This is a genomic window from Streptomyces sp. NPDC030799 (assembly GCF_055572255.1).
In genome coordinates this window covers 390,596-442,034 of sequence record NZ_JBVIDS010000007.1, presented here as the reverse complement: position 1 = coordinate 442,034, position 51,439 = coordinate 390,596, and the positions used below count along the sequence as shown (strand labels likewise).

The window sequence follows — 51,439 nt, the reverse complement described above, 5'->3', positions numbered from 1 at the left end:
AAACGCCCGGTTACATTCCGAACCCGGAAGCTAAGCCTCACAGCGCCGATGGTACTGCAGGGGGGACCCTGTGGGAGAGTAGGACGCCGCCGAACAAATTTTGAGAAAGGCCCACGCCATCCGGCGTGGGCCTTTCTGTGTTTAAGATCGATCGCATGCGCTATGACCTTGTCATCTTTGACAACGACGGTGTCCTCGTCGACAGTGAGCCGATTTCCAATCGGCACCTGGCCGCCTATCTGACCGAACTGGGGCACCCGACATCGTACGAGGACTCCATCCGGGACTACATGGGATCGGCCATGCACCGGATCCATGAGCTGGTGCTGGAGCGGACCGGGCAGCGGCTGCCTGATGACTTCGACGACGTCTTCCATGCGCGGGTGTTCGCCGCGTTCGAGCGGGAGTTGGAGCCCGTGGCCGGCGTCGAGGGCGTACTGGAGAAGCTGGCCGCGGACGAGGTGCCGTACTGCGTGGCCTCTTCCGGGAGTCATGCGCGGATCCGCGTCGGGCATCGGACGACCGGGCTCGACCGGTGGTTCACGGAGGAGCGCATCTTCAGCTCCGAGGACGTGGGGCGGGGAAAGCCGGCACCCGATCTGTTCCTGTACGCCGCTGAGCGGATGGGCGTTGCTCCCGAACGGTGCCTGGTCATAGAGGACTCTCCGCTGGGCGTGCAGGCGGCCGTGGCGGCCGGGATGGACGTCTTCGGGTTCACCGCGATGACGCCGGCGGCGAAGCTGGCGGGGGCCGGTCAACTGTTCTCGTCCATGGGGGACTTGGCTGACCTGCTGGTATGACCTGAACCATCGGTCCGGGCCTGACAATTGTCATGCGGACGTCCGGACGATCGTTTCTACTGGCGGACCCCCTGCGGCGGCCAAGCTGAGGGCATGACGAAGAACACGGGGGCCCAGGGCCGGACCGAGCAGCAGCAGAGCCCGAGCGCGCTGGACAATTTCATGCCGCTGATCGTGGACGTGGCGGTGCCGCTCGGCTCGTACTACCTCTTCAAGGACGCCTTCGGGATGAGCACCTTCGCCGCGCTCGCCTGGAGCAGCGTGGTGCCGGCGGTGCGGACCGTGTGGAGCCTGGTGAGGGAGCGGAAGGCGAACGGACTTGCCGGGCTGATCCTGGCCGTCAACGTCGTCTCGCTGCTGCTGACCTTCGTCTCCGGCGATCCGCGGCTGATGCTCGCCAAGGACGGCGCGGTCAGCAGCACGGTCGCGATCGGGATCCTGCTCTCCGTGCGGCTGGGCCGGCCGATGATGACCGCGGGCCTGAAGCCCTTCCTGGTCAAGGGTGACGCGGCCAAGGAGGCGGCCTGGGCGCGGCTGATGTCCGGGGCGGCGGCCCGGTCCGCGGAGTTCCTGCGCAAGGAGCGGGTCTACTCCGTCGTCTGGGGCCTGGCGCTGCTCGCCGAGTGCGTCGCCCGGGTCGTGGGCGCCTACACCGTCCCCGTGGACACCATGGTCTGGCTGGGCACGGTCTTCCTGATCGGCGCGATCGGCATCGGCATGGTCGTCGGCGGTGGGCTGGCCATCGAGCCGATGGAGAAGATGCTGACCGCGGAGGCGGAGGCGGAGAAGGCCGGTCGGCCCGCCGACGTGGCAGTCGCCGCCTGATCGGCAAGGAAAGCAAAGCTGAAGGAAATTCATCTTTGGCTGGATCTACCCACGGGTAGTCCGGGGCCCTACGCTCGCCGCCATGACTGATGTGCTGCGGCGCGGCAGGGCCTCGCTGGCGTTCGGCTTCTTCGCCCAGGGCGTGACCTTCGCCCTGCTGGTGACGCGCATCCCGGCCGTCCAGGACCGGTACGGCATCTCCGACGCGCTGCTGCCGGCCTTCCTGGCCGCCGTACCGATACTCGCCGGTGTCGGCAGCGTGACCACCGAGCAGCTGGTGAAGCGGATACGGCCCAGCCGGCTGCTGCGCTGGTCCCAGCCGCTGGTGCTGCTGGCGCTGCTCGGTGCCGGGGCGGGCGGGCGGATCGCGGAGCTCGCGGTGGCGCTTGGCGCGTTCGGGCTGGCCGTGGGCGCGCTGGACGCCTCCATGAACATGCTCGGGGTGAGCCTGCAGCGGTCGTACGGGCGCAGCATCATGCTCAGCTTTCATGCCGCGTACAGCCTGGGCGGGATCCTGGGTGCCTCGCTGGCCTGGGTCGGGGCGCACTGGCATCTCGCGCTGTGGGTGTCGTACCTGCCGGTGGTGGCCGTGCTGCTGCCGGCGACGCTGGCGGGGAGCCGGTGGTACGTCGACGGGGATCCGGCGCCCCTGGAGGAGCAGGGCACCAAGGGCGGGGGTGTCGTCTTCAAGCTGCTGCTGCCGTTGTGTCTGGTGATGACCTTCGCCTACATCGGGGACTCGACGGTCTCCAACTGGAGCGCGAAGTATCTGAAGGACGTGCTGGGTAGTTCCGAGCAGCTGGCGACCGTGCCGTACAACGTGTACATGGTGACCACGCTGGTGGGGCGGGCCATCGGGGACTTCGGGGTGCGGCGGTTCGGGGCCGCGGCGGTCGTACGGCTCGGGACGCTGGTGGCGGCCGGCGGGTTCGCGGTGGTGGCCTCGGCGCCCGGGGCGTGGGTGGGGATGCTGGGGTTCACGCTGCTGGGTCTGGGGTTGTGCGTGCTGGTGCCGCAGACGTTCGCGGCGGCGGGGCGGCTCGCTTTTGAACATCGCGGTCCGGGGGCTTCGGATGCGGCCATCGCGCGGCTGAACATTTTCAATTACGTGGGGTTTCTGATCGGTTCGCCGTTGGTGGGGGCGCTGGGCGAGGCGTGGAGCTATCGGGGGGCCATGCTGGTGCCGATGGTGTTGGTGCTGGTGACACTGGTGTACGCCAGGTCGTTCGCTGCTCAACCGGACCGATACGGTGGCGGGCATGAGCGGCCGTGCACAGCTGATGTGGGACGAGGCAGTAACGGGCTATGACTTCGGCCCGGACCATCCGATGGATCCGGTCCGGCTGGCACTGACCCGCAAACTGGTGGGTGCCTTCGGGCTCGACCGGGAGATGGAGGTCGTCGCGGCCAAGCCCGCCGGGGAGTCGACGCTGCGGCTGGTCCACCGGGAGGACTACATCGACGCCGTGAAGGCCGCGTCGGCCGATCCGGCCGGGGCCGACGGGTCGTACGGGCTCGGGACCCTTGATGATCCTGCGTTCGCGGGGATGCACGAGGTGTCCGCGCTGATCGCCGGGCAGTCGGTGGGCGCGGCGGAGGCGGTGTGGCGGGGGGACGCCGAGCACGCCGTGAACTTCGCGGGCGGGCTGCACCATGCGATGCCCGGGGGCGCGGCGGGGTTCTGTGTGTACAACGACGCGTCGCTGGCCATCGCCCGGTTGCTGGAGCTGGGGGCCCAGCGGGTCGCTTATGTGGACGTCGACGTGCATCACGGGGACGGGGTGCAGGCGGCGTTCTGGGAGGATCCGCGGGTTCTGACGATCTCGCTGCACGAACATCCTCGTACGTTGTTCCCGGGGACCGGGTGGCCGCAGGAGACCGGGGCCGGGGCGGGGGAGGGGGCCGCGGTGAACGTGGCGCTGCCGGCGGGGACCGGGGACGGGGGCTGGGTGCGGGCGTTTCACGCGGTGGTGCCGGAGTTGCTCGCGGAGTTCCGGCCGCAGGTGCTGGTGTCGCAGCACGGGGCTGACACGCACTTCGAGGATCCGCTGGCGCATCTCGCCGTGTCGTTGGACGCGCAGCGGGCCGTGCAGGTGGCGTGCCATGAGCTGGCGCACGAGTACGCCGGGGGCAAGTGGGTCGCGCTGGGGGGCGGCGGGTATGCGGTGGTGGATGTGGTGCCGCGGTCGTGGACGCACTTGGTCGGGATCGCTGCAGGGCGGCCTGTGGCGCCGGAGACGGTGATTCCCGAGGGCTGGCGGCGGGAGGTGTTCGCCTTGACCCGGCAGTTGGGGCCGCAGCGGATGACTGACGGCCGGTGGCCGGTGAGTTGGGCGTCGTGGGAGTCGGGGTACGACCCCGCTGATCGCTTGGACCAGGCCGTACGGGCCACTCGCCGGGCGGTGTTTCCGCTGCGGGGGCTTCTTCCCTGAGCCGTCCGGGGGTTTCCCCATGGAGGGAGGCACGATTGCTCGCGGCTGCGGTGGCACGCGTTAGGCCAACCGTGCGCACTTGAGCCGTTCCGGTCCTCGGCCCCTCCCTCATGCGTCACCATCGCATCCGTGTGGACCGGCGGAGCTCTGCGTGCGCATCTGCTGGCTGTTCGGCTTGCCGGGGAGGTCGGGACCTCCCGGGAGGACAGCCTGCGGAGTTATCGGCTGTTCGCCGCCCGGGATCCGCGGGTGTTGATCGGCATCGATCCCGAAGGGTCCTGGGGGGAGCGGGACGTGCTGGGGCTCATGGCGGAGAGGTGCGGGGTTTCGGCCGATCCTCGGCACACTTCTGGCTTGGACGTGATCGATCCGGAGCGGACGCTGGCCGCGCTGGACGCTTTCGCGGCGCGGATCGGGGAGGCGGCCAGGCGGGGTGCGCCCGTGCTGTTCGGGACCGGGCATCCGCAGCGGCTGCTCGGGTTCTACGCCGGCTTGGCGGACGCGCTCTCGGCGGCGGGGTGTGACGTGCTCACCCCCGCGCAGGGTCGCTGTGTCGACATATTGACCCGGTTCGGTCTACGTACGTGTGCGGTCGACTACGCACGAGGTGTCGGGTTGGTGCGGGAAACCGTCGGTGGGCGCCCCGGTTGTGAGCCGGGTGTGCACTGTCATTCGCCGCTGCCGGTTCGGGTCGTGCTGGAGGCCGCGGCGGAAGGCGGAGGGCCGCTGCCCGAGTTGGTCGTAGGGGATCACGGGTGGGTCTGCGGTGCAGGTCAGCTGGGGTTCGAGGCCATCGGTCTGGCTGACACCGACGATCCGGCGCTGTTCGTCGGGGAGGCCGAGGGGCGCGTGTCCGTGGTCGTTCCGGTTGATGACGCCGTGCCGTCTGATCACTACCGGCCGCTCACCCGCTACGTACTCAAACGAGCGTGTCTGTCACAGTAGGCCTGCGATGGGTGCACCTCTTCCCCACTTGCATCACCCGCCCCTACATTGGGGAGTGAGCACGCAACGACGAAGAGTCACCGGAAGGGGAAGCCGGTGGCCGTCGAGTGCGGAAGGTTCAGGTGTGTCATGGCTGCAGCTGGCGAGAGGCCTCTGAACGAGGTTCAGTTCCTTACCGTGGCGGAGGTCGCCTCGGTGATGCGAGTGTCGAAGATGACCGTGTACCGCCTGGTGCACAGCGGTCATCTGCCCGCGATCCGGGTGGGGCGGTCCTTCCGTGTCCCGGAACAAGCGGTACACGAGTACCTCCGTGACAGCTATGTGGGGGTGGAGACGGCCTGACGGCAATCCCAGGGTGACCCCCGGGTGACCCGGGGCACCCCCCTCGATTACGACCTTGGCGCTCGGTTGGGTAGGCTAGCCCCTCGTAGGTCGTGTGGGCCCATGGCGCCCAAACAACCGAGTGATGAGAAGTGAGCGAGGGTAGTCGTGGGCTCTGTTATCAAGAAGCGGCGCAAGCGGATGGCCAAGAAGAAGCACCGCAAGCTGCTCAAGCGCACGCGCGTTCAGCGTCGCAACAAGAAGTAAGGCGACGCGCGCGAGCGTGTCAGCGTGGCTCTGTGGCCTCCCACCAACATTGGTGGGAGGCCACAGGCATGTCGGGGAACCCGTAGGTTCCGAGAGTGAATTTCCGTCACTTGGTGCATCGGGCGGTCATCACAGCGCAACAGCAAACCGCTAGGTTGGCCGTACGCATCCGTACGAAGGAAGGCGCTGATCTTGGGGAAGGTCGTGCTCGTCACCGGAGTGGCCCGGCAACTGGGCGGCCGCTTCGTACGGCGGATCCAGCGGGATCCCGAGGTCGACCGGGTGATCGCCGTGGACGCGGTGCCGCCGGCGCACCATCTGGGCGGGGCGGATTTCATCCAGGCCGACATCCGGCAGCCGGGGATCGCCCGGGTGCTCGCCGAAACAGGCGCCGACACGGTCGTCCACATGGACGTCACCGGGACCGCGCTGGGCAGCGGCAGCCGGGCCATGGTCAAGGAGACCAACGTCATCGGCACCATGCAGCTGCTCGGCGCCTGCCAGAAGTCGCCGACCGTGAAACGGCTGGTGGTGAAGTCCAGCACGAACGTGTACGGGTCGGCGCCGCGTGATCCGGCCGTCTTCACCGAGACGACCCCGCCGAAGTCGCTGCCCAGCGGCGGCTTCGCGAAGGACACGGTCGAGGTCGAGGGCTATGTGCGCGGCTTCGCCCGGCGGCGGCCGGACGTCGCCGTGTGCGTGCTGCGGTTCGCCAACATCCTCGGGCCCGCCGCGGACACCCCGCTCGTCTCCTACTTCGCACTGCCCGTCCTGCCGACCGTGTTCGGCTACGACCCGCGGCTGCAGTTCGTGCACGAGGACGACGTCGTCGAGGTGCTCAGGATCGCCTCGCACGAGCCGCGCCGGGGCACACTCAACAGCGGCACCTTCAACATCGCCGGGGACGGCGTGCTGCTGCTGTCGCAGTGCTCCCGGAGGCTCGGGCGGCCGACCGTGCCGTTGCTGCTGCCCGCGGTCACCTGGGCGGGTTCGCTGGTGCGTACGCTCGGAATGACGGACTTCTCGCCGGAGCAGATCCGGCTGCTCACGCACGGGCGTGTGGTGGACACGGTCCAGATGCGCGAGACGCTGGGTTTCACGCCCAGATACACGACGGCGGAGACGTTCGCGGACTTCGCGCGCGGCCAGGGGCCCGGGCTGGTCCCACCGGAGGCCCTCGCGGGGGCCGTCGACCGGATCGCCGCGCTGGCCGCGCGGGGCGGCGGCCGGCCCACCACGTACAGCGCCAACTGAGGAGCGGCAACGATGGCGGACGCCAAGGTCATTCCGTTCGACGACGACCGGTCCCGTGGGAGCGCCGTGCAGCGCCCGGCGCGGCGCCGCGGCGCGGGCAGCCGGCGCGGCCCCCTCGGCGAGGCCGGGGCCGGGGAGATGGGTGAGGTCCAACCTCTGCCGGGCCGGGCCCAGGCGCAGGAGGATGGGCCTGTGAGCCGTGCCGAGGAGCCTCGGGGGGCGTCGGGGGCCGACGGGCGGGACAGCGGCCTGGAGCGGCGCGTGGCGGCCGGGCTGGCCTTTCTGCGGCGCCGGCTGACCGGGGACTACGACGTCGACGACTTCGGTTACGACGAGGAGCTGACCGACCAGGTCCTGATGTCGCTGCTGCGGCCGGTCTACGAGAAGTACTTCCGGGTCGAGGTGAAGGGCATCGAGAACATCCCGGCGAAGGGCGGGGCGCTGATCGTCGCCAACCACTCCGGGACTCTGCCGCTGGACGGCCTGATGATGCAGGTCGCCGTGCACGACCACCATCCGGCCGACCGTCATCTGCGGCTGCTGGCGGCCGACTTGGTGTTCGTGCTGCCGGTGGTCAACGAGCTGGCCCGCAAGCTGGGGCACACCCTGGCGTGCGCGGAGGACGCGGAGCGGCTGCTGGCGCAGGGCGAGCTGGTCGGGGTGATGCCGGAGGGTTTCAAGGGCATCGGGAAACCTTTCAGCGAGCGGTACAAGCTCCAGCGGTTCGGCCGCGGCGGTTTCGTGTCGACCGCGCTGCGTCAGGGCGCGCCGATCATTCCGTGCTCGATCGTCGGGGCGGAGGAGATCTACCCGATGATCGGCAACGCGAAGACGCTGGCGCGACTGCTGGGCTTCCCGTACTTCCCGCTGACTCCGACGTTCCCCTGGCTCGGCCCGCTCGGCGCGGTCCCGTTGCCGACGAAGTGGACCATCCAGTTCGGCGAGCCGATCCCGACGGACGGTTATCCGCCGGAGGCGGCCGAGGATCCGATGCTGATGTTCAACCTGACCGACCAGGTACGGGAACAGATCCAGCACACGCTGTACAAGCTGCTGGTGCAGCGGAGGTCGGTGTTCTTCTGAGCCGGAGGCGCCGGCCGGTACTGGCCCGGGTACGACGGTGGGGGCGCCCTGCTTGGAAAGGGCGCCCCCACCGTCGTACCCGGGCCGTCGTACCCGTGTCGGGGCTAGTGCGTTTCCTCGCCCTCGATGCCCAGGCCGGGCAGGAGGCCCGGCAGGAGCGGCGGGACGGTGACGTCCGGTGCGCTCGTCGGGGGCTTGCTGGTGGACGGCGCGCTGCTGCCGGGGCCGAGCTTCGGCGGTTCCAGCAGGCCGCCCGTGTTGCCGCCGATGAGGCCCTCGCCGCCGTTGCCGATGGCCGAGTGGCTCGGGTCTCCGGTGCTCGTGTGCTTGCCGGAGGACGGGGTGTGGCCGGCGGAGCTGGGTGCCGCGGACCGGTGGCCGCCGGAGGAACCGGTGGATGCGGAGCCGGCGCCCTGCCGCTTGCCGTCGCTGCTCGGGGAGGGCGACTGCGGGAGCAGGGACTGCAGCGGGGCGACCTCTTGGTCTATGGCGTCGAACACCGACGACACCTGCTCTTTGACGTCCCCGAGCTGCACGGGCAGCTTGTCGCTGAGCGCGCTCCAGGCTTCCCGGTGGGAGCGGGAGAACGCGGACAGGGCCTGGATCGGGCCGAGCGAGCCGGGGTCGGCCTCATAGGCCTCGTGGAGCAGGCGGTGGCCCTCGGTCACGTCGTGCTGCATGCCCGAGAGCGTGCGGCGGATCTCACCGATGGACTCGTGGTCGAGCCGGCCGCCGCGTCCCCGCTCCATCAGCCGACGAGCCTCGCTGAGCCGGGTGGAGGCCTGGTCGAGGTAGGTCTGGCCGCGCTGGTCGTCGCCGTCGGCCAGGTAGTTGAGCTTGAAGTCCTCGATTCCGCGTTTGAGGCCGTACAGCGAGTCGCCGGGCAGGGCGTCGGAACTCGCGGCGGCGACGCCGCCGAAGGCCCCGGCGGCCACGCCGACGCTGAGGCCGCCCGCGGCGAGCCCCTTGGTCAGCCGGGAACGCGGGCGGAGTTTGCCCAGGGGGCTCGCCCGGTGCGCGCCTTTCTGTCTGGGTACCGACGCGTCCGCCGCCCCGGCGCCCTCCTGGAGCATGGCCTCCATCGCGGCCACCAGCTGGGCGCGCTGCACGACCTTGACCTCGGGGTCGAGCTGCGGCCTGGGCAGTGCGCCGAGGTCCGCGGCGAGGGCCAGCAGCTCGCCCTGCTCGGTCTGTTCCTCGGCGGTCGGCGGACATCCCGCCGGACCTACGGACTGCTCGGCCGCCGTGTCCCAGTCGGACTGCTCCTCCAGGGCCTGGGCGAAGGCGCTCGCCCGCCGGTGGGCCGATACGTTCGCGATCACTGGCGGCACCTCCTCTCGTCATGACGGTCGACTCCCCAGGGGGTCCTGAGGGTTGCACGCCGCGACCACTTCCACACGATCGAGTGATCAGGGTCGGCCAAGACGTGACCACAGGGAGCCTGTATCCCGCACAACGACTGGCGCGGCACTTGGGTTACGGACGGCGGATGACCGGTTCGGAAAGGCAACCGGCCTTCACTGAACGTGAGTTGGACATCGCTGTGGGTGTCGGGGCGTGGGCTGCGGCTCAGCGCGCGTCGTCCGGCAGAAGCCGGGCCAGGGTGCGTACGGCGCGGTACTGCAGGGTCTTGATGGCGCCTTCGTTCTTGCCCATGACGCGGGCGGTCTCGGCGACCGAGAGGCCCTGCAGAAAGCGGAGCGTCACGCACTCCTGCTGCTGCGGGTTGAGCCGGCGTACGGCGTCGAGCAGCGCGGCGTTCGACAGGGACTCCAGGACGGAGTCCTCCGGGGAGCGCTCGACCTCGTTGGCGTCGAGCATCTCGCCGGTGGTGACCTCCAGCCGGAAGCGGCTGGACTTGAAGTGGTCGGCGACCAGGTTCCGGGCGATCGTCACCAGCCAGGCGCCGAAGTCCCGGCCCTGCCAGGTGAAGGTGCCGATCCTCCTGAGGGCCCGCAGAAAGGTCTCGCTGGTGAGGTCCTCGGCGGTGGCCCGGCCGCCGACGCGGTAGTAGATGTACCGGTACACCGTGTCGCTGTACTGGTCGTACAGCCGGCCGAAGGCCTCGGCCTCGCCCGCCTGGGCGCGCTCGACCAGGTCCATCATCCGGGCGCTGTCGCTGTCGGCGGCCGGACGGCGGGCGGTGGTGGCGCCGGCGGAGCGTCCTCGTCTGCCGGCCGCCCGCCCGTCACCCGACCACCGCCCCTCGACGACGGCGCTGCGCGCCGGCCCCTGCTCCATGCCGTCGGCCAGTGCGTAGCACGGGCCCACGGGCGCGGCGGCGGCGAAGGCGGGGACGGCGTACGCGGTGGGGACGAGGCCGCGCAGCGTCTCTTTGACCGTTGCGACTGTTGCGCGCAGCGTAGCCAGGCCCGAGGCGTCAACCCCGACGTGTGGGTACACGGGACTCCCAGAGGCAGAGCTTCCATCACGTGCAGTGCGGGACCGTTCACCCGTCGTAGCGACGGAGGGGTACCGGTTTGCGTCTGAGGAGAATAACGCTTCGTGCAGGCACTGCTACACCGAGTTGCTCAAATCATCGATTGCGTCGCTTCTCTTATCGATTGACGCCGCATCAAGTGCCGCAGACTGACCGCTTGTTGATCGAAATGGGGCTGGTTTCGGCGAGGTAGGGCGCGTGTTGAAATGGCCGCGGCATAATCCGGGCGCGGTACCGGTGGGAGCGGGATTGACGCGCTTCTGCGACGGTGATCCGGGTCCGCCGATCCGGATCTATCGGCGCCGGCGGCTCAGGGCGATCGCCGCCGCCGTACCGCCGGCGACCGCGCCGACCCCGGCGGCCGCCGGGATGCCGACCTTCGCCGCCTTCCGTCCCGTGCGGTAGTCCCGCAGCCGCCAGTCCTTCTCGCGGGCGTGCCTGCGCAGCTTGGCGTCGGGGTTGATGGCGTACGGGTGGCCGACCAGGGACAGCATGGGAATGTCGTTGTGGCTGTCGCTGTAGGCCGCGCAGCGGGACAGGTCCAGGCCTTCCGCCGCGGCCAGGGCGCGGACCGCCTCCGCCTTCGCGGGGCCGTGGAGGGGCTCGCCGACCAGCTTGCCGGTGTAGACGCCGTCCACCGACTCGGCCACCGTGCCGAGGGCGCCCGTGAGGCCCAGGCGGCGGGCGATCACCTGGGCGATCTCCACCGGCGCCGCCGTGACGAGCCACACCTTCTGGCCGGCGTCCAGGTGGGCCTGGGCCAGGGCGCGGGTGCCGGGCCAGATGCGGTCGGCCATGTACTCGTCGTAGATCTCCTCGCCGATCGATGCGAGCTCGGCGACGCGGTGGCCCTTGACGATCGACAGTGCCGAGTCCCGGGCCTCCTGCATGTGCTCCGGGTCCTCGACGCCGGCCAGCCGGAACCACGCCTGCTGCCAGGCGAACCTGGCCAGGTCGCGGGTCTCGAAGAACTTCCGCTTGTACAGGCCCCGGCCGAAGTGGAAGAGCGCGGCGCCCTGCATCACGGTGTTGTCGAGGTCGAAGAAGGCAGCCGCCTTGTCGTCGCCGAGGACCGGGAACTCCGGCTCCTCCTCGGCGACCTGCGGAGCCTCCTGCGCTTCCTGGGAGGACTTGCGGGCAGCCTCCGCCGAGGCCTCGCCTGCCAACACGCTGCGCGCCGTGGCGGAGCGCCTACGGGGGGTGAGCCATCCGAGAGCGGCCATGTCGTGAGCATAGCCAGTTTGTTCGGTGCTTCCTGCAGGCGAGAGGTTGGAAGGGTGTGAACTCTCCGCGACCGGGCCGTTAAACCCCTGCCGGACCAGGTGGGGGGCGCGCGGGGGAGCGGTCGGCGGCCGGCGCGGGAGAATGGCCGGTATGAGTCCCCTGTTCCGGCGCAAGGCCGATCCCCGCGAGCGGCTCGTCACACTGATCCGCAAGCCCGGCTGTCATCTGTGCGACGACGCGGAGCTCGTCGTCGAGAAGGTCTGCGGCGAACTCGGCGTGTCCTGGGAGCAGAAGGACATCACCGAGGACCGCTCGCTGCACGATCAGTACTGGGAGCAGATCCCGGTCGTACTGATCGACGGCGAGCAGCACACGTTCTGGCGTGTGAACGAGGAGCGACTGCGTCGGGCACTGACCGACTAGTCCAAACTGGCCCGGAAAGTCGCTTAGGATCGACGGCGGTTTGGTGTCGGGGGCGGGATTCGTGAGGAGAGTGTGCGGTTTTGCCCCCAGTAACGAAGGAACGTCGGTGCGTATGTGCCGGTTCCCGGCGAGGGCGCCCCGGTTGCGTGACCCCGGTCACTTCTGCCGGGCAAATCGGACACCATCTTTGTGCACGCGTTCACAAAGACATAGCCTGCTGTCGACGGGGCGGTCTGGGGACGTATGACCGCCCGCAGCCCCGCTCTACCCGCAGGAGCACCGTGGCAACTGGCCGAACACACCGACCGGCGACCCGTAGCCGAGGGATTCCCGAGGCCACCGTCGCCAGGCTTCCGCTGTACCTCCGAGCCCTGACCGCGCTGTCGGAGCGCTCGGTACCCACGGTCTCCTCCGAGGAGCTGGCCGCGGCGGCGGGGGTCAACTCCGCCAAGCTGCGCAAGGACTTCTCGTACCTGGGCTCCTACGGAACGCGCGGTGTCGGCTACGACGTGGAGTATCTCGTCTACCAGATCTCCCGTGAACTCGGCCTGACCCAGGACTGGCCGGTTGTCATCGTCGGTATCGGCAACCTCGGCGCCGCCCTGGCCAACTACGGCGGGTTCGCCTCCCGTGGATTCCGGGTCGCGGCCCTCATCGACGCCGATCCCGCAATGGCCGGAAAGCCGGTGGCCGGCATCCCCGTCCAGCACACGGACGACCTCGAAAAGATCATCAAGGACAACGGCGTCTCCATCGGCGTGATCGCCACCCCCGCCGGTGCCGCCCAGCAGGTCTGCGACCGGCTCGTGGCCGCCGGGGTCACCTCGATCCTGAACTTCGCGCCGACCGTGCTGTCCGTCCCGGACGGCGTCGACGTGCGCAAGGTCGACCTCTCGATCGAACTCCAGATCCTCGCCTTCCACGAGCAGCGCAAGGCCGGCGAGGAGACCGCCGCGGGCGACGGCGCGCTGCCCGCCGCCGCTCCCCGCGGCGTGGCCGCCGACGCTTCCGCCGACCAGGGACCCGACGGGGACGTACCCGCCGTGATGCCGGCATGAGTCTCCTCGTCGTCGGGCTGAGCCACCGCAGCGCGCCGGTCAGCGTGCTGGAGCGGGCCGCGCTGAGCGCGGACGCCCAGACCAAGCTGCTGCAGGACACGGTCGCCGCCGAGCCGGCCACCGAGGCCGCGGTGCTCGCCACCTGCAACCGCATCGAGCTGTACGCCGACGTGGACAAGTTCCACGCCGGTGTCGCCGAGCTGTCCACGCTGCTCGCCCAGCACAGCGGTGTCGGCCTGGAGGAACTGACCCCCTATCTCTACGTCCACTACGAGGACCGGGCCGTCCACCACCTGTTCTCGGTGGCCTGCGGCCTGGACTCGATGGTCGTCGGCGAGGGGCAGATCCTCGGGCAGATCAAGGACGCCCTGGCCAGGGCGCAGGAGCTGCACACCGCCGGACGGCTGCTGAACGACCTGTTCCAGCAGGCCCTGCGGGTGGGCAAGCGGGCCCACTCCGAGACCGGTATCGACCGCGCCGGGCAGTCCCTGGTCACCTTCGGCCTGGAACAGCTGGCCGTCTCCGCAGCGGTGCCCGCCTGGGCGGAGGGCAAGAAGGCGCTGGTCATCGGCGCCGGCTCGATGTCCTCGCTGGCCGCGGCCACGCTTGCGCGGGCCGGGGTGGGCGAGGTCGTCGTCGCCAACCGCACCTTCGAGCGCGCCGAGCGGCTCGCGCAGATCCTCACGGACGCCGAGGACAACACGGCGACGGCCCGCGCGGTGCCGATGGATGCCATACCGGGCGAGCTGACACGTGCCGACGTCATCGTCTCCTGTACCGGGGCGACGGGCCTGGTGCTCACGGCCGAGGCGGTCGCCCAGGCGGTCGAGGGCCGCACCGGCGTCCCCGTCGCCGAGATCGCCGACAGCGGTCGTACCACCGAGGACGGCAGCGCCCGTACGGCCCCCAAGGCCGGCGTCGCCCCGGCCGCGAAGACCACCGCCACTCCGCTGCCGCCCGCCGGCGTCGGAACCGACGAGAACTGCCCGCTGGACCTGGCCGCCGTGCAGCCCGGCTTCTCCGTCATGGGGGAGGCGGCCGTCGCCGGCATGGACGCGGCCACTTTGGAGCAGCACGCGGCCTGGGTGGCGGGCGGCACGGTGGACCGCCGGGACCGGCGCTCACCCGAGGCGGACGCCGAGCTGATCACCGCGCTCGCCGCGACCGTCGCGACCGTCGGCCGGATCCCCGAGCGGCGCAAGCCGGAGCCGGTGGCCGAGCGTCCGGCGCCCTCCCTCTTCCTGCTCGACCTGGCCATGCCCCGCGACATCGACGCGGCCGTGCACCGGCTGGCCGGGGTGCGGCTGGTCGACATCGAGTCGCTGGCGGAAGCTTCCGCCGACGCGCCGATGGCGGCCGATGTGGACCTGGTCCGGCGTATCGTCTCCGACGAGGTCGCGGCCTTCGGCGCGGCACAGCGGGCGGCGCACATCACGCCGACCGTGGTCGCGCTGCGCACCATGGCCGCCGACGTCGTCGCCAGTGAGATCGCACGGCTCGACGGCCGCCTGCCCGACCTGGACGAACGCCAGCGCGGCGAGATCCGCCAGGCTGTGCACCGGGTCGTCGACAAGCTGCTGCACGCGCCGACCGTACGGGTCAAACAGCTCGCGGCCGAGCCCGGCGGTGCCGGGTACGCGGACGCGCTGCGCACCCTGTTCGACCTCGACCCCGAGACGGTCGCCTCCGTCTCCCGGGCCGGGGACAGCACAGACAAGAAGGACCGACCGGCATGAGTGACAAGGCTTTGAGACTGGGGACCAGGCGGAGCAAGCTCGCCATGGCCCAGTCCGGGCAGGTGGCGGAGGCCGTCCGCCAGGTGACCGGGCGGCCCGTCGAGCTGGTCGAGATCACCACGTACGGCGACACCTCCCGTGAGCAGCTGGCGCAGATCGGCGGCACCGGCGTGTTCGTCACGGCGCTGCGCGACGCGCTGCTCAAGGGCGAGGTCGACTTCGCGGTTCATTCGCTCAAGGACCTGCCCACCGCGCAGCCCGAGGAGCTGGTCCTGGCCGCCGTACCGGAGCGCGAGGACCCGCGGGACGTGATCGTCGCCCGTGACGCGCTGAAGTTCACGGACCTGCCGCGCGGGGCGCGCATCGGCACCGGCGCGCCGCGCCGCATGGCGCAGCTGAACGCGTACGCCCGCGCCCACGGACTGGACATAGAGACGGTCCCGATACGCGGCAACGTCGACACCCGCATCCGGTACGTCCGGGACGGCGAACTCGACGCGGTCGTGCTGGCCGCCGCCGGACTGAACCGGATCGGCCGGATCGACGAGGTGACCGACTTCCTGTCGGTCGACACGGTTTTGCCCGCCCCCGGCCAGGGGGCCCTGGCGATCGAGTGTGCCGCGGACAACGCGGACCTGATCGCGGCGCTCGGCGAGCTCGACGACCCGTTCACGCGGGCCGCCGTGACCGCCGAACGGTCACTGCTCGCCGCCCTGGAGGCCGGCTGCAGCGCCCCCGTGGGCGCGCTGGCCGACCTTCTGGCCGACGGGCAGATTGTCAAGGAAATGCGCCTGCGCGGCGTCGTCGGCACGACCGACGGCACCCGCATGGTGCAGCTGTCCACCACCGGTCCCGTGCCCCAGACGCACGACCAGGCGATGGCACTCGGTCGCGATCTTGCCACCGAGATGCTCGCCCAGGGCGCGGCCGGTCTGATGGGGGAGCGAGCACATTGAGCCCCACCGCCCTTCCTGCCGCCGGTCCTGAACACGGGCACGTCACCTTCCTCGGTGCCGGACCCGGAGATCCGGGACTGCTGACTCTGCGCGCCGTGGAGGCGCTGTCGCACGCGGACGTCCTGGTCGCCGAGCACGAGGTGCTCGACGTGATCCGGACGCACGCCCGACAGGGCGTCTCCGTCGTGCCCACGGACAGCGACTCCTCCTCGGTGTCGCCGCCGGGCACGGGCACGCCCCAGCTGACGGTCGTTGACGGCACGTCAACAACCGCCGCGGCCCCGGCTGCTGCCCGGGATGCCGCTCATCTTGTCATGGAGGCTGCGCGGGGCGGCAGGCGGGTCGTGCGTGCGGTGTCCGGGGACCCGGGACTTGATACGTACGCGGCCGAGGAAATGCTCGCCTGCGCCGCCGCCGGGGTGCCCTTCGAGGTCGTACCGGGCGTGGCGGCGGCAGTCGGCGTGCCCGCGTACGCCGGTGTGCCGCTGCGGGACGCCGAGGGCGCGGACGTCCGGTTCGTGGACGCCCGTACGGCCTCCGACCGGTGCTGGACGGAGGTCGGCGCCTCGGACGGCACGGTCGTCGTCTCCACGACCCTGGACTCGGTCGCCGCCGCGGCGGGTGAGCTGGTGACGGCGGGCCGCAAGCCGGACACCCCCCTGACGGTGACGATCGCCGGTACGACGACCCGCCAGCGCACCTGGACGGCGACGCTCGGCACGATCGCGCAGACCCTGAAGCAGGCGAAGGTGCTGCCGTCCCCCGACGGCGGCCGGCCGGTCATAGCCGTGGTCGGCGAGCGCAGCGCCGCCGCCCGGCGCGACCAGCTGTCGTGGTTCGAGTCCAAGCCGCTGTTCGGCTGGAAGGTGCTCGTGCCGCGCACGAAGGAGCAGGCGGCGTCGCTCTCCGACCAGCTGCGGTCCTACGGCGCGGTGCCGCACGAGGTCCCGACGATCGCGGTCGAGCCGCCGCGCACGCCCCAGCAGATGGAGCGCGCGGTCAAGGGCCTGGTGACCGGCCGCTACGAGTGGATCGCGTTCACGTCGGTCAACGCGGTGAAGGCGGTACGGGAGAAGTTCGAGGAGTACGGCCTCGACGCGCGTGCCTTCGCCGGTATCAAGGTGGCCGCGGTGGGCGAGCAGACGGCCAAGGCGCTGGTCGCCTTCGGCGTGAAGCCGGACCTGGTGCCGAGCGGCGAGCAGTCGGCCGCGGGTCTGCTGGAGGACTGGCCGCCGTACGACCCGGTGTTCGACCCGATCGACCGTGTCTTCCTGCCCCGGGCGGACATCGCCACGGAGACCCTGGTGGCCGGTCTGATCGAGCTGGGCTGGGAGGTCGACGACGTCACGGCCTACCGGACCGTCCGTGCCTCGCCGCCGCCGGCGGAGACGCGTGAGGCGATCAAGGGCGGCGGGTTCGACGCGGTGCTCTTCACGTCGTCGTCCACGGTCCGCAACCTGGTCGGCATCGCGGGCAAGCCGCACAACGTGACGGTGATCGCGTGCATCGGTCCTGCCACGGCCAAGACCGCCGAGGAACATGGTCTGCGGGTCGATGTGATGGCTCCCGAGCCGTCCGTGCACAAGCTGGCCGAGGCGCTGGCCGACTTCGGGATGAAGCGGCGCGCTGCCGCGGTGGAAGCCGGGGACCCGGTGACGCGGCCCAGCGAACGCCGCCCGGGAGCGCGCAGGCGCCGTACGACCACCTGACGGCAGACCCGTGGCGCCCCGCACCCGTGAACCCGGGTGCGGGGCGCCACGGTCATTTCTCTGCCCGCACTTTCTCGACCGGTGCCGCTCGGCGGGACCGGGTTCGGGTCGCGGGGAGGGCTCCGCGTGCGGTGAGCGCGACGGTCGCCGCCGTGGGCACGGCGAGGGCCGCCCAGGCGGGGGTGAAGCTGCCGGTGGCGTCGCGGAGGAGACCGAGGGCGGGCGGGACCAGGATCACGGCCACCTGGGTGATGGCCATGACCAGGCCGAGGGCGAAGCCGGTCCGGCCCGACGGGGCGGACTCGGTGAGGTGGGCGACCCAGGGGCCGTACCAGCCGATCCCGAAGAAACCGAGCCAGGCGAACAGGACCGCGGCCGCCCCGGGGTGACGGCCCACCGGGGTCGTCAGGGCCACGAGTCCGGCCACTGCCGCGGCCATGCTGACCAGGATGGGCAGGTAGCGGCCGGCGCGGCTGTGGTCGCTCCACGCCGCGAGCGCGATCCGGCCGAGTCCGCCCGCCACTTGGACCGCCACGAGGACGGCGGCGGCCGGGCCGGGTCCGAGGGAGGTGGCCTCGTGGAGGTAGAGCGCGCCGAGGACGCCGATGCCGCTGTGCACCGAGACCATGCACAGGCCGGAGAGCAGGATCCTCCGCATGGCCGGTTCACGGAGCATCGTCAGCCGGGCGAGGAGTGACGCGGCCGGTACGTCGTACGCGGCGCCGGCAGGGGCCGCAGGCATCGGCGACGGCATGGCCGGCCGGCGGTAGAGCGCGGTGAACGTCCCGGCGCCCAGGAGTGCGACGAGGCCGCCGGCCGCGAGCGCCGACCGCCACCCGTACGACACGGCAAGAGCCGGCAGCACGGCCGCGGCGAGGGCCCCGCCCAGCGGAAGCCCGGCCTGCCGGACACCCATCGCGAACCCCCGCTGCCCGGGGTCGAACCAGGCCGCGACCGACTTGCTGCCGCCCGGCTGCGCCGTGCTGTACCCGGCCCCGACGACCAGAAGGACGACGAGCAGGGACACGTATCCCTGCGCCAGGCTCCCGGTGAGCAGCCCCAGGCCGACCACGCCCGCACCGATGCCGACGACCCACCGCTCGTCGTAGCGGTCCAGCAGGTCACCCACCACCAGCAGGCCGATCAGCGGCATCAGTTGGGAGGCGGACAGGAGCAGGCCGAGCTGGGCCGTGCCGAGGTCGAGCGCGCGTTCCAGGGGAACGGCCATCGCCCCGATGCCCTGGACGAAGAAGCAGGAGGCGGCCTGGGTGAAGGTGGCGATCCCGAGGACCGTCCAGCGGTACGGATCGCGGACCGCGACCGCCGCGGCGGAGTGGTGACTCATGAGCCCCAGGCTGGTGTAATGGGCTTATGCACCTCAACCCTTACGGCGAGGACGCCGTGCACCTTGCCGCCGCGCTCGCCAACGGGCGCCCGGCGAGCCCCGAGGAGCTGGTGACTCGCTGCCGTGCCGCCGGCCTGGTGGTCGAAGACACCGCCACCGAAGCCGATCTGACGCGCACGCACGCCTTGCTCGACGCATGGGAGGGAGTGGTCGACGCACCGGACGAGCGCCAGCGCGCCGCGCGCCTCAATCTGATGCTGGCCGAGGGCACTTCCCACCCCCGTCTGACCGACCACGCGGGCGGCTGGCACCTGCACTACCGCGACGAGCGCCAGTCGCTCGGCGGCCTGCTGTTCGCGCTGGTCTCGGTGGGCACCGCGCTGCACCTGGTCGGGCGCGGCATGCACCGGCTCGGGCGGTGCGCCGTCACCGAATGCACCACGATCTTCGCCGACACCACGCGTACCGGGCGCCGCCGCTACTGCTCACACCGGTGTGCCAACCGCGACGCCGTGCGCCGCCACCGCGCCCGGCCGGGCGATGCAGCGGGCCGACACGGTGTTGGCAAAGGCCGGGGCCGGGCGGGCGTAGCGTAGAAGGCATGACGAAGTACGGATCGTTTCCCGGTACCCGTCCCCGGCGGCTGCGCACCTCGCCCGTCATGCGCCGTATGGTCGCCGAGACGCGCCTGCACCCCGCCGATTTCATCCTCCCCGCCTTCATCCGCGAGGGCGTGAGCGAGCCCGTGCCGATCGGCGCCATGCCCGGAGTCGTCCAGCACACCCGCGACAGCCTGAAGAAGGCGGCGGCGGAGGCCGTGGCGGCCGGGATCTCCGGGATCATGCTGTTCGGTGTGCCGGAGGAGGCCAAGAAGGACGCGCAGGGCACGGCCGGGACCGATCCGGACGGGATTCTGCAGGTCGCCCTTCGTGACGTCCGTGCCGAGGTCGGCGACGACCTGCTCGTCATGTCCGACCTGTGCCTCGACGAGTTCACCGACCACGGGCACTGCGGGGTCCTGGACGCCGAGGGCCGCGTCGACAACGACGCGACCCTGGAGCGGTACGCCGAGATGGCCCAGGTGCAGGCCGATGCCGGCGCCCACGTCGTCGGGCCGAGCGGGATGATGGACGGTCAGATCGGCGTCGTCCGCGATGCGCTGGACCAGATCGGCCGCGAGGACGTGGCGATCCTCGCCTACACCGCCAAGTACTCCTCCGCCTTCTACGGCCCCTTCCGCGAGGCCGTCGCCTCTTCGCTCCAGGGCGACCGCAAGACCTACCAGCAGGACCCCGCCAACTGGCGTGAGTCGCTGCGGGAGCTGGAGCTGGACCTCGCCGAGGGCGCGGACATGGTCATGGTCAAGCCGGCCGGTCCGTACCTCGACATCCTGGCCCGGGTCGCGGACGCGGTGGACGTGCCCGTCGCCGCCTACCAGATCTCCGGCGAGTACGCGATGGTCGAGGCCGCCGCCGAGAAGGGCTGGGTGGACCGGGACCGGGCCGTCTTCGAGACCCTGACCGGCATCAAGCGCGCCGGGGCGCGGAACATCCTCACCTACTGGGCGACCGAGGTGGCACAGAAGCTGCGGTAGGGGCGAGTGACGGGGGCGGGGCCGCGGGGGCTGATCGCCGCTCCTTCGGGGCGCTCTTGGCGCGCACGGACACCAACGGACCGTCCGGATCGCGGAATTACCGTTGTAGACGGCACGTACGTCTCTAGTCTGTCGGCTCCGAGAGCCGAAGGAGAGCCGCGCCATGACCGTCGCCGAGTCCGCCCCGAGATTCCTCACGACCCTCGCCGAGCCCGCTCCCGTCCCGCCCCTCGCCGCACGGGCTCGCCGTGTGGGCGGGTCGCCCGTGCGGGACATCCTCGCGGTCACCGCACGGCCCGAGATGATCAACTTCGCGGGCGGCCTCCCGGCACCGGAACTCTTCGACCGGGAGGGCATGGCGGCGGCATTCCGGGAGGTCCTGGCGGACGCCCCGGCACAGGCGCTGCAGTACTCCACGACCGAGGGCGAGCCCGTCCTCCGCGCCGCCCTGGCCGCACGCATCACCGCCCGCGGCCTGCCCACCACCCCCGACGACCTGCTCATCACCACCGGCTCCCAGCAGGCCCTGTCCCTCCTGGCCACGGCCCTGCTCGAACCCGGCGACACAGTGCTGGTGGAAGACCCCTGCTATTTGGCGGCACTTCAGGTCTTCGGTCTCGCGGGCGCACGCGTGGTGGCCGTGCCGGGCGACGCGGACGGGGTGGACCCGGCCGCGCTGGAGGAGGCGATCCGCCGTGAACGCCCCAAGCTGCTCTACCTCGTCCCCACCTTCCAGAACCCCACCGGCCGCACGATGCCCGCGCCGCGCCGCACGGCGATCGCCGCCGTGGCGGCCCGCCAGGGCCTGTGGATCGTCGAGGACGACCCGTACGGCGAACTCCGCTACGACGGTGAACCCGTTCCCTGGATCGCCGCCCTGCCCGGTGCCGAGGACCGCACCGTCGTCCTCGGCTCCTTCTCCAAGGTGATGGCCCCCGGCCTGCGCCTCGGCTGGCTGCGCGCGCCCGCCGAGCTGCGCTGGGCGTGCACCGTGGCCAAGCAGGCGGCGGACCTGCACACCCCGACGCTCAACCAGCTCGCCGCGGCCCGCTACCTGGACGTCCTGGACGCCCATGTGGAGCGGGTGCGGGCCGTGTACGGCGCCCGCCGGGACGCCATGCTCGCGGGCCTGCCGGCCGCCCTCCCGCCCGGCTCGCAGTGGAGCCGGCCCGAGGGCGGCATGTTCCTCTGGGTGCGCCTGCCGGAGTCGTACGACACCCTCGCCCTGCTTCCTCGTGTGGTCGAGCAGAACGTGGCCTACGTCCCCGGTGCGCCCTTCTACGCGGGCGCACCCGACCCCTCCACCCTTCGCCTGTGCTTCGTCACGCAGACACCCGAGGAGATCGCCGAGGGGCTGCGGCGGCTGGCGCGGGGGCTCGGCGGCTGAGCCGGCCCGGCTGCCGCCGTCAGTCCCACCAGAAGGTCCACACGGGCTGCCCGACCAGGTCCTTCGCGTAGGTGCGGAGGGTGTCCCGCTCGCCCTGCAGCACGATGTCCGGGCAGAACGCGAAGTGCTCCGCCGCCACCGCCTCGGCCTCCTCCTGCGTGGCCGGCGGGGCCGCGACGGACACGACGAGGGTGTCCAGACCGAGGGCCACGACCCGTATGCCGAAGCGGTCCTCCCAGGAGCGCAGCACCGCGCACATCCGGGCCACGTCGGCCTCGTAGTTCACCGGGCCGGTCCAGCCGATCGCCGCCGGGATGTCGGCGGACCGGCGGGCCGGAACCAGGGCGAGGTGCGCCTCCTCGACGTCCGGCTCCCGGTCCCCGCCCAGCGCGTCGGCGACCTGCGCGGCGCGGGTGTCCGGGTCGGCGGAGAGGGCGGCGGGGGCGGGCGCGAGACCGGGCCATTCGCTCCCGAACGGCTCGATCTCCTCGGCTGTCCCACCGTCCTCCGTCTCCTCCTCCCAGTACTCCGCGAGGACGTCCTCGGCGTCGTGATCGCCCGGGTACGACGTCTCGCCGGGCAGCAGCACCCAGCTCTCCACGCCGTCCCCGGAACCACCGGCCACGAGCACGGGCAGCAGCCCGGCGCGGGCAGCCGGCGCGCCCAGCGCCTTCCAGGTGCCCGGCGCGGCCGGCTTCTCCGCGTACCACAGCAGAGGTTCGTGCCAGGAGCCGTCGTGGGACATGTCGACGAGCCTGCCGGGCGGCAGTTGGAGCCCTAGGGAACGCCCGCTGGGGTCGGTGGCCAGCTTGGGCAGCGGATTGGGAAGAGTCGCCATGTCCGTGACTGTAAAGCCCGGCACTGACAACGCCGTTGACCGGCCTCACCGATGAACCGGCGTTCGTCGAAGCCGCTCTTACCAGGTGGTGCTGTGATGGGGACGGGTGACGGGCGGACGGCGAGGGCGGCGAGGGGAAGGACGGAACGTGCGGATCGGGCGTTACCCGGTGCGATGGCACATCGTGCTGCTCACCTTGTGGACGGCCGTCTGGTTCGTGGTGGCCGAGCGCCACGCCGCCATTTCGTGGCACTACCTGACAACCGGCCAGCAACTCCTGTTCGGCCTGCAGTCGGGCGGCGGCCTCGCCCTCTACGCCAACCATCCCGACCTGCAGATCGGCCCCGTCAGCTTTGTGGTGGCCGGCCTTTTCGCACCGTTCCCCGCCGACGTCGGCGAAAAACTGGCCGACGCGTTCATGTCCGGCCTCGGCCTGTACATGCTGGTTCTGATCGGCCGTGCCGCCGCCGACCACAACCGGGGCACCGGCCTCAACCACAGACGCCTCCAGCAGCGCGTCCTGATCGCCGGCGCCGCCTTCATCCCCATGTGGGTCGAGGTCTCGGTCCGCTTCGCCCACCTCGACGACGTCCTGGCCCTGTTCTTCACCACCCTCGCCGTCCGCGCACTGGTCCGCGGCAACGCCACGGCGATGGGCGTGTTCCTGGCGCTGGCGGTCGACTCCAAACCCTGGGCGGTCGGCTTCCTGCCCCTGCTCCTGGCCCTGCCCCGCCCGCACCGCCTCCGCTCGGCGGCCTGGGCCGTCGCCCTGGTGGCGGTGGCCTGGCTCCCCTTCTACCTGACCCACCTGGACACCCTGCACGCGGCCCGCTTCACCATCCCCAACCAGCCGGCGTCCTCACTGCGCTGGTTCGGCGTGAACGACCCCGTGACCCCGTGGTGGGACCGCCCCACCCAGATGGCCCTGGGCATGGCGCTGGGCGCACTCGCGGTGCGCCGGAACCGCTGGCCGGCGGTCGTGTTCCTGGCCGCCGACGCACGCATCCTGCTCGACCCCAGCGTGTACACGTACTACAACGCCTCGGTCCTCCTCGGCACCCTCATCTGGGACTCGATAGGCCAACGCCGCCTGGTCCCGTGGGTGAGCTGGATCGCGCTGATCTCCCTCTACGGCAGCGCCCTGCTGATCCCGTCGGACGACGCCCAGGGGTTCATCCGCCTCGCCTTCGGGATCGGCTCGGCGGCGTACGTACTGTTCTGGCCCCAGCGGGCGCCACGCGGTGGACGGGGCGGACGGGGCCGGCGCTCGGGCGGGGAGCCGGTCCAGGGCGCCCTCGTCAACAACTGACCGAGGCCGGCCTCCCTCTCCGCCCTTGCCTGCCTCGGCGGCGTGCGCAAGTGGCCGCGGGGTCACAGCAGCGATGGCCACTCCCTCGGTGCGGCGACGAGGGGCCCTGAATCCCTAGACCAGGGTCGTGATGCAGAACGGGTGCCCGGCGGGGTCCAGCAGTACCCGCCAGCGCTCCCCGCCGGGCTGGAACTCGGGCTTGCTCGCGCCCAGTTCGAGCAGACGCTTCTCGGCGACGTCGAGGTCGTCGACGCCCAACTCGATGTGCGCCTGCTTCTCCTGCGCCGGGTCCGGCCAGGTGGGCGGGCGGTAGTCGGCGAGACGGTTGAAGCCGAGGCCGGTCGCGCCTTCCTTGCCGAGCAGGACGAAGTCGTCGGTGGAGAAGAGGACGGACATGCCGAGCGACTCACCGTAGAAACGAGCCAGTTCGGCGGGGTCGGCGCAGTCGAAGGTGACGGCGGCATAGCGGAACGCGGGTGCGGAAGCGGACATGGAAGCGGACGTGGAAGTGGTCTCCGTGGTCATGGGAGAGACGCTAGGACATGACCAGGACAGTTCCGGTCCTGGTCATGCGGGAGACATGCCAGACTTCCGGCCGTGCTCAGTTCATCCGCCCGCCTGCTCCGGCTGCTCTCCCTGCTGTCCTCCCGCCCGTCCTGGACCTGCGCCGAGCTGGCCGAGCGCATGGAGGTCACCGATCGCACGGTGCGCCGGGACGTGGCAAGGCTCCGGGACCTCGGCTACTCGGTCGACTCCGAGGCCGGCCCCTGGGGCGGTTACCGTCTGCGCGCCGGATCCCGGGTGCCGCCGCTGATCCTCGACGACGAGGAAGCGCTGGCCGTGGCGGTCGGCCTGCGCGAAGCCGCCCTGAGCGACGCGCTCGGTGGTGACCAGGCGGCCCTCTCCGCACTGCTGAAGCTGCGCCAGGTGCTGCCCCGGCGCATCGCGGACCGCCTCGGCGACCTGGACGACGCCTTCGTACGGCTTCCCGGAGCCGACGGCCCTCAGATCAGGCCGGGGCTGCTGCTGGAGCTGGCGGTCGCCTGCCGCCAAGGCGAACGTGCCCGGCTGTCGTACACCGACGGGGAGGGGCGGGCCACGGTCCGGGAGGTGGACCCCTACCGCCTCGTCCACACGGGCCGCCGCTGGTACTTCGTCGCGCGGGACGTGACCCGGGGCCAGTGGCGCACCTTCCGCGCCGACCGGGTCGACCGCCTCCAGCCCACCGGCCACCCGGCCGACCTCACCGACCCGCCGGACCCGGCGCGCCTGGTCTCCCGCAACATCGCAAACGGCCCCTACCCCCTGTCCGCGACCGTCCGCCTCCCCGTCCCCATGAGCGAGGCGCTACGGCTGATCCCGCCCACGGTCGGCACCCATCGCCCCGACGGCGAGGACGCCACCCTGGTCGACATCGGCGGCCCCGACCCGGACGGCCTCGCCCGCTACCTCCTCGGCCTGGGAACACCGCTGCGGGTCCTCACCCCGGACCCCGTACGCCAGGCCCTGACACGCCGCGCCCTGGAGCTGGCCGAGGAGAACGCGGCGGCTGCGGAGGCACCCTCCGGCTGACCGACCGCAATACCGGCGGCACGAGTCTCACCACATACCGTTCTCGAATTCCTCAAGCGACAGGTTCCACTGTGACTCCTCATCGGTGAACGGTGTGGGATCGAAGGCGCCGACCACGCGCCGGAAACGCTCGGAGAGTTCCGTTCGGTCCATGTTGTTGTCGTGGCCGACTTCGAGCTTTCGGAACTCGATGAGACTGAAGAGAAGCGATTCGACATCGCGGTGCAGGAGGATATATTGCGATTCGCTCTCAGGAAATGCATAGACTTTGCCCGAGTGCGGGTCGAGGGCGATGAGCGAGGTGAACAGGTAGCCCAGCATCCACCACGTCCGGCTTTCCTCCGGGCATGACCAACCGTAATGATCGAAGCGACTGCCGATGACGAGCGGGTCGAAGCCCGGCTCGTAGGGGTCCTCCGGATCCTCTTTGGATGCGAAGACTTCCGAGTGCGGAAGTCCCACGGAACTGAGGAGGGACAAGGCGCGTGAGTCGACGGGGCCATCGACGGCGAATTGTGGATAGTAGACCACATTGGTCAAGCCGTAGGCGTCGAGCATGGCGGTGGGGGTGACAGTGAAATGCATGGGTGGCATCCTAGCGTGCCGCTAAAGTCCGAGGGCCTTCTTCAGACCACTCACGTACTTGGTGTGTTCTGTGTTGGTGGTCTTCATGTTCTGGTCGTAGTAGTTCGCTGCGTGGGTGACCTTGAATTCCTGTCCGAAATGGTAGCTCAGCCAGCGAGCGCACACCGGATTCTTCTGGCAGGGTTCTCGTTCCGTGAATATTTCTTTAAGTCTGTGCTTTTGGCCCGAGTGAATGATTGGGAATCCGATCATTCGCTCGGAATGTCCTCGCTTGTTGCTGTATCCGACGAGAATTGATTCCCTGCCGCCCGCGTCGACGTAGCGGCCTGCTGCATAGTTCGTCCCATCGAAGTCGTCCCGTGCGACACGGGCTGCCTGCGTGGCCCGGGCCAGATCGCTGGTGGATGCATTGATCTTCTTGGACTTCACCCGGCCTTTATGGGATTCTTCAGCGTAAAACTCCGACTTCTGTTTCTGCGTCGAAGGGATGTAGAAACGGCCGTCGTCGCCGACGATTCCATGGAGACGGCTTCTGTCGTGGTCGTCGAGCTCTGCCGTACCGCCGTCGCTATGCAGTCGCTGCACGGACCCGTCGGCGTGCATCAGGTACATACGCTGCTCGCCGTCCCTGCCCGTCCTGATGCCCTTGGCCCGCAGTCCTATCTCGTTGTCATGGGCTTTGTGCAGATGCGAGACCGCCTTCGCTCGGTTGGGGATCGTCTCCGTGAGGTGTTTGCCGATCTTGCCGAGAGCCTTCTCGCAGCCTTTCAGGGCGCCGTGGATCACCGAGTCGAAGGCCTGGGTGAAGGGGTCCTTGCCCCTTGTGCGGCCGAACAGGCCCTTGGCCCGGCCGAGTGGGGCGGCGCTGTTCGTATGGAGTTCGCCGCCGTGGAAGGAGAGTTTGCCGGCGCCGCTCTCGAACTCTTCGTGGTCGATGTGGAGGTCGCCTCCCGCGCCAGAGCCGCCGGATGCGGAGGCCAGTTCCATGCCACCGCTTCCACCTCCCGCGGAGGCCAGCTTCATGCCGCCGTGTCCATGGCCGTGCCCGTGCTCGCCGCCGCCGCCTCCGCCCGCGCCGGTCGGGGCCGGCGGCAGGGTGAAGGCGTCCTCCGCCAGGTTAAGGACCGCGTCCTCGATCATCGCCTCCAGCTTGGCGTTGACCGGCTCGGTGACCTTCGCGAGCAGCTCGTTCACGATCTGGTCGGCGGCCTCGTCGATGATTCGTTTCACCAGCTGGCGCATGGCCGTGATCTCGGCCGCGCCGAGCACGGCGGACAGGCCTCCGGTGATGAAGGCCGCGCCGATCGAAAGGCCCACCGAGCCTGCCATGACGGCGAGTTCGGCCTCCGCCTTCGTCTTCATGCCGAAGACGATGTCCGCGACGACGTCCAGGGCGTCGGCGAAGAGGCGGGCCAGCTCCGGGATCTTGTCGAGGTGGCCGGCCTTGACCTGGTTCCAGTGGGTCTGCATCGAGTGGACGGCCCAGCCGTGCGAGGAGGCCAGGATCTGCTCGACCGTCTTGTGCGCGTCCGCGCCGTGTCCCTCGAACTTGTCGGCGAACTCCCGCATGGCCGTGGCCATGTGGCGGTAGTCGTCCTCGTCGACGTTCGGAAAGTGGATGCCGATGTAGTCGAGGACCTGGTCCAGCCATCCCGGAATCGTGTAGCCCATCCCCGTGACGCCCCCTCGCCATTCCGATCATCGTATGAGCGGTAAAACCCTAACGATGAACGGGTGTTGATGGGCAAGGGGGCCTGCCGTCTCTATGGCATGGTTGTGACAACACCCCAAGGGCCGGTTCTCAGAGCGGACGCAGATGCACCAGCCTCTCGTCCGTCCCGATCAGGAGTGTCCCGGCACGGGTCACCGCCAGCGCGTGCACCGGAGCTCCGGGCCGGTACGTGCGGACCGTGCCCTCCTCGTCCAGGGTGTGGTGTTCGACCAGACCGTCCGCCCAGCCGATGGCCAGCACCGGCGGTCCGGCGTCGGTGGGCGTCGCCGCCAGGGCCGTAACCGGGCGGGGCCGCGAGCGGACGGGGGAGGCAAGCGGGTCCGCTCCGGGGCTCCACACCCGTACCGTGCCGTCGTAACCGCCGCTGTAGACCAGGGGAATGCCCGGTCCGCCCTCGGGTGTCGTCAGGTGCAGGGCTGCTACGGCGGCGACTCCGCCCTCGTGCAGCCTGGCAGCGAAGGGCCCCGGCTCTGCGTCGGGTTCGAAGAAGGCGTGCACCCTGCCTGTGGCGTCCCCCGCCGCGAGCAGACCCTCGCTGAACGCCAATGCCACAGCACCGTCCTCCAGTTGGACCTGCGCCGCCTCCGCCAGCCGCTCCAGCGGTGCCGGCCCGTCCTCCAGCAGTGCCGCAAGGCCCGTCGCTCTCGGTGCCGAGGGGCTGTGCCGGGTGTGCAGTCGGCCCTGCCCATCCAGGATCAGTACGTCACCCTCGGACGCTGCGGCCACAGCGCGCACCCCCTGTACCGGCTCCGGCAGCCGACCGGACGGAGCCGCGTCCGACTCGCCGAGCAGGCGCACCGTGCCCTGGTGATCGGCCACCACCAGCTTCCCGGCGAGCTGTCCGCGCCCCGACGAGAGCGCGCGTGCCGGTCCCGGCCAGGGAGGGCGGACATCGCCGCGCACCCTGCGCCAGACCACCTGCCATGCGGCGCCCCTGGTCAGCGCGGCGAGCGCTCCCGGCAGCCTCGGGTCGGCATCGTCGCCCAGCGCCGACAGGAGGACGACGGCACGGTCCGCCGGGCTCTGCTCGCGGGTCAGGGATGCTCCCGCCCGCAGCCATGCCGCGCGCAGGCCTCCGTGGGGATCCGAGGAGCGCTCGTAGGCGAAGGACACCTGCCAGGGGTCCGCGGCGCAGACCGCCGCCGGGTCGTCCAAGTCGACTGCGGCGGTAAGGGTTTCGGGTACCGGCTCATGTCGGTCGGCGGGCCGGGTCGCCGCCCACGCCGCATACCGCCCCGGATCCGTCCACTGCGGCTGATCGAGGTCCATCACGGCCGAGGGAACCGCGGTGAGTGTTCCGGCGCTGTCGCTGCGGACCTCCACCAGCAGCCGTACGTGCGGCAACTCCATTAGTGTCAGGGCCAGTTCGGTCACCGCCTCGACGTCCGCCGTCGCGTGCAGGTCCGGCAGTGCGATCACCGTACGGCGCTCGTCGGCGGCCAGTGCGGTGACCAGCTCGCCCGGGGTGCGGGCCGCCACGTGCAGCTGCTCGGCGAGGGTCCAGGCGGCGGTGAGGGCGGTCTGGCCGGCCAGGGGGACGAAACCGTGGATCCGGCGTTCCGGCTGCGTCCCCTCTCGCGTCCCATGCCCGATCAGCCAGGCCAGCAGGGTCGACTTGCCGCAACCCGCGCTACCGGTGACGACACACAGGCGGGGGGCCTGCGGATCGGCCAGCCAGGACAGCATTGCGGCCGCGGCCGGTTCGCGGCCCGCGGCCGGGCGGGACCACTTCGGTGCCTCGGTCACTGGCGGCCCGCCTGCTTCGCCGCGTAGGTGATCAACTCCTTGAGTCCCTCTTCCCGCGAGTCCGCCGTGTCGCCGTAGTCGAAGCTGTGCGTGAACTCCGCGTGGGGAAAGGTCGCCTGGAGCCACACCGCGCAGTAGTGGCCCGGCATCATGCACGGCTCCAGCTCGCAGTAGACGCGCCGCACCTGCTCCGGGGCCACCCCTTGCGCGTGCAGGCGCTGCCAGACCAGTTCCTCGGGATGCGGGCGCCCCGGGCCCGTCGCATCCGTGACGATCTGCTTGGCGCCCGTCGCGTCCACGTACTCGAAGGCGGAGGAGAACGGGAAGTTGAGCGTGTGCCGTACGTCGTCCAGGACCCTCGGCCACCAGCTCTCGCGGTCCTCGAACGCGGCGGCGTCGATCTGCCGCAGTTCGGCGTTGAGTTCGCGGAACGCGGCCGCCGCCACCGGGAGGCTGGTGGATGCGGCGATCACCGGGAGGCGGCGGTCCAGGGCGGCCAGCGAGGCGTTGAACGCCGGGACGCCGGAGCTGACGAACATGTCGTCCTCGTCCAGGCCCAGGAACACCGCCTGTACCGCGCCGTCCGGACGTACGCACAGGTGGGCCAGCGGGTCCGTGCCGAGCCGCAGCCAGTTCTCCCGGCCCGCCGGTGCGGGCAGGCCGTGGTGGCCGGCGGTCATCCCCAGGGTCGGTCCGTCGGTGTCGCCCGCCGCCGTGAAGTACGGCTGGACATGCACGGGCACCCCGGTGTCCGCCAGCATCTCGCGGATCGCGTCGGGCAGCTGGACACCGAAGGAGGCGGGCACCGTGAACCGGCGCATGCCGTCCGCGCCGAAGTGGGCCGTGGACGGGTCGGGGACTCGCTCGGACATCGGGCTCCCTCAGAGTCTGTGGAGATAGGAGACGGCTCCACAGACTCTAAAGGGTGTGCGTCAGAGCTTCTCCGGTGTCCGGATGCCCAGCAGGGCCATGCCCTGGTGCAGGGTGCGGGCCGTGATGTCGCAGAGGAACAGGCGGTTCTCCACCTGCGTCGGCGTCTCGGCCTTCAGGACCGGGCACTTGTCGTAGAAGGACGTGTAGAGGGACGCCAGCTGGTAGAGGTACGCGGCCAGCTTGTGCGGGGCGTACTCCGCCGCCGCCTCCGCCACCGTCTGCGCGAACGCGTCGACGTGCAGGCCCAGGGCGCGTTCGGCGTCGGCCAGTGCCAGCTCCGGGTGGGCGGCCGGGCGGGTCTCGCCGGCCTTGCGGAGGATGGACTGGATACGGGCGTAGGCGTACTGCAGGTAGACGGACGTGTCGCCGTTCAGGGAGACCATCTGGTCCAGGTCGAACTTGTAGTCCCGGTTCGCCGACGTCGACAGGTCCGCGTACTTCACCGCGCCGATGCCCACCTGGGCACCCCGCTCGGCGATCTCCTCCTCGGACAGGTCCTGGGCCTTCTCGCGCACGACGGCCGAGGCGCGGTCGATCGCCTCGTCGAGGAGGTCGACCAGACGGACCGTCTCGCCCTCACGGGTCTTGAACGGCTTGCCGTCCTTGCCGAGGACCGTGCCGAACGCCAGCTGCACCGCCGTGACGTCCTCGCCCAGCCAGCCGGCCCTCCGCGCCGTCTCGAAGACCATCCGGAAGTGCAGGGCCTGACGGGCGTCCACCACGTACAGGAGCGTGTTCGCCTTGAGGTTGAAGACACGGTCGCGGATCGCGGAGAGGTCGGTGGCGGCATAGCCGTAGCCGCCGTCGGACTTCTGGACGATCAGCGGGACCGGGTTGCCGTCCGGGCCCTTGATGTCCTCGAAGAAGACGCAGAGGGCGCCCTCGCTGCGGACCGCCACTCCCGACTCCTCCAGGAGGCGGCAGGTCTCGGCCAGCATGTCGTTGTAACCCGACTCGCCGACGATGTCGGGGTCCCGGATCTCCATGTCCAGCTTCTCGAAGACGGAGAAGAAGTAGATCTTCGACTCGTCGACGAACTTCTGCCACATGGCGAGCGTGTCCGGGTCGCCGGCCTGCAGGTCGACCACCCGGCGGCGGGCGCGCGTCTTGAACTCCTCGTCGGAGTCGAATTTCTTCCGCGCGGCCTTGTAGAGGCGGTCGAGGTTCGACATCGCCTCCTCACCCGTCACCCGGGCGTCCTTGTGGTCCAGCTCGTGCGGGTGCTCGTCCAGGTACTGGATGAGCATGCCGAACTGGGTGCCCCAGTCGCCGATGTGGTGGCGGCGGACCACGTTCTCACCGGTGAACTCGAGAAGCTGGACGACGGAGTCGCCGATCACCGCCGAGCGGAGGTGGCCGACGTGCATCTCCTTCGCCACGTTCGGCTGGGCGTAGTCGATCACCGTCGTACCGGGGTGCTCGACGTACGGCACGCCCAGGCGGCCCGTCTCGTCCGCGTACCGCGCGGCGAGGTTCCCGGTGATCGCCCTGTCCGAGACCGTGATGTTGAGGAAGCCGGGCCCCGAGACCTCGACGTCCTGGATCAGCTCGTCGCCGGTGACCACCTGGGAGACGACCTGCGTCGCCAGCTCCCGAGGGTTCGCCTTCGCCTTCTTGGCCAGCGCCAGGATCCCGTTGGCCTGGAAGTCGGCCCGGTCGCTTCGTCGCAGCAGCGGGTCCGCGCCGGCGGCCTCGGGCAGGGTGGCCGAGAGGGCGGACGTCAGGTGCTGCTGGACGGAATCGCTGAGGGACGTGACCGAGGCCATAGGAATGGGTGCCGTTCTCCTCGTGGGGATGGACAGTCCCAGCCAGTATCCCACGGCGGGTAAAGCCGTTTTCGCGGGCGCGAGCCGGTCTGTGAGAATGGAGTGTCACCCCGATCAGACGGAGTGCCACCCCGTTCAGAAAGAAGGACGTGCCGATCGTGGCTCAGAGCACCGAGACCACCGACTGGGTCTCCCGTTTCGCGGATGAGGTCATCGAGGAATCGGAGCGCCGGGCCCCGGGCAAACCGGTCGTCGTCGCGTCCGGTCTCTCCCCCTCCGGCCCGATCCACCTGGGCAACCTCCGCGAGGTCATGACCCCGCACCTGGTCGCCGACGAGATCCGCCGCCGCGGGTACCAGGTCCGGCATCTGATCTCCTGGGACGACTACGACCGCTACCGCAAGGTCCCGGCCGGCGTCGCGGGCGTCGACGAGTCCTGGGCCGAGCACATCGGCAAGCCGCTGACCTCGGTGCCGGCGCCGAAGGGGTCGTCGTACCCGAACTGGGCCGAGCACTTCAAGGCCGCGATGATCGCCTCGCTCGCCGAGCTGGGTGTCGAGTTCGACGGGATCAGCCAGACCGCGCAGTACACCTCCGGGACCTACCGCGAGCAGATCCTGCACGCCATGAAGCACCGCGGGGACATCGACGCGATCCTCGCCCAGTACCGCACGAAGAAGGCCCCGAAGAAGCAGCAGCAGAAGGCCGTCGACGAGGCCGAGCTGGAGGCCGAGGAGGGCTCGGGCGCGGCGAGCGAGGACGACGGCTCCTCCGGCTCCGCCGGGTACTTCCCGTACAAGCCGTACTGCGGCAGCTGCGACAAGGACCTGACCACCGTCACCTCCTACGACGACGACAGCACCGAGCTGTCGTACACATGCACCGCGTGCGGCTTCGCCGAGACCGTCCGGCTCAGCGAGTTCAACCGCGGCAAGCTGGTCTGGAAGGTCGACTGGCCGATGCGCTGGGCGTACGAGGGCGTGATCTTCGAGCCGAGCGGTGTCGACCACTCCTCGCCCGGGTCGAGCTTCCAGGTCGGCGGTCAGATCGTCGGGATCTTCGGCGGCAAGCAGCCGATCGGGCCCATGTACGCCTTCGTGGGCATCTCCGGCATGGCGAAGATGTCCTCGTCGCGTGGTGGTGTCCCGACCCCGGCCGACGCGCTGAAGATCATGGAACCGCAGATCCTGCGCTGGCTCTACGCCCGCCGCAGGCCCAACCAGTCCTTCAAGATCGCCTTCGACCAGGAGATCCAGCGGCTGTACGACGAGTGGGACAAGCTCGCCGGGAAGGTGGCCGACGGCTCCGCGCTGCCGGCCGACGTCGCCGCGTACACCCGCGCGGTGGGTACGGCCGCCGGTGAGCTGCCGAAGACGCCGCGTCCACTGCCGTACCGCACGCTCGCGTCCGTCGCCGACATCACCGCCGGCCACGAGGACCAGGCCCTGCGCATCCTCTCCGAGCTGGACCCGGAGCAGCCGCTGGCCTCCCTGGACGAGGCCCGGCCGCGCTACGACAAGGCCGAGGCGTGGATCAACACGCACGTGCCCGCCGACCAGCGGACCATCGTGCGCGACGAGCCCGACGCCGAGCTGCTGAAGTCCCTCGACGAGGCGTCCCAGCAGTCGGTACGGCTGCTGCTCGACGGGCTCGCCGAGCACTGGTCGCTCGACGGCCTGACCCACCTCGTGTACGGCGTCCCGAAGGTGCAGGCCGGGTTCCCGGCCGACGCCACGCCCAAGGAGCTGCCGCCGGAGATCAAGACGGCCCAGCGGTCGTTCTTCGCGCTGCTGTACCACCTGCTGGTCGGGCGGGACACGGGACCGCGGCTGCCTACGCTGCTGCTGGCGGTGGGGCAGGACCGGGTCCGCAGGCTGCTCGGGGAGTAGGAGCCCGTAGGAGACCGCGTAAGCAAAAAGGGGCCCTCCGTGATGGAGGGCCCCTTTTTCATGCCGTTACGCGATGTGGTTCTCTTCCAGTTCCGCGTTGAAGCGGTTGGTGAAACGTTTGACCATGCGGTCGGCCTCCCGTGCGGGGAGCTTGAGGCTGTACGTCGCCTCCACGGCCTCGCTGAACTGGTGCGGGGTGGGGAAGCTGCCGTCGATCGACTGGCGGAAGACCTGGTAGTAGGCCTCCTCGTCCGGCTCCGGGGGGCCGCCGCCCTCGCCCAGTTCGCGGGTGCGGTTGGGGCCCACCGGAATGGGGAAGCTGCCGGTCTCCTCCGGGGAGGGCTGCTGGAACTGCTCCGGGGGCTGCTCCTCGTACCACTCCCCGTACTGCTCCTCGGGGGCGTACTGGGGCTCCTGCATCATCGGGTCGTAGGTGGGGTCGTAGCCACCGTGGTACTCGATCTCGCGCTGGGCCTGGAACCAGGGGCTCTGCTCGTCCACAGGAGGTTCTTCGGGGCGCTGTTCGCCGGGAGGTGCGGCTGCGCCCACCCGTGCCGCCCTGGCGGCCCGACTGCCCGCAGCGGCGGCGGTGGCGTCGGCCGCCGCCAGCTGCGGCTGCTGCGACACGGGCGGCAGCAGGGCCGGCTCGATGCCCGCCGCCGCCAGGCCCGCCGGTGCCGTTTCCGCCAGGGGCACGCCGTAGCGGGCCAGGCGCAGCGGCATCAGGGACTCCACCGGAGCCTTGCGGCGCCAAGCCCTGCCGAAGCGGCTTCGCAGCCTGGCCTGGTAGACGAGACGTTCCTGCTCCAGCTTGATCACCTGGTCGTAGGAGCGCAGCTCCCACAGCTTCATCCGGCGCCAGAGGAGGAACGTGGGGACCGGGGAGAGAAGCCAGCGGGTGAGACGGACACCCTCCATGTGCTTGTCGGCCGTGATGTCGGCTATGCGGCCGATCGCGTGCCGGGCCGCCTCCACCGCGACCACGAACAGCACCGGGATCACCGCGTGCATGCCCACACCCAGCGGGTCGGGCCAGGCCGCGGCGCCGTTGAACGCGATCGTCGCCGCCGTCAGCAGCCACGCCGTCTGACGCAGCAGCGGGAAGGGGATGCGGATCCAGGTCAGCAGCAGGTCCAGGGACAGCAGGACACAGATACCCGCGTCGATGCCGACCGGGAAGACGTAGGAGAAGTTCCCGAAGCCCTTCTTGAGGGCCAGAGCCCGGACGGCTGCGTAGGAACCGGCGAAGCCGATGCCGGCGATGATCAAGGCGCCGGTCACGACCACGCCGATGAGAACGCGGTGCATCCGAGTCAGCTGCAGTGGCGCGGCCACTCGTACTCCCCTCCCCTTGCCTGTTGTTGCGCGCAACAGGGTGGCACACGTGTACGGGGAACGTCGTACCGGTCAGGACTTCGGGCCTCCGCTCAGTCCTTCTTGGCGGCCGACTTGGACGGAGAAGCGCTGGAAGGGACCGACTTGGACGGCGACTTCGAAGGGGACTTCGACGCCGACTGCGACGGGGAGGCCGGGGCCTTCGAGGCAGAACCGGCCGAGGAGCCGCCGTTCGCGGACGTCACCGACCCGACCGCCTCCTTGACCGCCGCCTGCGCGGCCTTCGTCAGATCGTCGGCGTCCGGGGTCTTCTCGCCCGCGAGACCGGCGCCGTTGTAGTCGAGCGTGACCACCACGTTCTCGACCCGCGCGACCACCGTCTGCTGCTTGAAGAGACCCTCCTTCTTCTTCAGGTCGTAGCGCACGGCCGTCGCCTCCGCACCCGTGCCGGACAGCGGGATCTCCTTGGTGTTCTTCGCGCCGTCCACCCCCTCGGCATCCTTGACCTGCTGGCCGAAGTACGTGTGGGCCTGAGCGTCACCGGCGCCGCGCGCGGTGTCCGAGTCGAAGCGGAGCAGGGAGACGTTCAGCCAGCGGAACTGCGAGCCCTTCACGCCGTTGTTGTCCAGGCTGCTCCAGGAGCAGGAGGCACGCGACGACGGATCGTCCGAACTGCCCTTCTTGCCCGACGAGGCACCCTTCGGCACCAGATCCGTGAGGGTCTTCTTCGACAGCACCGCGCACGCGTCGGGAAGCTTCTTGTACGCCGCCGCCCGCACGGTCGGCGAGGCGCTCACCGACGGCGTCGCGCTGCCGCCCGCGGACTGCTGCGCACTGCTGGCGGCGCCCTTGTCCTTGGAGTCGTCCGAGCCCGACGAACAGGCGGCGGTGATCAGTACCGCCGGAACGGCTGCCGCGCAGAGAAGAACACGGCGAAGGCGCTTGGCTCGCTGGTGACGCTGGGCACGGTCGTCTCGCTGGGCTACTCGCTGCATGGTTCCTTCACTCATGACGCTCGGTGGTCGTGCGGGTTGGTTCCTGCGGGGCCACGGTACGCGGTGAAGGAGCTGTGCGGTTTCCGTCCGGGCACTTCGCGGACGGCGGGGCGAGCGGCTGCGGGGGCCGTCATCCGCCCAGCGTGTCGGCCAGTTGAGAAGCCAGATTACGGGCCCTGTCCTGCATTTCCTTGCTGTCGGGGACCGTTCCGGTGGCCGTCGGCTGCTCCTCGTACTGGAGGGTGACGATGACGTTGGACGTGCGGAACACCACAGTCACCGTCCGCGGCTCGGCGGTCGAACCGGACGAGTCGAGCTGGTCGTCCAGATACGCCTCGTCACCGAGGTCGGACAGCACCCGCGGCTGCAGATCGGCCGCGGAGGCGGTGTCGGAGGGCGAGGAACCGGAGGCGGAGGCGGCGCCGCTCGCGGAGGAAGAGGCGGAGGTGGAGGCGGAGGCGGACGAGGAGGGGGACGCGGGAGCGCCACCGGACCCGGACCTGGAACCGGACGCGGACGGCGAGGCCGTGGATGTCGCCGTCCCGCTCGCCGCCGGGGTGCTGCCCGGGTCGGGGAGGTCGGCCGCCGTCTCCTTGTCCTCGAACAGCTGCTGCGCCTGGTCGTCGTCGCTGACCGCGTTGTCGTACGACACCACACGCTCGAAGTCGACCGAGAGGCGGTCGGTGGCGTTCGCGGACTCCACCTTCCAGTGGCAGCCGACCTTGCGGTCGGTGTCGTAGGTGAGCTCGGCCTCGCCCTGGTAGGCCTTGTCCCGCTGGACGGGGTCGGTGATCTGCGTGACACCCGGCAGCAGCGAGTCGAGGGCGTCATGGCCGACCGCGCGGCAGGGTTCGGGGAGGGTGCGGTACTTGCCGGGCTGGGCGGCCGCCGTGGCGGTGCCGGCCTCGCCCGGATTGGCGTTGTCCGCGGGGCTGTCGCCGCCCGAGCCGCTCGTGCAGCTGGCCAGCAGCGCCACCAGGAGGGCGGCGGTGCCGGTTACGTACGCCTTCCGCTGCACGGTCGGGCTCCTCTCGGGTGTGCGCTCGCTCGGTGCTCCAGTGTCCCCGCTGGTTATTCGCTTGCCGCAGCGGGGCGCCCCCTGGAGACAATGTGTATCGCACGCACTGCTGTGGCCGCCGGTCCCTTGTCCCTTTTCATAGACCTTGGCGCCGCTTTTGCGTTTTGTTGCCTATGAGGCTCATGAGCGTCTTGCTGTCGTTTTCGGGGGAATGAGGAACATATGTCGTACGTGGAGATACCGGGCGCGAAGATCCCGATCCGGATGTGGACGGACCCCGCGACGGTCGAGGACGTGGCCCTGCACCAGCTCCAGAACGTGGCGACCCTGCCGTGGATCAAGGGCCTGGCCGTGATGCCGGACGTCCACTACGGCAAGGGCGCGACGGTCGGCTCGGTCATCGCCATGCAGGGCGCGGTGTGCCCGGCGGCGGTGGGGGTGGACATCGGGTGCGGCATGTCGGCGGTGAGGACGTCGCTGACGGCCAATGATCTGCCGGGCGATCTGTCGCGGCTGCGGTCGAAGATCGAGCAGGCGATTCCGGTGGGGCGGGGGATGCATGAGGATCCCGTGGGGCCGGGAGACTTCCACGGGCTTGCCACGGCCGGGTGGGACGACTTCTGGGGACGGTTCGACGGAGTGGCCGAATCGGTCAGATTCCGTCGGGAGCGTGCCTGGAAGCAGATGGGAACGCTCGGAAGCGGAAACCACTTCATCGAGATCTGCACGGACACGACCGGTGCCGTGTGGCTCATGCTCCACTCCGGCTCCCGCAACATCGGCAAGGAACTGGCCGAGCACCACATCGGCGTGGCCCAGAAGCTCCCGCACAACCAGGGCCTGGTCGACCGTGACCTGGCGGTCTTCGTCTCGGACACCCCGCAGATGGCGGCCTACCGCAACGACCTGTTCTGGGCGCAGGAGTACGCCAGGAACAACCGCACCCTGATGATGGCGCTGCTGAAGGACGTCATCCGCAAGGAGTTCAAGAAGGCCAGGCCGGCCTTCGAGCGGGAGATCTCGTGCCACCACAACTACGTGGCGGAGGAGCGGTACGAGGGCATGGACCTGCTCGTCACCCGCAAGGGCGCGATCCGGGCCGGTTCCGGCGAGTACGGGATCATCCCGGGCTCCATGGGTACCGGTTCGTACATCGTGAAGGGGCTCGGCAACGAGCTGTCCTTCAACTCGGCCTCGCACGGCGCCGGCCGGCGGATGAGCCGTAACGCTGCGAAGAAGCGTTTCTCGACGAGGGACCTGGAGGAGCAGACCCGGGGCGTGGAGTGCCGCAAGGACTCCGGCGTCGTGGACGAGATCCCGGGCGCCTACAAGTCGATCGACCAGGTCATCGACCAGCAGCGGGACCTCGTCGAGGTCGTCGCGAAGCTCAAGCAGGTGGTGTGCGTGAAGGGCTGACGTACGGTCAGTGACCGTGCCGGACGGCATAGATCATCACGAACGCCACGATGTGGATGCCGAAGAGGAAGTAGCCCAGCAAGTACCAGACCTTGCGTTCGTCCTTGGTTTCCTGGGCCAGGCGGCGCCTCTCCAGGGACTCGGGGGAGTTGTCCTCGGGCATCAGAGTTCGCGGTGGACCTTCGTGTTGGACGCCTGGGCGCGGGGGCGGAGGACGAGGAGGTCGATGTTGACGTGGCTGGGACGGGTGACCGCCCAGGTGATGGTCTCGGCCACGTCGTCCGCCGTGAGGGGCTCGGCGACGCCCTGGTAGACCTTCTCCGCCCGCTCCTTGTCGCCGGCGAAGCGGGTCAGGGCGAACTCCTCCGTCTTGACCATGCCGGGTGCGATCTCGACGACGCGGACCGGCTGGCCGACGATCTCCAGGCGGAGGGTCTCGGCGAGGACGTGCGCGCCGTGCTTGGCGGCGACATAGCCGGCGCCGCCCTCGTACGTGCTGAGCCCGGCGGTGGAGGACACGACGACGATCACGCCGTCGCCGCTCGCCACCAGTTTCGGCAGCAGGGCCTGGGTGAGGTTCAGGGTGCCGATGACGTTCGTCTCGTACATCGTGCGCCAGTCCGCCGGGTCGCCGGTGGCCACCGGGTCCGCGCCGAGGGCGCCGCCCGCGTTGTTGACCAGGACGCCGATCGTCTGGAACGCCGTGGCGAACTCGTCCACCGCCGCGCGGTCGGTCACGTCCAGCTGGTAGGCCACGGCCGAGTGGCCCGCCTTGGTCAGCTCCTCCGCCAGCGCCTCGATACGGTCCTTGCGGCGGGCGGTGAGGACGACGCGGTAGCCGGCCTCCGCGAGCTGCCGGGCCGTGGCGGCGCCGATACCGCTGCTCGCGCCGGTGACGACGGCGATGCGGGAGGCGGGGGTCATGGGCAGCTCCTGTGATCCGGTGGCGCGAACAGAACGGCTCCGTCCAGCGTAAGTGAGGCTCAACCGCCGTTCCTCGGCGCCCACATGATCACGGCCATGCCGGCGAGGCAGATCAGTGCGCCGGTGATGTCGTAGCGGTCGGGGCGGTAGCCGTCGGCGATGACGCCCCACAGGAGCGAGCCCGCCACGAAGATCCCGCCGTACGCCGCCAGGATGCGGCCGAAGTGGGCGTCCGGCTGGAACGTGGCGACGAAGCCGTACACGCCGAGGGCCAGGACGCCGCCGGTCGTCCACAGCCAGCCACGGTGCTCGCGCACGCCCTGCCAGACCAGCCAGGCGCCGCCGATCTCGAAGAGGGCCGCGACGACGAAGAGGGCGGCGGAGCGGAGGATCGACATGGGCAGCAGCTTGGCACGGGCGGCGGAGGGCGGGTCACCTGGCGGGCGGCACCTCGCGGCGAAGGGCCGGCCGGAGGTGCTCGTCCTGGACGCGGGGACGCGTGCGGGTTCTGCGCCGCCGGGGTGCGGGGCTCAGGCGGTGTCCTTGGCGTCGTAGCGCTCGCGGGCCGCTCGGACCTCCTCGAAGTGGGTCTCCGCCCAGTCCTTCACCGCGGTCAGCAGGCAGGCGAGGCTGGTGCCGAGCGGGGTGAGTGCGTAGTCGACGCGGACCGGGACGGACGGGGTGACCGCGCGGCTGACGAGGCCGTCCCGCTCCAGGGCGCGCAGGGTCTGGGTGAGCATCTTGGGGCTGACGCCCGCGATCCTGCGGCCGAGGTCGCTGTAGCGCTGGGGGCCGGCGGAGAGGGCGGCGACGACGAGGCTGACCCACTTGTCGCTGAGCCGTCCGAGGAGCTGGTTGGTGGGGCAGTCGCGCAGGAAGGCGTCGTAGTCGGCGCGGGCCTGTTCGCGTCGCTGGGCTGCCGTCATGGTCGTCATGGGCTGTCTCCTCGGGGTCGGTTACGCACTTCGAGGTAACTACTTACCGATGGATAGTAGCTCTCCTAGAGTTGGTGCTGCGAGCGGGAAAGCGGCTCGCGAGACATCAAGTCCTTTGAGTTCCAGGAGAGTTGTCATGCGTGCGGTGGTTGTGAAGTCGTTCGGTGGTCCGGAGGTCGTGGAGATCGCGGACGTGCCGCTGCCGGAACCCGCGGCGGGGCAGGTGCGGATCAAGGTGGCGGCTGGTGCGCTGAACCCGGTGGACGCGGCCACCCGTGCCGGTCTCTTCGGCGGGGCCGGCAAGACGCTCGGGCTGGGCTGGGACGTGGCCGGCACGGTGGACGCGGTGGGGGTGGCCGCCGCCTGGCAGGTCGGTGACCCGGTGGTGGCGCTGGTGCCGGGAGTGGCCGACCCGCTGGGCGCGCACGCCGAGTACGTCGTCGTCCCCGCGGATGCCGTGGCCCAGGCGCCGGCCTCGGTGGACCAGGTGCATGCGGGCACCCTGCCGCTGAACGGGCTGACCGCGCTGCAGGCCCTGGACCTGCTGGATCTCGCGCCGGGTGCGTCCTTGCTGGTGACCGGTGCGGCGGGCGCGGTCGGCGGGTTCGCCGTGCAGCTGGCCGCCCGCCGGGGGATCGAGGTCACCGGGCAGGCGCGCGCGGGCGACGAGGAGCTGGTGCGCTCGCTGGGGGCCGCGCACTTCACGGCCGACGGGGTCGAGCCGGGCGGTGTGGACGCGGTGCTGGACGCGGCGGTGCTCGGCGAGCCGGCCCTGAAGTGGGTGCGGGACGGGGGTGTGTACATCGGGGTCCGGCCGGGTGTGCAGCCCGGTGCGGTGCGCGGGGTGCGTACCGACGCGGTGGAGGTCCGCCCGGACGGGGCGCAGCTGGCGGAGCTGGTTCGGCTGGTGGACGAGGGGGTGCTGACCCTGCGGGTGGCGCAGACGTACGCCCTGAAGGATGCGGCCGAGGCGCATGCCCGGCTGGCCGGGGGCGGGGTGCGGGGGCGGCTGGTGCTGGTGCCCTGAGGCGATCCGGGTGGGGTCGGCGACGTCACGCCGGCCCGCGGGGCGGACACCCCGGCGGGTTCGAGGGAGTGTCCTTCGAGGAGCGGCCGGCGACACTCGGTGAGAAGACGGTAGAACCCGGGGCCGGGTTGCCCCTGTGACGGTGAGAGGCCGGTAAAAAGGGTGATCGTAGGCCCACTCGCCCCGGCCGAACCGCCGGAGGCCTTGGCAGACTGGGAGCGTGCCCCAGACTGTGCTGCTCGCTGAAGACGACCGTGCCATCCGCCATGCCCTGGAGCGTGCTCTGACCCTGGAAGGGTACGAGGTGACGGCGGTGGCCGACGGCGTCGAGGCGCTGGCACAGGCCCACAAGACCCCGCCGGACGTCCTCGTGCTCGACGTGATGATGCCGGGCATCGACGGGCTCCAGGTGTGCCGGGTGCTGCGCGCCGAGGGCAACCGTACGCCGATCCTCATGCTCACCGCCCTCGTCGAGACCGCCGACCGCATCGCGGGCCTGGACGCCGGCGCCGACGACTACGTGGTCAAGCCGTTCGACGTCGAGGAGGTCTTCGCCCGGCTGCGCGCCCTGCTGCGCCGGACCAGCCCGGTCCCCGCGGCCGGCGGCAACGGCGGCGGGGGCGGCGTCGAGACCGGCGGCCGGGACGTCCAGCTGCCCGACCGGCAGGTGGAGGCCGCCGGCATCCGTATGGACCTGCAGGCCCGCCGGGCCTGGCGCGGCAAGCGCGAGCTGGAGCTGACCCGCACCGAGTTCGAGCTGCTGGAACTGCTCGTGCGCAACGCCGGCATCGTGCTCGACCACTCGACGATCTACGACCGGATCTGGGGTTACGACTTCGGGCCCGGCTCCAAGAACCTCGCCGTGTACGTCGGCTACCTGCGCCGCAAGCTGGACGAGCCCGGCGCCCCGCAGCTGATCCACACCGTGCGGGGCGTGGGTTACGTGCTCCGGGAGGACTAGGTGGGCCGGCTGCGGCGGCTGTCGGCCCGGCGCCGGCCCAAGCTGGTCTCCCTGCGCACCACCTTCGCCGTGTCGTTCGCGGCTGTCACCGCGGCCGTCACGATCCTCGTCGGCATCCTGTCGTACGGCTCCGCCGCGCGGCTGGTCCGGGTCGACCAGCAGTCGGTGTTCAGCCAGGTCGTGCAGGACGTGCGGGACGAGGTGCGGCAGCACGAGATGGTCCCGGAGGACTTCTCCTCCTCCCGTCCCGGGCACGACCTGGTCCGGCCCGCCCGCACCGATGTGCAGGTGCTCGGCGCGCAGGGCCAGATCGTCGACCACGGCAACCCGAGTCTGCCCGTGACCTCCCGCGACAAGGCCATGGCGCTCGCGGTGACGGCCGGGAAGGTGGTCGAGCACAAGGACGTACGGGTCGACGAGGACCTGTTCCGCATCGCCACCGTCTCGCTCGGCGACGGGCGGGGCGCGGTGCAGGTCGCGCAGGAGTTCAGCGACACCGAGGACCTGCTGCGGGCGTTGCAGCAGCGCACGCTGATCCTGATGGCGGCGGTCGTGGTGGCGGCCGGTCTGTTCGGGTGGTGGCTGGCCCGCCGGATCACCCGGCGCCTGGTGATCCTCACCTCCGCGGCGGAGGACGTGGCCCGCACCCGCCAGCTGGGCATCGAGGTGCCGGTCGCGGGCCTGGACGAGGTGGGCCGGCTCGGGCGTGCCTTCGACCGGATGCTGGGCCGGCTCGCCCAGTCCGAGGAGGACCAGCGGCGGCTGGTGCAGGACGCGGGGCACGAACTGCGCACCCCGCTGACGTCGCTGCGTACGAACATCTCGCTGCTCCGCCGGATCGACGAGCTGCCCCCCGCCACACGGGAGGAACTGGTCGCCGACCTCGGCCAGGAGGCACGGGAACTGACCGACCTGGTCAACGAGCTGGTCGACCTCGCCGCCGGGCAGTCCGACACCGAGCCGCCGCAGCGCGTGGACCTCGCCGACATCGCCGAGGACGTCGTGGGGCTGGCCAAACGCCGTACCGGGCGGGAGATCGTGCTGCACACGAGCGGCGACACGACGACCGACGGGCGGCCCGGGATGCTGCAGCGGGCCATGTCCAACCTGGTGGAGAACGCCGCCAAGTTCGACCGGGACGGGAAGGCGCCCATCGAGGTCCGCATCAGCGGGCCGGCCCGGCCGGGCACCGTGCGGGTGGAGGTGCGGGACCGGGGGCCCGGGATCGCCGAGGGCGACCTGATCCGCATCTTCGACCGCTTCTACCGCGCCGCCGACGCGAGGTCCCTGCCGGGGTCGGGGCTGGGGTTGTCGATCGTCAGGGAGGTCGCCATGGCGCACGGGGGAGCGCCGTTCGCCTCTCGGCGGGAGGGCGGCGGAGCGGTGATCGGCTTCACCGTGGGCGGATGAGCGCCCCGCGCCCCCGGGGCACTGCGGCCGCCGCACCGCCCACGCCTCGTAGCCTGCGGTACCCCTTCCTACGGCCGGCGTCCGCCGCCCATGCCCGGCAGTTCGAGGAAGCCCTCCGCCCGGGCGCTCGCCAGGCCGATTCTCGGGATGTCGCTGCTCTTGGCGAACAGCAGGAAGCGGGGTTCCCAGACCGGGCGGTACTTGGCGTTGGCCCGGTACAGGGACTCGATCTGCCACCAGCGGGAGAAGAAGGTGAGGGTGGAGCGCCACAGGCGCAGGACGGGGCCCGCGCCGAGGCGGGCGCCGCGTTCGAAGACCGAGCGGAACATCGCGAAGTTCAGCGACACCCGCTTGATGCCCAACTCCTTTGCGCGCAGCAGGAGTTCCACGACCATGTACTCCATCAGGCCGTTCTCGCAGTCACGGTCGCGGCGCATCAGGTCCAGGGACAGGCCGTGCTCGCCCCACGGGACGAAGCTGAGCAGGGCACGCGGCTCGTCGTCCGCGTCACGGCACTCCAGCATCACGCAGCGGCCGTCCGCCGGGTCGCCGAGGCGGCCCAGGGCCATGGAGAAGCCGCGCTCGGTGGCGCCGTCACGCCAGCGGTCGGCGCGGTCGATCAGGAGGGCCAGCTCGTCGGCGGGGATGTCCTCGTGGCGGCGGATGCGGACCGTGTACCCGGCCCGCTTGACCCGGTTGTGGGCCTGGCGGACCACGCGCATGGCGCGGCCCTCAAGGGTGAATTCGGCGATGTCCACGATCGCTTCGTCGCCGAGTTCGAGCGCGTCCAGGCCGTGCCGGGCGTAGATCGTGCCGGCCTCCTCGCTCGCGCCCATGACGGCCGGGGTCCAGGCGTGCCGGCGGGCCTCGCTGAGCCAGGCGTCGATGGCGCCGGGCCAGGCCTCGGGGTCGCCGATCGGGTCCCCGGAGGCGAGGGACACCGCGCCGACGACACGGTAGGTCACGGCGGCCTTGCCGGTGGGGGAGAAGATGGCGGCCTTGTCGCGGCGCAGCGCGAAGTAGCCGAGGGAGTCGCGGGCGCCGTGCTTGTCGAGCAGCGCGCGCAGTTTCTCCTCGTCGTCGGAGGTGAGCAGCCGGCGACCGCGCGGGGAGCGGAAGCAGGCGTACAGGACCAGGCAGAAGGCCGCGGCGAGCAGGATGTTGATGATGATGTCGGCCCAGCGGGGCGCGTGCACGGAGTCGACCCGGTCGGCGAGTGGGCCGACGCTGATGCCGCGCAGCAGGGTGTAGGCCAGCTCGTCGAACAGGGTCGCGCCGGTCAGGCTGTTGGTGGCGTGCACGAGCAGGGTACCGAGCCCGCCGGTCACCAGGATGCCGCCGGCGCCGACGGCCAGTGCGAGCTTGGGGTTGGACGGGTCGCCGACGGCGTTGAACTCCCGGCGGCCGATCAGCAGCGCGGCCACGAAGAGGCCGGTGAGGGCGGTGGAGACCCAGTTGAAGGCGTGGTCGCGGAACGGGTGCTGGGTGAGGGCGAGGACGTAGAGCACGAAGAGGGGGCCGGCGAGCAGTATGTTCACCACCCACCCGGCCCGCTTCCCGCGCCGCATCACCAGCGCCAGGAAGATCGCCGCCGCGGCCGAGGCCAGGCCGGCGGTGGCCAGGTACGGGGTGAAGAACTGGCCGGCGTGGTGGGTGTGCGCGTGCACATGACGGGCGGTGAAGAGCTTGCCGTCGTTGTGTTCTTCCACCTCTTTGCGGAACGGCAGCGACATCACCGCGATGATGTTGAAGACGGCGATCAGCCGCAGGTACCACACGGTGGCGGAGGCCGCCCCCGCGCGCAGCCGGGGGCTGGGGACGGGCATCCGGAAATCGCGGCGTGCACCGCGTTGACCGGGGATCTTCGCGGCGGTCAGGGTCGACTGCTGAGCGGGCATGGTGACTGGTCACCTTGGGTGGGAAGGGACGGGACGGACGCTCACCCTACAGTTTGTAGGGCAGTGTTCCTGTGCACCGGGAGCGTACCGGCATCGGCTCCTGCCCGGCGCCCTCCCCTGCCGCTCCTCTTACCCAACCCCTTCCCGTGCCGCCTCTCTTACCCGGTCCTTGCCCTGTCGCGCCGGGCCGTCACCAGGTGCCAGGCCAGGTTGCCCACCGCCGCTCCGGCCGCGACCGCGGCGACGATCACCCCGCCGGTGGCGAGACCGTCGCTGAACAGGTGCGGGCGCCGGTCGAGGCTGTGCAGACCGAAGCCGCACAGTTCGTACACGCCGACGGCGGCGATGAGGAGGCTGACCGCCAGCAGGGTCAGGGTCGGCGCGAGAGTGCGTGCGCAGACCTCCCCGCCGGCTTCCGTTTCCGTGTCCTGCAAGGCGTCCCCCGATGAACAGACATGTGAACTGGCGCGTGGCCGCCCACGGTTGGGAACCTACGATACGTAGGGTCCGGCTAGGGTCGACGCCGTGCGTATGTACATCAGCGTGGACATGGAAGGCGTCACCGGGCTCGTGGACGCCGACGACGTGCAGCCGGGTGGCCGGGACTACGAGCGCGGCCGTTCCATGATGGCCGAGGATGTGAGCGCGGCCGTGCGGGGCGCGCTGACGGCGGGCGCCGACGACATCCTCGTCAACGACGCCCACGGACCGATGCGCAACCTGCTGCCCGAGGCGCTGCACCCGGCCGCCCGGCTGATACGGGGCAAGCCCAAGCAGATGGGCATGCTGGAGGGCCTGACCGGGGAGTACGACGCCGCGCTGTGCGTCGGCTATCACTCCCGGGCCGGCGCCCCGGGCGTGCTCAGCCACAGCTTCATGGGGCACGAGATCGAGGACATGTGGCTGGACGGCCGGCCGGTCGGCGAGATCGGGCTCGCCCATGCCACGGCGGCGGCCCTGGGGGTGCCCGTGGTGGCCCTCACGGGTGACGACGTGGCGTGCGCGGAGATGACGGCGTGGGACGCCTCCGTCGTCACGGTGCCCGTGAAGTACGCGCACGGCCGGTTCGCCGCCGAACTGCGGCCGCAGGCGGAGGCGCGGAAGGCCATCGAGGAGGGGGTCGCGGCGGCCCTGGACCGGGCCCCGCGCCGCCCCGCGGCCGCAGCCGGAGAGGTCACCCTCGCCGTCCGCTGGCAGTCCGCCTCCGTCGCCGCCACCCTCCTCGGCATCCCGGGCGTGACGGCCGACGACAGCCGTACGATCCGTGCGACCGGCCGGCTCCCCTCTCTCTACCGCCAGTTCTACGTATGGCTGCGGGTGGCCGCCTCGCTCACCAGCCAGGCGCCGTACTGCTAGTGCTCCGGCCCCGGCTGCGTGCCGGCGAGCGTGGACGATGCCCGGCGTGACTCCGCAGGCGGGCCGCCCCAGGTGGCGGTGTGCGCTGGCGCCCTTGCGTGCTCCCTAGAGAGCGGTGGCCTTGACGCGTTCGCGTTCGCGTTCGCGTGCGCGGCGGTCCCGCAACGGCCGGGTGGGACGCCCTGGGGCGGGTCGCTGCTCGGGGCGCTCGGCGCGCTTGGGTGCGCGGCGCTCGGCGCGCTGTTTCCGAGGCGTCGTCGCTGAGCCGTACCCGCCGCCGAGAGCCTCCGGCAAGGGGCCGCTCAGTCCTCCCCGGCCCGCCCCGTGCGGCGGGCGTAGGCGCGGGCCGCGCGGGCGCGGTCGCCGCAGCGGGTGGAGCACCAGTGGCGGCGGCCGTGGCGGAGCAGGTAGCGGTTGCAGGGGGCGGAGCCGCAGGCGGTGAGGCGGTCGGCGTCGGGGCCGGTGAGCAGGTCGGCGGCGTCGGCGGCGAGGGCGGCCAGGGCGTGTTCGAGGATCTGGGTGGTGGGGTGGGAGACGGCGCGGTACAGGCCGCGCACGGGGTCCCAGTGCAGCAGGGGGGTGGCCGGGGCCTTGGTCATCGCCTCGTTGACGGCGGCCAGGGCGCCGGCCGGGGCCGGGTGGCCGTCGACCCGGGACGCGATCAGGGCGCGGACCTGCTCGCGCAGGGAGCGCAGCTGGGCCACGCACATCTCCCGCAGCCCGGCGTCGGCGGGGGCGAGGCCGCGCTCGGCGAGCCAGCGGTTCGCGGCGCCGGGCGTGCCGAGCAGATCGAGGACATGGCCCCCGGGCAGCGCGGGAGCGCTGTTGGCGAGGTCGAGGGCCGGGTGCTGCTCCGCGCCGGGCGCGGGCGCGACGGCCGTCGGTTCCAGGGGCTCGGCGGGCGCGGTCTCCGTCATGAATCTCATGGTACGGCTTGCGTCCATCCGTGAGGTGCGGCTACCGTCTTTCTCACGGATAGGTGTTGTGCCATCCGTGACAACCTTGTGAGGTGCTTTCCCATGTCGTCTCCCCGGCTCCCCGTGCAGGTGTACGGCGGCCCCACCGCGCTCATCGAGTACGGCGGCCTGCGCTTCCTCACCGACCCGACCTTCGACGAGCCCGGCGACTACCCGCTGGGCGGCGGCCGCTTCCTGACCAAGACCGCCGCCTCCCGCACCACCCCGGCCGGCCTCGGCCGCATCGACGTGGTCCTGCTCTCCCACGACGAGCACCCCGACAACCTCGACCGCTCCGGCCGCGCCCTGCTCGCCGACGTGCCGCTGACGCTCACCACGCCGGGCGGCGCCCAGCGGCTCGGGGCCAGGGCCACGGGCCTGGCGGACTGGGTGTCGGTCGAGCTGGACCGGCCGGGCGGCGGCACGGTGACGGTGACCGGTGTACCCGCCGTGCACGGGCCGGGCACCAAGGAGCAGGTCGAGCCGGTCAGCGGCCAGGTCGTCGGCTTCGTCCTGACCGGCGAGGGGCTGCCCACCGTCTACGTCAGCGGTGACAACGCCTCCCTGGAGGCGGTCCGCGAGATCGCCGACCGGTTCGGGCCGGTCGACACCGCGGTGCTGTTCGCGGGGGCGCCCCGCACGGTCCTCTTCGACGGCGCGCTGCTCGTCCTGGACGGCGCCGGCGCCGCCGAGGCCGCCCGTCTCCTCGGCGCCCGCCGGGTGGTCCCCGTCCACTGCGACAGCTGGACCCACTTCACCGAGACGCGCGACGACGTGGTGACGGCATTCGAGAAGGCGGGGCTCGCGGACCGGCTCCAGCTGGACTGACCGCCGCGGGCCAGGGGCGCGCCGAAGGCCCGGCGGCGCGTCAGGACCGTACGGACGACGGTCTGACCCCGAGGACGTCGAGCATCGCCCGGGTGGCCGGGCTCGGGTTGAACCGGCTCCACGCCAGATACTCCAGGCGCCGCGGCCCGTCGGCCACCGGGACCAGGGCCAGTCCGGGGTGGTCGGCGGCGAGCGGGCGGATGAACGCCGACGGCAGCAGCGCGACCCCGAGACCGCGCGCGATCAGCCGGGTGATCAGCTCCACGACACCGGCCTCGTACGCGACGTCGCGGACCAGACCCGCGGCGGCGAACGCCCGGTCGGACTGGGCGCGGGCGGGGGTCCCGGCCACGAAGTCCACGAACGTCTCCCCGGCGATCTCCGCCAGCGTGACCCGGGCGGCGTCCGCCAGCCGGTGTCCGGCCGGTACCGCGAGGACATGCCGGTCGTGATCGAGCACGACGGTCTCCAGCCCGGCCGGCCGCTCGCCCTCCGGCAGACCGAGGAAGGCGATGTCCAGCTCCCCGTCGCGCACCGCCGCCGCCAGCTCGTCGCTGCGTCCGGACCGCAGGACGACCCGGACGTCGGGATGCCGGGCGCGGTACCGCTGCAGCAGTTCGGGTACGTCGACGGCGGCCGTGGTCACGATCACGCCGACGGCGAGCCGCCCGCGCACCACCCCGGTCGCGGCGGCGGCGTCGGCGACCGCACGGTCGGCGGCGGCCAGACACTGACGCGCACCCACGAGGAATGCCGCACCCGCGCCGGTCAGTTCGACCCGGCGGCTGGACCGGGCGAACAGCCGCACCCCCAACTCCCGCTCCAGTGCGGCGATCCGATGGCTCAGCGAGGACTGCACCACCTGACACCGCTCCGCGGCCCGGGTGAAGTTGAGGGTGTCGGCGACGGCGACGACGTAGCGAAGCTGCTGAAGGTCCACGCATCAATCGTCATCATTCATGGCTGCAATGACAACCATGCTTTGGACCCATGGCCACCGTCGGCCGACACTTCCCCCATGCATCGGCACACGGCACAGGCGGCGACCGTCCTGCTCACCGCGCTCGCTCCCGCGTCCTGGGGAACCTCCTACGTGGTCACCACCCGGCTGCTCCCGCCCGGGCATCCGCTGTTCGCGGGCCTGATGCGGGCCCTGCCCGCCGGGCTGCTCGCGCTGGCGCTCACCCGGGTGCTGCCGCACGGAGCGTGGTGGTGGAAGACCGCGGTCCTCGGCGTCCTCAACATCGGCGCCATGCCCCTGCTGTTCGTGGCCGCCGAGCGCCTGCCCGGCGGGGTGGCCGCCACCCTCGGCGCCGCCCAGCCGCTGCTGGTGGCGGGTCTCGGCCTCGGGCTGCTGCACGACCGGCCCACGGCCTGGCGGCTGGCCTGGGGCGCCCTCGGCGTGCTCGGAGTGGGGCTGGTCGTCCTCGGACCGCGGGCCCGGCTGGACGCCGCCGGCGTGCTCGCCGGCCTCGGCCATACGGCGATGATGGCCGCCGGGGTCGTCCTCACCAAACGCTGGGGCCGTCCGGCGGGCGTCGGCCCGCTCACCCTGGCCGGCTGGCAACTCACCGTCGGCGGCCTGCTGTTGCTTCCGCTCACCCTGGCGGCCGAAGGGGTGCCGCAGCGGATCGACGCGGGCGCCGCCGGCGGCTATCTGTGGCTCGGCAGCATGGGCGGACTGATCGCGTACACGCTGTGGTTCCGCGGGATCGGCAGCCTGCCGGTCGCCGCGTCCGCACCGCTGGTGCTGCTGTCCCCGCTGGTAGCGACCGTCATCGGCGTCGCGCAGGGCGAGTCGCTGAGCGTGCCGCAGACCCTCGGTTTCACCCTGGCGCTCATCGCCTTGCTGGCGGCGCAACTCGCCCCCGGCGTACGGAAGAACACCGCAGAAACGAAGGAGAACCCTGATGCCGAAGGGCATGACGATCGCCGTGCTCGGGGCCACCGGGATGGTCGGCGGCCGGGTGGTCGGCGAGGCGAGAGCGCGCGGACACCGGGTGCTGGCGCTGTCGCGGAAGCCGGCGAGTGAGGCGAGCGAGGACCCGGGCGTGACGCCGGTCGCGGTGGACGCCGGCGACCCGTCCGCCGTGGGGGAGGCACTGACCAGCTCCGGAGCCGACGCCGTCGTACTGGCCGTACGGACGTTCCCGGCCGACCAGGAGTTCCTGGTCGCCGCCACCCGCACGGTGCTGGACGCCGCCGCACGGC

Annotated in this window: 50 protein-coding genes and 1 rRNA gene (1 of these 51 only partly in view); 29 read left to right on the top strand and 22 right to left on the bottom strand. The window is 71.1% G+C overall.

The window, feature by feature from the left end; all coding sequences use genetic code 11:
- The 10 genes from rrf to ACZ41I_RS20635 form a co-directional block, all read left to right on the top strand.
- Positions 1–95 (top strand): 5S ribosomal RNA (gene rrf / locus ACZ41I_RS20680); the annotation flags it as partial.
- A gap of 60 nt (positions 96–155) precedes the next feature.
- Positions 156–800, top strand: a complete 645-nt coding sequence (locus ACZ41I_RS20675; protein ID WP_468514744.1) for an HAD family hydrolase — start codon at positions 156–158, stop codon at positions 798–800.
- Between the two features lie 93 nt (positions 801–893).
- Entirely contained in the window at positions 894–1,625 is a 732-nt protein-coding gene (locus ACZ41I_RS20670) for a VC0807 family protein (RefSeq protein ID WP_468514743.1), read from the top strand.
- A gap of 82 nt (positions 1,626–1,707) precedes the next feature.
- Positions 1,708–2,934, top strand: a complete 1,227-nt coding sequence (locus ACZ41I_RS20665) for an MFS transporter (protein WP_468514742.1) — start codon at positions 1,708–1,710, stop codon at positions 2,932–2,934.
- A complete protein-coding gene (locus tag ACZ41I_RS20660) occupies positions 2,885–4,057 on the top strand; it encodes an acetoin utilization protein AcuC (protein ID WP_468514741.1) in 1,173 nt (390 codons plus the stop codon). Before ACZ41I_RS20665 ends, ACZ41I_RS20660 begins: the two co-directional genes overlap by 50 nt.
- A 129-nt stretch (positions 4,058–4,186) precedes the next feature.
- Positions 4,187–5,002, top strand: coding sequence for a phosphatase (locus ACZ41I_RS20655; RefSeq protein ID WP_363220142.1), 816 nt, complete (start codon positions 4,187–4,189; stop codon positions 5,000–5,002).
- 129 nt (positions 5,003–5,131) lie between these two features.
- A complete protein-coding gene (locus tag ACZ41I_RS20650) occupies positions 5,132–5,344 on the top strand; it encodes a helix-turn-helix domain-containing protein (RefSeq protein ID WP_121791081.1) in 213 nt (70 codons plus the stop codon).
- A gap of 147 nt (positions 5,345–5,491) precedes the next feature.
- A complete protein-coding gene (locus ACZ41I_RS20645; RefSeq protein ID WP_003948845.1) occupies positions 5,492–5,590 on the top strand; it encodes a 30S ribosomal protein bS22 in 99 nt (32 codons plus the stop codon).
- Positions 5,591–5,782: 192 nt separating this feature from the next.
- The gene (locus ACZ41I_RS20640; RefSeq protein ID WP_363220141.1) at positions 5,783–6,844 is read left to right on the top strand and encodes an NAD-dependent epimerase/dehydratase family protein; all 1,062 of its coding nucleotides are present in this window, start codon (positions 5,783–5,785) and stop codon (positions 6,842–6,844) included.
- Positions 6,845–6,856: 12 nt separating this feature from the next.
- On the top strand, positions 6,857–7,927 hold the full coding sequence (locus ACZ41I_RS20635) for a lysophospholipid acyltransferase family protein (protein ID WP_363220140.1): 1,071 nt from the start codon (positions 6,857–6,859) through the stop codon (positions 7,925–7,927).
- Positions 7,928–8,031: 104 nt separating this feature from the next.
- On the opposite strand, the gene ACZ41I_RS20630 is transcribed toward ACZ41I_RS20635, so the two are convergent.
- From ACZ41I_RS20630 to ACZ41I_RS20620, 3 genes are all read right to left on the bottom strand, one after another.
- On the bottom strand, positions 8,032–9,249 hold the full coding sequence (locus tag ACZ41I_RS20630; RefSeq protein WP_399774631.1) for a DUF5667 domain-containing protein: 1,218 nt from the start codon (positions 9,247–9,249) through the stop codon (positions 8,032–8,034).
- A gap of 247 nt (positions 9,250–9,496) precedes the next feature.
- Positions 9,497–10,330, bottom strand: a complete 834-nt coding sequence (locus ACZ41I_RS20625; RefSeq protein WP_363219965.1) for an ECF subfamily RNA polymerase sigma factor, BldN family — start codon at positions 10,328–10,330, stop codon at positions 9,497–9,499.
- A 330-nt stretch (positions 10,331–10,660) separates the two neighbouring features.
- Positions 10,661–11,590, bottom strand: a complete 930-nt coding sequence (locus ACZ41I_RS20620; RefSeq protein ID WP_363219966.1) for an HAD family hydrolase — start codon at positions 11,588–11,590, stop codon at positions 10,661–10,663.
- A gap of 142 nt (positions 11,591–11,732) precedes the next feature.
- Between ACZ41I_RS20620 and ACZ41I_RS20615 the strand changes: the two genes are divergently transcribed.
- From ACZ41I_RS20615 to ACZ41I_RS20595, 5 genes are all read left to right on the top strand, one after another.
- Positions 11,733–12,014 (top strand): glutaredoxin family protein, encoded by a 282-nt coding sequence (locus ACZ41I_RS20615; RefSeq protein ID WP_363219967.1) that lies wholly within the window; start codon positions 11,733–11,735, stop codon positions 12,012–12,014.
- A gap of 281 nt (positions 12,015–12,295) precedes the next feature.
- Positions 12,296–13,072, top strand: coding sequence for a redox-sensing transcriptional repressor Rex (locus tag ACZ41I_RS20610; RefSeq protein WP_363219968.1), 777 nt, complete (start codon positions 12,296–12,298; stop codon positions 13,070–13,072).
- Positions 13,069–14,808 carry a glutamyl-tRNA reductase gene (locus tag ACZ41I_RS20605; protein ID WP_468514740.1) on the top strand — a complete coding sequence of 580 codons (1,740 nt, stop codon included), beginning with the start codon at positions 13,069–13,071 and terminating at the stop codon, positions 14,806–14,808. Before ACZ41I_RS20610 ends, ACZ41I_RS20605 begins: the two co-directional genes overlap by 4 nt.
- Positions 14,805–15,764, top strand: a complete 960-nt coding sequence (gene hemC, locus ACZ41I_RS20600; protein WP_363219970.1) for a hydroxymethylbilane synthase — start codon at positions 14,805–14,807, stop codon at positions 15,762–15,764. The genes ACZ41I_RS20605 and hemC overlap by 4 nt, the downstream gene beginning before the upstream one ends.
- Positions 15,761–17,473 (top strand): bifunctional uroporphyrinogen-III C-methyltransferase/uroporphyrinogen-III synthase, encoded by a 1,713-nt coding sequence (locus ACZ41I_RS20595; protein ID WP_363219971.1) that lies wholly within the window; start codon positions 15,761–15,763, stop codon positions 17,471–17,473. The genes hemC and ACZ41I_RS20595 overlap by 4 nt, the downstream gene beginning before the upstream one ends.
- 52 nt (positions 17,474–17,525) lie before the next feature.
- On the opposite strand, the gene ACZ41I_RS20590 is transcribed toward ACZ41I_RS20595, so the two are convergent.
- On the bottom strand, positions 17,526–18,818 hold the full coding sequence (locus tag ACZ41I_RS20590; RefSeq protein WP_468514739.1) for an MFS transporter: 1,293 nt from the start codon (positions 18,816–18,818) through the stop codon (positions 17,526–17,528).
- A gap of 26 nt (positions 18,819–18,844) precedes the next feature.
- On the opposite strand from ACZ41I_RS20590, the gene ACZ41I_RS20585 reads away from it, so the two are divergent.
- The 3 genes from ACZ41I_RS20585 to ACZ41I_RS20575 all read left to right on the top strand — a co-directional run bounded on the left by ACZ41I_RS20585 (position 18,845) and on the right by ACZ41I_RS20575 (position 21,799).
- Positions 18,845–19,414: a CGNR zinc finger domain-containing protein gene (locus ACZ41I_RS20585; protein ID WP_468514738.1), complete on the top strand. Its 570-nt coding sequence runs from the start codon at positions 18,845–18,847 to the stop codon at positions 19,412–19,414.
- Positions 19,415–19,419: 5 nt separating this feature from the next.
- Positions 19,420–20,412, top strand: a complete 993-nt coding sequence (gene hemB / locus ACZ41I_RS20580) for a porphobilinogen synthase (protein ID WP_468325143.1) — start codon at positions 19,420–19,422, stop codon at positions 20,410–20,412.
- A 163-nt stretch (positions 20,413–20,575) separates the two neighbouring features.
- Positions 20,576–21,799 (top strand): aminotransferase-like domain-containing protein, encoded by a 1,224-nt coding sequence (locus ACZ41I_RS20575; protein WP_363214297.1) that lies wholly within the window; start codon positions 20,576–20,578, stop codon positions 21,797–21,799.
- 19 nt (positions 21,800–21,818) lie between these two features.
- Here ACZ41I_RS20575 and ACZ41I_RS20570 read toward each other — a convergent pair whose 3' ends face one another.
- The gene (locus ACZ41I_RS20570; protein ID WP_468325139.1) at positions 21,819–22,637 is read right to left on the bottom strand and encodes a DUF4253 domain-containing protein; all 819 of its coding nucleotides are present in this window, start codon (positions 22,635–22,637) and stop codon (positions 21,819–21,821) included.
- Between the two features lie 148 nt (positions 22,638–22,785).
- On the opposite strand from ACZ41I_RS20570, the gene ACZ41I_RS20565 reads away from it, so the two are divergent.
- On the top strand, positions 22,786–23,946 hold the full coding sequence (locus ACZ41I_RS20565; RefSeq protein WP_363214295.1) for a hypothetical protein: 1,161 nt from the start codon (positions 22,786–22,788) through the stop codon (positions 23,944–23,946).
- A 114-nt stretch (positions 23,947–24,060) separates the two neighbouring features.
- Here ACZ41I_RS20565 and ACZ41I_RS20560 read toward each other — a convergent pair whose 3' ends face one another.
- Positions 24,061–24,471 (bottom strand): VOC family protein, encoded by a 411-nt coding sequence (locus ACZ41I_RS20560; RefSeq protein ID WP_468514737.1) that lies wholly within the window; start codon positions 24,469–24,471, stop codon positions 24,061–24,063.
- Positions 24,472–24,543: 72 nt separating this feature from the next.
- On the opposite strand from ACZ41I_RS20560, the gene ACZ41I_RS20555 reads away from it, so the two are divergent.
- Positions 24,544–25,518: a helix-turn-helix transcriptional regulator gene (locus ACZ41I_RS20555; protein WP_468514736.1), complete on the top strand. Its 975-nt coding sequence runs from the start codon at positions 24,544–24,546 to the stop codon at positions 25,516–25,518.
- Between the two features lie 27 nt (positions 25,519–25,545).
- On the opposite strand, the gene ACZ41I_RS20550 is transcribed toward ACZ41I_RS20555, so the two are convergent.
- From ACZ41I_RS20550 to argS, 5 genes are all read right to left on the bottom strand, one after another.
- Positions 25,546–26,103: an SUKH-4 family immunity protein gene (locus ACZ41I_RS20550; protein WP_468325127.1), complete on the bottom strand. Its 558-nt coding sequence runs from the start codon at positions 26,101–26,103 to the stop codon at positions 25,546–25,548.
- A gap of 21 nt (positions 26,104–26,124) precedes the next feature.
- Complete coding sequence (locus tag ACZ41I_RS20545; RefSeq protein ID WP_468514735.1) at positions 26,125–27,774, bottom strand: nucleic acid/nucleotide deaminase domain-containing protein; 1,650 nt, start codon at positions 27,772–27,774, stop codon at positions 26,125–26,127.
- Positions 27,775–27,904: 130 nt separating this feature from the next.
- Positions 27,905–29,581, bottom strand: coding sequence for a WD40 repeat domain-containing protein (locus ACZ41I_RS20540; protein ID WP_468514734.1), 1,677 nt, complete (start codon positions 29,579–29,581; stop codon positions 27,905–27,907).
- On the bottom strand, positions 29,578–30,453 hold the full coding sequence (locus tag ACZ41I_RS20535; protein WP_468514733.1) for a nucleic acid/nucleotide deaminase domain-containing protein: 876 nt from the start codon (positions 30,451–30,453) through the stop codon (positions 29,578–29,580). The genes ACZ41I_RS20540 and ACZ41I_RS20535 overlap by 4 nt, the downstream gene beginning before the upstream one ends.
- Before the next feature lie 60 nt (positions 30,454–30,513).
- Positions 30,514–32,280, bottom strand: coding sequence for an arginine--tRNA ligase (argS, locus tag ACZ41I_RS20530; RefSeq protein WP_399774660.1), 1,767 nt, complete (start codon positions 32,278–32,280; stop codon positions 30,514–30,516).
- 149 nt (positions 32,281–32,429) lie between these two features.
- Here argS and lysS point away from each other — a divergent pair, with 149 nt between their 5' ends.
- Complete coding sequence (gene lysS, locus ACZ41I_RS20525; RefSeq protein ID WP_399774662.1) at positions 32,430–34,169, top strand: lysine--tRNA ligase; 1,740 nt, start codon at positions 32,430–32,432, stop codon at positions 34,167–34,169.
- A 66-nt stretch (positions 34,170–34,235) separates the two neighbouring features.
- On the opposite strand, the gene ACZ41I_RS20520 is transcribed toward lysS, so the two are convergent.
- The 3 genes from ACZ41I_RS20520 to ACZ41I_RS20510 form a co-directional block, all read right to left on the bottom strand.
- Positions 34,236–35,477 carry a DUF2637 domain-containing protein gene (locus ACZ41I_RS20520; protein ID WP_399774885.1) on the bottom strand — a complete coding sequence of 414 codons (1,242 nt, stop codon included), beginning with the start codon at positions 35,475–35,477 and terminating at the stop codon, positions 34,236–34,238.
- Between the two features lie 119 nt (positions 35,478–35,596).
- Positions 35,597–36,499, bottom strand: coding sequence for a DUF3558 family protein (locus ACZ41I_RS20515; protein WP_468514732.1), 903 nt, complete (start codon positions 36,497–36,499; stop codon positions 35,597–35,599).
- Between the two features lie 130 nt (positions 36,500–36,629).
- A complete protein-coding gene (locus tag ACZ41I_RS20510) occupies positions 36,630–37,517 on the bottom strand; it encodes a DUF3558 domain-containing protein (protein WP_468514731.1) in 888 nt (295 codons plus the stop codon).
- 222 nt (positions 37,518–37,739) lie between these two features.
- On the opposite strand from ACZ41I_RS20510, the gene ACZ41I_RS20505 reads away from it, so the two are divergent.
- A complete protein-coding gene (locus tag ACZ41I_RS20505; protein ID WP_399774667.1) occupies positions 37,740–38,933 on the top strand; it encodes an RtcB family protein in 1,194 nt (397 codons plus the stop codon).
- Between the two features lie 7 nt (positions 38,934–38,940).
- Here ACZ41I_RS20505 and ACZ41I_RS20500 read toward each other — a convergent pair whose 3' ends face one another.
- The 4 genes from ACZ41I_RS20500 to ACZ41I_RS20485 form a co-directional block, all read right to left on the bottom strand.
- Positions 38,941–39,096 carry a hypothetical protein gene (locus ACZ41I_RS20500; RefSeq protein WP_399774669.1) on the bottom strand — a complete coding sequence of 52 codons (156 nt, stop codon included), beginning with the start codon at positions 39,094–39,096 and terminating at the stop codon, positions 38,941–38,943.
- Positions 39,096–39,857, bottom strand: coding sequence for an SDR family oxidoreductase (locus ACZ41I_RS20495; protein WP_363214285.1), 762 nt, complete (start codon positions 39,855–39,857; stop codon positions 39,096–39,098). Before ACZ41I_RS20495 ends, ACZ41I_RS20500 begins: the two co-directional genes overlap by 1 nt.
- A 59-nt stretch (positions 39,858–39,916) precedes the next feature.
- Complete coding sequence (locus tag ACZ41I_RS20490) at positions 39,917–40,255, bottom strand: YnfA family protein (protein ID WP_468514730.1); 339 nt, start codon at positions 40,253–40,255, stop codon at positions 39,917–39,919.
- Positions 40,256–40,387: 132 nt separating this feature from the next.
- A complete protein-coding gene (locus ACZ41I_RS20485; RefSeq protein ID WP_468514729.1) occupies positions 40,388–40,792 on the bottom strand; it encodes a winged helix-turn-helix transcriptional regulator in 405 nt (134 codons plus the stop codon).
- A gap of 136 nt (positions 40,793–40,928) precedes the next feature.
- Between ACZ41I_RS20485 and ACZ41I_RS20480 the strand changes: the two genes are divergently transcribed.
- The 3 genes from ACZ41I_RS20480 (at position 40,929) to ACZ41I_RS20470 (ending at position 44,190) form a co-directional block, all read left to right on the top strand.
- Entirely contained in the window at positions 40,929–41,819 is an 891-nt protein-coding gene (locus ACZ41I_RS20480) for an NADP-dependent oxidoreductase (RefSeq protein ID WP_468514728.1), read from the top strand.
- Between the two features lie 220 nt (positions 41,820–42,039).
- Positions 42,040–42,780: a response regulator transcription factor gene (locus ACZ41I_RS20475; RefSeq protein ID WP_363214281.1), complete on the top strand. Its 741-nt coding sequence runs from the start codon at positions 42,040–42,042 to the stop codon at positions 42,778–42,780.
- Entirely contained in the window at positions 42,781–44,190 is a 1,410-nt protein-coding gene (locus ACZ41I_RS20470) for a sensor histidine kinase (protein WP_468514727.1), read from the top strand.
- A gap of 68 nt (positions 44,191–44,258) precedes the next feature.
- Here ACZ41I_RS20470 and ACZ41I_RS20465 read toward each other — a convergent pair whose 3' ends face one another.
- Both ACZ41I_RS20465 and ACZ41I_RS20460 read right to left on the bottom strand, forming a co-directional pair.
- Positions 44,259–46,088: a phosphatidylglycerol lysyltransferase domain-containing protein gene (locus ACZ41I_RS20465; protein ID WP_468514726.1), complete on the bottom strand. Its 1,830-nt coding sequence runs from the start codon at positions 46,086–46,088 to the stop codon at positions 44,259–44,261.
- A gap of 158 nt (positions 46,089–46,246) precedes the next feature.
- Positions 46,247–46,522, bottom strand: a complete 276-nt coding sequence (locus tag ACZ41I_RS20460; protein ID WP_363214279.1) for a hypothetical protein — start codon at positions 46,520–46,522, stop codon at positions 46,247–46,249.
- A 91-nt stretch (positions 46,523–46,613) separates the two neighbouring features.
- Here ACZ41I_RS20460 and ACZ41I_RS20455 point away from each other — a divergent pair, with 91 nt between their 5' ends.
- Entirely contained in the window at positions 46,614–47,444 is an 831-nt protein-coding gene (locus ACZ41I_RS20455) for a M55 family metallopeptidase (RefSeq protein WP_468514725.1), read from the top strand.
- Between the two features lie 302 nt (positions 47,445–47,746).
- Here the strand turns inward: ACZ41I_RS20455 and ACZ41I_RS20450 are convergent, their stop codons facing one another.
- Positions 47,747–48,370, bottom strand: a complete 624-nt coding sequence (locus tag ACZ41I_RS20450; RefSeq protein ID WP_468514724.1) for a CGNR zinc finger domain-containing protein — start codon at positions 48,368–48,370, stop codon at positions 47,747–47,749.
- 93 nt (positions 48,371–48,463) lie between these two features.
- Here ACZ41I_RS20450 and ACZ41I_RS20445 point away from each other — a divergent pair, with 93 nt between their 5' ends.
- On the top strand, positions 48,464–49,228 hold the full coding sequence (locus ACZ41I_RS20445) for an MBL fold metallo-hydrolase (protein WP_468514723.1): 765 nt from the start codon (positions 48,464–48,466) through the stop codon (positions 49,226–49,228).
- A gap of 40 nt (positions 49,229–49,268) precedes the next feature.
- On the opposite strand, the gene ACZ41I_RS20440 is transcribed toward ACZ41I_RS20445, so the two are convergent.
- Positions 49,269–50,168: a LysR family transcriptional regulator gene (locus ACZ41I_RS20440; RefSeq protein ID WP_468514722.1), complete on the bottom strand. Its 900-nt coding sequence runs from the start codon at positions 50,166–50,168 to the stop codon at positions 49,269–49,271.
- Between the two features lie 78 nt (positions 50,169–50,246).
- On the opposite strand from ACZ41I_RS20440, the gene ACZ41I_RS20435 reads away from it, so the two are divergent.
- Both ACZ41I_RS20435 and ACZ41I_RS20430 read left to right on the top strand, forming a co-directional pair.
- Positions 50,247–51,260 (top strand): EamA family transporter, encoded by a 1,014-nt coding sequence (locus ACZ41I_RS20435; protein ID WP_468514721.1) that lies wholly within the window; start codon positions 50,247–50,249, stop codon positions 51,258–51,260.
- Positions 51,151–51,439: the 5' end (the start) of an NAD(P)-dependent oxidoreductase gene (locus ACZ41I_RS20430; RefSeq protein WP_468514753.1), read on the top strand. The gene runs 389 nt beyond the window's last position; only the first 289 of its 678 coding nucleotides appear in the window; the start codon lies at positions 51,151–51,153; its stop codon lies beyond the right edge, outside the window. Before ACZ41I_RS20435 ends, ACZ41I_RS20430 begins: the two co-directional genes overlap by 110 nt.

What these genes read in the sequence shown, in the direction of transcription:
- ACZ41I_RS20670 (WP_468514743.1), top strand. Translation starts at nt 894, where the DNA reads ATGACGAAGAACACGGGGGCCCAGGGCCGGACCGAGCAGCAGCAGAGC.
- ACZ41I_RS20550 (WP_468325127.1), bottom strand. Translation starts at nt 26,103, where the DNA reads ATGCATTTCACTGTCACCCCCACCGCCATGCTCGACGCCTACGGCTTG.
- ACZ41I_RS20480 (WP_468514728.1), top strand. Translation starts at nt 40,929, where the DNA reads ATGCGTGCGGTGGTTGTGAAGTCGTTCGGTGGTCCGGAGGTCGTGGAG.
- ACZ41I_RS20545 (WP_468514735.1), bottom strand. Translation starts at nt 27,774, where the DNA reads ATGGGCTACACGATTCCGGGATGGCTGGACCAGGTCCTCGACTACATC.
- ACZ41I_RS20465 (WP_468514726.1), bottom strand. Translation starts at nt 46,088, where the DNA reads ATGCCCGCTCAGCAGTCGACCCTGACCGCCGCGAAGATCCCCGGTCAA.
- hemC (WP_363219970.1), top strand. Translation starts at nt 14,805, where the DNA reads ATGAGTGACAAGGCTTTGAGACTGGGGACCAGGCGGAGCAAGCTCGCC.
- ACZ41I_RS20450 (WP_468514724.1), bottom strand. Translation starts at nt 48,370, where the DNA reads ATGAGATTCATGACGGAGACCGCGCCCGCCGAGCCCCTGGAACCGACG.
- ACZ41I_RS20485 (WP_468514729.1), bottom strand. Translation starts at nt 40,792, where the DNA reads ATGACGACCATGACGGCAGCCCAGCGACGCGAACAGGCCCGCGCCGAC.
- ACZ41I_RS20490 (WP_468514730.1), bottom strand. Translation starts at nt 40,255, where the DNA reads ATGTCGATCCTCCGCTCCGCCGCCCTCTTCGTCGTCGCGGCCCTCTTC.
- ACZ41I_RS20675 (WP_468514744.1), top strand. Translation starts at nt 156, where the DNA reads ATGCGCTATGACCTTGTCATCTTTGACAACGACGGTGTCCTCGTCGAC.
- ACZ41I_RS20620 (WP_363219966.1), bottom strand. Translation starts at nt 11,590, where the DNA reads ATGGCCGCTCTCGGATGGCTCACCCCCCGTAGGCGCTCCGCCACGGCG.
- ACZ41I_RS20500 (WP_399774669.1), bottom strand. Translation starts at nt 39,096, where the DNA reads ATGCCCGAGGACAACTCCCCCGAGTCCCTGGAGAGGCGCCGCCTGGCC.
- ACZ41I_RS20520 (WP_399774885.1), bottom strand. Translation starts at nt 35,477, where the DNA reads ATGCACCGCGTTCTCATCGGCGTGGTCGTGACCGGCGCCTTGATCATC.
- ACZ41I_RS20605 (WP_468514740.1), top strand. Translation starts at nt 13,069, where the DNA reads ATGAGTCTCCTCGTCGTCGGGCTGAGCCACCGCAGCGCGCCGGTCAGC.
- hemB (WP_468325143.1), top strand. Translation starts at nt 19,420, where the DNA reads ATGACGAAGTACGGATCGTTTCCCGGTACCCGTCCCCGGCGGCTGCGC.
- ACZ41I_RS20635 (WP_363220140.1), top strand. Translation starts at nt 6,857, where the DNA reads ATGGCGGACGCCAAGGTCATTCCGTTCGACGACGACCGGTCCCGTGGG.
- argS (WP_399774660.1), bottom strand. Translation starts at nt 32,280, where the DNA reads ATGGCCTCGGTCACGTCCCTCAGCGATTCCGTCCAGCAGCACCTGACG.
- ACZ41I_RS20660 (WP_468514741.1), top strand. Translation starts at nt 2,885, where the DNA reads ATGAGCGGCCGTGCACAGCTGATGTGGGACGAGGCAGTAACGGGCTAT.
- ACZ41I_RS20590 (WP_468514739.1), bottom strand. Translation starts at nt 18,818, where the DNA reads ATGAGTCACCACTCCGCCGCGGCGGTCGCGGTCCGCGATCCGTACCGC.
- ACZ41I_RS20435 (WP_468514721.1), top strand. Translation starts at nt 50,247, where the DNA reads ATGCATCGGCACACGGCACAGGCGGCGACCGTCCTGCTCACCGCGCTC.
- ACZ41I_RS20665 (WP_468514742.1), top strand. Translation starts at nt 1,708, where the DNA reads ATGACTGATGTGCTGCGGCGCGGCAGGGCCTCGCTGGCGTTCGGCTTC.
- ACZ41I_RS20505 (WP_399774667.1), top strand. Translation starts at nt 37,740, where the DNA reads ATGTCGTACGTGGAGATACCGGGCGCGAAGATCCCGATCCGGATGTGG.
- ACZ41I_RS20570 (WP_468325139.1), bottom strand. Translation starts at nt 22,637, where the DNA reads ATGGCGACTCTTCCCAATCCGCTGCCCAAGCTGGCCACCGACCCCAGC.
- ACZ41I_RS20615 (WP_363219967.1), top strand. Translation starts at nt 11,733, where the DNA reads ATGGCCGGTATGAGTCCCCTGTTCCGGCGCAAGGCCGATCCCCGCGAG.
- ACZ41I_RS20585 (WP_468514738.1), top strand. Translation starts at nt 18,845, where the DNA reads ATGCACCTCAACCCTTACGGCGAGGACGCCGTGCACCTTGCCGCCGCG.
- ACZ41I_RS20445 (WP_468514723.1), top strand. Translation starts at nt 48,464, where the DNA reads ATGTCGTCTCCCCGGCTCCCCGTGCAGGTGTACGGCGGCCCCACCGCG.
- ACZ41I_RS20535 (WP_468514733.1), bottom strand. Translation starts at nt 30,453, where the DNA reads ATGTCCGAGCGAGTCCCCGACCCGTCCACGGCCCACTTCGGCGCGGAC.
- ACZ41I_RS20515 (WP_468514732.1), bottom strand. Translation starts at nt 36,499, where the DNA reads ATGCAGCGAGTAGCCCAGCGAGACGACCGTGCCCAGCGTCACCAGCGA.
- ACZ41I_RS20575 (WP_363214297.1), top strand. Translation starts at nt 20,576, where the DNA reads ATGACCGTCGCCGAGTCCGCCCCGAGATTCCTCACGACCCTCGCCGAG.
- ACZ41I_RS20650 (WP_121791081.1), top strand. Translation starts at nt 5,132, where the DNA reads ATGGCTGCAGCTGGCGAGAGGCCTCTGAACGAGGTTCAGTTCCTTACC.
- ACZ41I_RS20495 (WP_363214285.1), bottom strand. Translation starts at nt 39,857, where the DNA reads ATGACCCCCGCCTCCCGCATCGCCGTCGTCACCGGCGCGAGCAGCGGT.
- ACZ41I_RS20560 (WP_468514737.1), bottom strand. Translation starts at nt 24,471, where the DNA reads ATGACCACGGAGACCACTTCCACGTCCGCTTCCATGTCCGCTTCCGCA.